Raw genomic sequence first — 57,671 nt, 5'->3', positions numbered from 1 at the left:
ATGGTTATTGTAGATTTACAACTGCCAGATATAGATGGGTTTGATTTGGTTTCTAGAATTTATGAACCTGCTAGAAATCAGTATGTACCTCTTGCTATTGTCAGTACAGATGATCGAATTGAACATCAAATTAAAGCGATGGAAATAGGGGCAACTGATTTTCTCTCCAAACCTTTGAATATGTCACTTTTTGTTCCTTATGTTTTAAATCGTCTGTGCCACCAAAAAATGATTTTGCAAGAAACACTTTACGATGAATTAACGGGTGCCGGGAACAGAAAATACTTTAATGATGTACTGATCCAAATGACTACATTGTCAGAGAAAACTAAAAAAACGTTCACACTTGTATTATTCGATTTAGATCATTTTAAAAAAGTAAATGATAGTTATGGACATCCTATAGGAGATGAAGTTTTACAAGCTTTTAGCCAACTCTTATTGAAGAAAAAACGAGAATCGGATTACTTTTTCAGATATGGCGGCGAAGAGTTTGCTTTAATTCTTCCAGATACTACAGCACAAACTGCTATAGCTTTAGTAGAACAAATTCGGGTAGACTTTGCCGAAATTGCCTTTACCGATCAATTGAATAATCTCTTTCACGTTACATTTTCAGCTGGGATAAGTGAGTATCTTCAAAAACAAGGTACGTTAATCGATAAAGCAGATCAGGCTTTGTATCAAGCGAAAAAAAATGGTCGCAATCAGACAATGATGTATGAGATCGCTACACATGACTTAAGACGCCAGCTTAACATCATTATCGTTGATGATGATTCACTTGTGCGGAAGCTGATTATAAAGCAATTTGCTGGTTGGAAACCGGATGACTTTGATATCAACATAGAAGAACATGCAGATGGTATCAGCTTTATCGAGTCGGACTGGTACAAGCCAGAGGAAAATTACATGATTTTACTTGATGGAGTGATGCCGAAGATGGATGGTTTAGAAGTTTTAAGTCATGTGCGTAGCCAATATCCAAATGAAAATATTGTCATTTCGATGCTTACTTCACGTTCAAATGAATCAGATATCGTACTTGCTTTACGAAGTGGAGCGGATGACTACATACTGAAGCCATTTTATGCACAAGAAGTAGTTGCGCGTGTCCAACGACTAACAATGAGGCTATTTAAATGAACATTTATTTCTTCTGGGTACTAATTGCTTTCTTATTCCTGAGCCAACTACTTTTATTGCTATTTTTATCTTTACGAAAACTACTAATAAATAAAAAAGAACAATCGATTACCCAAGAATATGACTTGTTAACTGAATCATTCAGTTCGTATATGATGGACCCAACCGATGATCGATTTCTTAAAGAAATCAGCATTTCGTCTAACCAAACCATCGTTTTGGAATACTTATTAAATCATTATGTGGCTGTCACGAAAGGCAGCGCTAATTCACCACAAGTCGCACAATTATCCGAAAAATATTTAACTGAGCGCTATAAAAAACAACTCAAGCGTAGAAGTTGGGCCATACGGATGAACACATTGTATTTCATTGAAGATTTTCATATGAAGTCACTCACTCCTTTGCTTAAAGAAAAATTACAAAAATCATTTCGATTAGATCAAGAAACGCAACAACTTATTCGAACCTTAACATCATTAAACGAACCGATGACCCTTTCTGTATTAGCTCGCTACGCCGATGCACCCGTTCGCTTATACATCGATGTGTTTAAAAGGCTCCAATTGGATATCCAATTAGAAGAACTAGATATGGCTTTAAAAAATGAACACAACAATAAAGCACTTAAGCATGCCGCGGTTTCTTACATTGGCATGACAGGATTGATAGGATTTCTGCCTCGCATTGAAGAAGAATTACTAAGTGATGATGAAGAATTAAGAATTCAAGCATTAAAATCCATTCAACATTTGCAATCTATATCCTCACCTAGCTTGTTAACGCCTTTCTTCCACTCTGCTTCTTGGCAGGAGCGAATGTTTGCTGCACGAATTGCTGGAAAACTACAATTATCTCGATATCAAGAAGTGTTGAGCGAACTGCTTGGAGATTCTGTTTGGTGGGTTCGTTATTCATCTGCTGAAGCGTTGACGCAATTTGCAGATGGCGATATTTTACTGAGTCATTTATCTGCAAATCATCCAGATCGTTTTGCACGAGATATGGCCACTCAATGGGAAGCATCCCTTTTAGGAAGTGAAGAATGATGCACAGCTTTTTCTTATTATTGTCCTCTTTTATCATTGCTTATTTGCTTTTTTCAAGTTTAAGTTATTTAGGTCTCTTTGCAATTGCCTTCCGAAAGGTAAAAAAAGAAAACAACCTTGTTCACCGTGAGTCTACAGATGTGCTTTTAAGAAACCAAAATACGTATCCTGTTTCTATTCTTGTTCCTGCTTATAATGAAGAAGTCGGCGTTGTTAGCACTGTACGATCTTTATTGGCTTTAGAATACCCTCAAAAAGAAGTTATCGTTATAGATGACGGCTCAAAAGACATGACATCTGAACAAATGATTAATGAGTTTAAAATGGTACAAATTCCATTCGCATTTCGGACGCACATCCCTACTGCCGAAATTATTGCTATCTATCAATCGTCTATATTTCCATATGTCCGCCTTATTAAAAAGGCTAATGGCGGTAAAGCAGATGCACTGAATGCAGGTATTAATTTGTCTTCGTTTCCGTATTTTTGTGCAATTGATGGCGACTCTATTTTAGAAAATGACGGACTTATTAAAACCATGAAACCAATAATTGAGTCTGACGGACAAGTTATTGTAACAGGTGGTTCAGTTCGAATTGCAAATGGTTCTACCATCTCGAGAAGTAAAGTAGAAGTTATAGATCTACCAAGACACCCGGTTGTTATTATGCAAATCATAGAATATTTCCGTGCGTTTTTGATTGGTCGTTTAGCCTTAAGTCGACTAAACATTTTACTTATTGTTTCTGGTGCATTTGGCGTTTTTAACAAAGAACGTGTTATCCAAGCTGGTGGTTATAATAAAAATACAGTTGGCGAAGATATGGAGTTGGTGGTAAGGCTGCACCGGTTACTCCGAGAAGAAAAATCTAAACAACGGATTGAGTACGTACCTGATCCCGTATGCTGGACAGAAGCACCTGAATCATTAGATGTACTTAAATCGCAGCGAATACGTTGGCAGCGCGGATTATTTGAAACTTTATGGACTCACCGAAAAATGATGCTAAACCCAAAATACGGCGCTGTCGGCATGATTTCTATGCCCTACTTCCTTTTTATTGAGCTACTTGGTGCAGTATTTGAGTTTTTAGGCTACTTTATTATTTTCGGTGGTTTTTTCTTCTCATTGGTTGACCCTAATATTGCCTTAGTTATGTTTATAGTAACTATCTTGTATGGCTCTTTCATTTCAGCATTAGCTGTTTTGTTAGAAGAATTAACACTTCATAAATATCCAAAAGTGTCCCATTTAATGCGTCTCTATTTTTGGGCTTTAACAGAAGCCTTTTGGTACCGTCCTCTTATGGTAATATGGAGAATCCAAGGAATTTTCGCGGCTTTCCGTAAAAAAGCTCATTGGGGCGATATGAAACGTAAAGGCATTTCAACTTAAATTAGGAGGCTGAATATCATAAAAAAAATACTAATAGCAGATGATGAAGATATTTTACGAATCCTGATAGCTGACACTCTCGAAGACGACTTTGACATTGAAGAAGCTGAAGATGGCAAAGAAGCGCTAGAAAAAATTAGAGAAAACGATTATGACTTAATTGTTCTTGACTATATGATGCCTCATTTGACGGGTTTAGAAGTTTTAGAAGAATTAAGAAAAGATCAAAATCAGACGAAAGTGTTAATGTTAACAGCAAAAGCACAAGATGCGGACAGAGAAAAAGCCATTTCAAAAGGTGCAGATTATTTCATGTCAAAACCATTTAGTCCCATGGAACTTTTGACTCTTGTTGAAAATATATTAGCATCCTAAAAAAACGTACAAGCTCTTAAAGAGCTTGTACGTTTTTTTGATGTGCTTTAAAATCATACTTCAGTTTCTTGATAATCTTTCGATGCATAATAAATGGCACCATCACGATCTTGAGAGTCTAATAACTTCTTCATCACTTTTGATAAATTTGTCGGTGCATATGGCTTTGTTAAATAATGACTGATTTTGTCGATTTTTTTTGCGTCAGACGAAGGATCTAAAGCCGAGGAAATGACAATAGGAATATCTTTCGTTAACGGATCCTCTTTCATCATATCGACAAGATCCCAACCACTCAACTCTTCACCTAACATGATATCAACTACTGCTCCAACAAGCGGCGTACGTTTTGCTTCTTTAAATGCTTCTTTAGGGCTCGTGTGATAAATCACTTTAAATCCATTAACTTTCAATTCTTCAGAAAGTAATAGCGCCAGACTCATATCATCTTCTACAATCATAACAGGTGGATTTTCTTCTGCACCTTCATGATTTGTATATTCTTGAGGTTGTGAAACGAGCGGTAACTCAAAATGGACAGCTGTGCCTTGTTCTTCTTTTGACTCAATCCAAATTTTCCCATCATGTTGAAGAATGATTTCCTGGCATATAGCTAAACCGAGACCTGTCCCCCCTATTTTCCGTCGCGAGCTGTTATCTATTCGCTGGAATTTCGAGAATAATTTCGGGATATCTTCTTCAGGAATGCCGATTCCTTCATCTTTTATTGTTACACGAAGATTATTTAAATCATTTTTCATTGATATGGTTACACTGCCACCTTGTGGAGAAAACTTAATGGCATTACCAACCAAATTCATTAATACTTGAGCTATTCGTTCTCGGTCACCTTCAACAACTACATCCGAAGCATCATCGATAAAGACGATTGAATGCATGTTTTGTGTACGGAATTTTTCAACCGTTTCGATAATCAACTCATTAACTGGTAATTTATCCATACGGTATATTTGGTCGCCAGACTCCATTCGTTGTAAATCGAGGAAGTCATTTATTAAGTTTGTTAAACGTTTTGCTTCTTTATAAATCGTTTTCAAATAACGTTCTTGTTTTTCTGGTTTAAGTTGTTTATTTAACAATAGCTCTGTAAATCCAAGAACACTCGATAACGGCGTACGAAGTTCATGACTGACGGTACTGACTAGTTCAGACTTCATCTTATCGACTTCGTGTTCTCTCGTAATATCTCGATGCACAAAAATGGTTCCTTTTTTCTCATTTTCCACCATAACAGGCGTACTATAAACATCGATAACGCGTTCATATGGCTCTTTAACGGTATAGCGGAATGTATTCGCTTCTTTGTCTTTTACTTGAATACAATTGCTTAAGAACTCAAACATTAACTCTGGAGATGTCGTTTGTTCAGCCATTCGTTTGACCCATATATCTTGGGAAATTGAAGCATCGAGTGGTCCGTTACCACAGTTCAACATGGTACACATCGTAGCGTTATGTTGAACCATAACTCCGTCTTTCGAGATAAATTGAATACCTTCATTGATATTATTGATAATACGTTCATTCAGTGTTCGTTCATGTACGGCTGCTTCATACAATTGAATACGATCGATGGCTAAGTGAATACGTTTTAATAACCCACTAATATCTAACTCTTCATCTGCAGAAAAAATTCTTCCTATGCGAGATAAACCAATTAATGCAACACTATCTTGATTTTCGTTTTTCACCGCAGAGTATAAATCATGGATATATACTGTATCTATTGCAAAACCTTTTTCCAATTGCGCTTCTCTTTTAACCGTAAATGTGTCACTTTCTTCTAAACGTGATAACAGATACCCACTTCTTTCATCTTTTAATTGCATAAACATTTCAGGTGTAAAGCCTTTTAATGCATACTCACCAGATTTAGGTAACCATAATACACCAGTATCAATTTCATAAGTTTCACTAAAGTACTCAAGAGTCGATTCTATCAGCTTTTGTTTATCTAAAGTAAAGGACAAAATATGATTTAAATCGTTGTAGCGAATCAAACGATCTTTAGTTTGTTCCGTTTCTTCTAACGAATATTTCAATTTATTTTGCTGTTCTTGCAATTTACTTTTGCTCAGCGTTAAAGCTTCATTTTGGGAAGTTAGTTTTTCTTGGTTCGTTTGAATTGTATTAATCATATTATGAAAAGTCATCGATAAAATGCCTAGTTCATCTGAGCGTTTAAGTGGCATATAAGATAACTCATCACCTTTAACAAATCCCTCAATTGATTCGCGCATACCTTCAATTGGCTTCACAATATCATTGAGTGCTCTTAAAATGATTAATGCCGTTATTATAAATAAGAGAATAAATAACAGTATCAATACAAAAGATAAACTCTCAGCTTGCGCTAACATGTCTTCGTTTACTTGTTGAAGTGCTTGTCTAGTAACATCCTCGTATTCTTCTGAAAAAGCTACAAATTCATTTACGGTTGTATTCGTACCTCCGCGAGATAACTCTCGTAAACCTTCATAATCCTCATTACGAACAAGAGCCACTGCTGCAGGAAATATATCTTCTTCAAATAACCGAATAAAATTACTTAACTCAATAATTTGTAATCTTTCTTGTCTTGTTATTGATAAGTTATTCATTTTAGAAATCGAGTCTTTTAAACTTTCTAATTCTGTAAAAGCCATCTCTAACTCTTCTTCATTTTGAAAAGCATAAAAACCTCTTGTTCTAAAAAAGAGCTGATTTAACGATTGTGAAAGATCTTTAAATGTTCCCTGCTTTTCTCTTAATTCTGTATATTCTTCTTCTAATAATAGTTGTTGGGAATGCATATAAAAATAAATCCCAATAATCATTAATGTACAAATAAGTACTGAAGAAAAAGTTAACTTCAAATACTTATATCTAATTCCTTTTTCTTTTAAATTCCGCATGCAGTTCCTCCTAGATGTTCAGCTAAGTTTCTTTATAATTACTTATTAGAAATAGCATGATTACTTTACTTTCAATAAATTAATCTTCTTTAATAACAGTATACGTTATTAGCATTTCAAATAATTACTTTTACAAATAAAAAATTATGAAATTTTTTACAGAGATATTATTAAAATTGACCATCATGATAATACAGTAAAACACCTTCAATTTTTTCAATCTCATGATGTGCTCATGACAATTGACTAAATTGAAGGTGCTTGAATTGGTTCTATATAGATCATTTTCGGTGAAATTTATTTAAGTTAACTTTTTTCGCGGTTTCACAAAAAAAGAATCTCTCTTGTCTTTAAAATAGTAACGAGCTTTCCAAAATTTTCTCCATATTCGTTTAACAAATTCACTTTCCAGTAAAAACATTGCATACTCTTTATTAAAGGTTGCTTTAAATTTTTGCTGTCTTATTAATAAATAGAAATAATTTTTCTTTTTTGTTTTTTCAATCGTTTCATTATATTGGAAGTTTGTATGACTATTAATCTTATCCAATAAGTTTGCAGTTGCATCATTTTGTTTCGTCGAGTTTATGGTGTTAGTTAATGTCTTTTCAGACCATGCCCCTTTCACATCGACTCGGTAAACAGACATTTGCTCATCCATATAATAGACTTGTCCATTATGTGCTAGGTGAATTGCTAGAGGATAATCTCCAAACCCTGCATCAAAATAGAAGACTGGCACATCATCTGCTTTTACTCGACGATATACCATAGAATTGGTTGGAAATAGCTCGCCACCACCTAAAATAGTTTCTTCAGCAGTAAACATTCGGCTTTTTCGGCTTGGCCTTACTTTTCCTACGACCTTGTTTAAGGCTTCTGAATATTGATAAGCAGAATGAACACTTAAGTCGCATTCAGGATTTGCATCTAAATAATCCACTTGCTTTTGCAATTTGTAAGGGTCGGTCCAGAAGTCATCTCCTTCACAAATAGCAATATACTTTCCCTTTGCTCTACGCTGATTGATTTGTAACATTGTAGCGCTTTGAGAAAATAAATTGTACTTTTGGTATATCGGCTTTATCAAATCCGGGTACTTTTCTTCATATTCTCTTATAATCGAGGCTGTATTATCTGTAGAAGCATCATCATGGATTAATATTTCAAAGTCAAAATTTGTTTTTTGCATTAAAAAGCTTTCGATTGCTTCCACAATATACTCTTCATGATTGTATACTAGACAATCTATACTTACTAAAACATCTTTAGCCATAACGTTTCACCCTTTATTGTCATTGTTTATAAATGTTCATTCAACTGCTTCCACTTGCTTGGAGCAGTTCAGAAAAGTTATTTAGAACAGTGAAATCATTTAACATAGCATCAATTTCTTCTGGACTATTAAACATCATGACATCGATAATTGATAAATTAGGAACAAACTCTCTTGCATCTCGTTGTTGATAACTCAGATGATTTGTTTTAATAATTTTCAATTCAATTCCTTGCACTTGAAAATCTAAAGGTGAATACAGCAAAAGCCCCCCAGCCGCATTTAAGTATTCATCTGCTGAAAAAAGTCCGCAAATTTCCAAAATTTTATCTTGTCCTCTAAGATGTTCACTTTTCACTAATTTAGATGACAGGATAATTTCTGTCTGTATGTTTAAATACGCACAGACTTCTTTAATCGAATGTGTTAAGTACGCCGCTAAATTGGCTTCTCTATAATTTATTATTTTCTCAACTAAGCTAAATACATCTTGAAAATATGGCGCTTTGCCATACGCTTCTTTAATAGTTTTTAATAACTTTTTTTTATAGATAAGATCATGATCAATTTCAATTTCATTAATACGCTTGTTTTGACTGACTTTAAACGTTCTTAACGAAATTGGTCTTGCTTCTCCATTGACTAATATATTATTTTTATTAATCCAGCCTCTTTTTTTATAATTCACATCATCGTATATCACGTATTTATCAACTGCTTTAATCAATTGCCAATATCCGATATAAGGAAAGAAATATGGCTGCATAATACCTACTCTCATAACCTCATCCCCTTTTATTTTAACGCTTTGAAAAGCCGCTCCTCATTTTTAGTAGTTGTCTAATTTTGTTAACGTGCGCCCATACCACCATCAATTCGGTATTGGCTACCTGTTATAAACTGAGAATCATCACTTGCTAAAAACAAAACAAGTTTTGCCACTTCAGACATTGCCCCGTATCTTCCTAGAGGAATACGAGAAGCTATGAATTTCCGAACTTCTGAAGGATTTTCGCTGTTTATACCTTCTTCATTTTTTCTCATCATGGTCGAATCTAGTGGTGCAGGATGAATCGAATTTACTCTAACTGAGTGGTATCCTGCTTCTAAAGCTGCAGTCTTTGTCAAACCTACAACTGCATGTTTTGTAGCCGCATAAAGTGAATTTCCACTACTCCCCATTAAGCCTGAAACCGAAGAAGTATTAATAATGCTGCCGCATTTCTGTTGAATCATGACCGGCATCACTTTTTTTAAACCAAGAAAAACGCCTTTGACATTAACATTCAAAATCGCATCAAAATCTTCGACTGTTTGTTCGATCAGTGGTGCCACTTTGCCTAAGATTCCGGCATTGTTGACGAATATATCAATTCTCCCCCATTTTTTCATGACTTTATCGACATAAGATGCTACCTCATTTTCGGAAGTAACATCTGCAACGACTCCATACACTTCGCCAATATGAGTTAGAGAATTTTCACAATTATGAAGAGCTTGCTGATCGCGATCTACCAGAGCTACTTTCGCTCCTTCTTTTAAAAAAACTTCTGCAACAGCTTTCCCCAAGTCACCTGCAGCACCTGTAATTATTGCTACTTTTCCTTTTAACTTATCCGACATGTATACTCCTCCAAACAAACAACTATCAAAAATTATTAACTATCTGTTTTCCAATATCCGATTTCTTGGGATAATTGCTCATACTCAGCTTTTAAAATACTAACAATTACTTGGTCGTAATATCGGTTATTACGAAACGCATAATCCCGCTTCCTGCCTTCTTCGATCCATCCACATTTTTTTATAAACAAATTATACGAAGGCACGTTATGTTCTAGAATGTCTCCTTCTAGGCGGTGCAACTGAAGTTCCTCAAAAGCATATTTCATCGTGGTCATTACTGTATCGCGACCATATCCATGTCCGCGCATATTTTTTTTTCCAATTAAAATCCCATGATGTGCCGAACGATTTCTATAATCAATATTTAATATGTTCGAGATGCCAATAAATCCATCTTCTTCTGTTTCAATTGCCAAACGTAGATTTCGGTTATCAAATTCCAATCGATCAAACCAGCGATTTTGTTGTTCCGAAGATATCGGAATTGTCCATCCTCCAAGTAAGGGGGCTATTTCTGGATCATTATAATAACTTCTCAACTCTTCCATGTCTGCTCTCTCTAATGCACGAAGCGTTACTTTTTTCCCCTTAACATTCATATGCTCATCCCCCTTCTTTTACTTATTTTTTAATTTGTGTATTTAATGGAAAACACTATTAACATCGGCTCCCTTTAAATGAATCCCATTAACTAGCCTTAAAAAATCCAACAATTAACGAGCTTCCGTTATAGCCTTTTGACCTATAAATAATAGCGTTTTAATAGAACCAGCACTAAAATCCTGCATTAAACTTTAATCTCAGTTCTATAATACCATATTATCTGAAAATTAAGACATAAATTTATAAATATTTTCTATTTAGCATCTAATATTCTTTTTACTGGAAATAAATTGGTTCTATAAATGCATAGTTTTCTATTGCATAAACAAAAGAGACATAGAGAAGGCGAAATTCCACCTTTTCTATGTCTCTTTTGTAAATTCAGTTAGAATAACTTTTTTTGAACAAGCAATAAATCTACATAAATTTAACTTCTGCCTGTTGACGATTTGCTTAAAATAATTAGTACATTGGATTTCCCGATTTTGATCTTTCTGGAATTTTTTGAATGGCATCCCAATGCTCTACAATTTTTCCCTGCTCATCGAAACGGAAAAAGTCCATAGTTATATACTCTTCTTCATCTGGCCAAACTTGATGGGTATGGAGAGAAACTAAATCATCTTGTGCAATCGCCCGAACAAAATCAATACTTTTGTTGGGAAATTCTTTATGCATTTTCTCAAAATATTTTATAAACCCTTCTTTGCCATTTTCGACATCCGGATTGTGCTGAATGTATTCTTCCCCTACATATTTTTGAACAGCTTCAGCTGGCTTACCCAAATAAGCCATTTCATAAAATTCCTTCGCATTCTTTTTATTCGTTTCTAAATTGTGCTTCATGACCATTTCCCCTCTCTATCATTGCTTTTTCTTAAGTACTCATTTGGTATTTTGAGCATACGGTTACTAGTAAGTCGTCTAGCGTTCCGATTACTTTTTGAACTTCTGGCAACTGATAAAAAGTACTTGTTAATGCTAAATCATCAATGTCATTATCCGGAGAATACAAAAAAATCTTCTTTTGAGCAGCAATCGCTATTCCTAACTCTATGTGACTTCCTTTTCCTCCTGGTAGTAAAACAATCACAACATCTGAATTCATCACAGCCTCTTTTTCTTTAATTCCGATCTCTGTTAATGCTTCTAAAGTTGTCGGACGGTCATTTTTAGTCCAGTCGTACGAATGCACATATCCCTTCATTGTTAATTGATGACTAACATACTTTACTTGTTCTTTGTTTTTAAAACTTGATGCCACATAAAATCTCAATTGTTTCCCCCCTTAACTTTTCACTCATAACAGTCTATAAAAAAGCCACCAATTTAATTAGCGGCTTTTTTGAGATGCAGAGAAAATAACAAGATTTTTAAATTGGTTTCGTTAAATATAACGCTCTAGCTCTTTTTGTTGACGCAGGTGATGTCGAGAATGCATTTCAACTAGTTCAATCCATTCCTTTGCATTTAACCAGCCAAATCCCCCATGTTCAATCTTGTAATTTGGATTTACTAAATCTATATCCACTTCCCACTGTTCTAGTCTTTCAATCACTTTGTCGATTCTATTAGCGAGCACTTCTTTACTATCTGTATTGTTAGGAGGGGTATTCATTTCATCCGGAAGTCTGATTTTGACAGGTGGAAATCCACCATCTTTCATTAACTGTTCACCCATTTGAGTTTTTCCTAAAGGCTGTTCTTCTGTTAACCTAGTGCAAGCTTCTGCATTGTCGAGATACTCATGCGCTACTAAAATAATATGGTCATACATTTGCCCAATCGACCAAACGCCTTGCTCGTGAATATGTGTTAGCTGCGCTGGAGAATAATTACTAAGATCGTTTCTGAATACTGAAAGTATTTCTTTGCCGCTCATACAATTTCTCCTCTCGATTAAATTGATTAATTTATCGTTCTCAAGAACTGCATTAACTGCCAAATCAATATATTCTAGAATTTGTTCAAATGTATAAACTTCCAACTCTTCATTTAAATCTTCAGCAGAATAACAAAAGTCTAAAAGCGTTTCTTCTTTAAATTTTTGAAGATTTTCATATTTGATTTCTTGAATGTTAGTTACCGGTACTCTACTAGATTCCAACTCATTTTTTAACCCCGTATAATTAAACCATTCAATTAACTTACCGTTTAATTTCCTAAAATCATTATGCCATCTTTCCAATAAGCTTGGATCCGCATCTACACGCTTTTTGAAATTGTTCTTAAAGTATATTTGCTTTAACCATATATCATCAGCTATTAAATGTGTTAAATACCCGAGTATGTAGTCGATTTGAAAATGAGAACTGTACTTCTTAACAAAAAGCTCGTAATTCACAAATCTAGTTCCGTCCTCTAAACTTTCTTCCAAAAAATGCGATGCTGTTTTTTGTTCTCTCGAATACGTTGCATCTGGCGCAATTCCCACCTAAAAGAAATATGCCTTTATTGTCAATTGGTAATTTCATGGAGAGTTGGTTTGCGATAATTAAATGCATAACTCTAGATCCCACTACAATTCCTCCCTGAACTGTTCACTATCAACTGTTTATTAGTAATTCCGTAATTTTTAATATCACTATATTAAAATCGCCACTACTCTTTATTCTAAATAAATGATCTGCCTCTTTTTCTGTAGGAGCATTCTTTTTCTCTAAAAAAGCATCCTTTTGTTGCTGTATCAGAACTTCTTCAAAAGAAGACATTGTTCTAAGGATGGTTTTATCGCGGTGACTTTCTTTTATTCTTTCTTCTAAAATACGATCACGAACTTCAAAATTAACTAGAATACAAATAAAGTTATTTTCTTTAAAATAGTTGAGAAGCTTTTCGCGGGCTTTATAACTACGATTAGAGTTACTCAATATAATATGACAATTTGTTTGCTCTACTGTGTAGTCGACAATCGTTTGAGTCAGTGCATATTTAATCGTATTTGTACCTTCTTTAGGAATTAAATTCGGGTAGAATATTGATAATATTTCAGCTTGAACATCTTGATCAATCGCTACTGAATTAGGCATTCTTTTTTCTAATGCTTTAGCGAATGTGGTTTTTCCACTATGTGTTTTACCGACTGTCATGATAACAAATCTTCTCATAACCATAACTCCATCCCGAAAAATTCTTAAATTGAACGATTACGATAAACTCTTTTTAAAGTGGCTACACATTCCATCATTTAAATAGCGTTGGTATTGTCTGTCTTTATAAAAATTGATTGCGCTATACCAGTCGTTATTAGTTTCCAATACAAGTTGCCGATACCCTTGCTCTTTTGCCCATATCTCCAGAGATGCAATCATTCTTTTTGCTAATCCTGCTCTTCGATAGTTTTTGATCACAGACATGCGTTCTACTCTTCCAACCTCTAGTGATTCACAAGAAATCGCACCTGTACAAACTACTTTACTTTCACAAATACCAATTAAAAAAATAGTTTTTTCCTGACTATAGCTGTCCATGATACTTTCCAAGTCCGGGTTGCAGGTATCATCAATAAAACCAAAATGCTCTTCTAATCCTTTTAATACTAATTCTTTAGCTTCTGTTTCGTATACCTTTGTAATTGGTTGAATGTGCATTGTTTCTAATAGATTACCCTTCATGTTTCCACCCACTTTTGGTTTTCACATAGTTATTATTTCTCAAATAAACATGTGATTTTAAACGAGCATCTTGATTTGAGAAGTTGCTAATTCTTTTAATTCTTTACTTAGTGTCACAAGTCTTTTTTTAATTTGTTCCTTATTGCCATACCGAATTTCAGTTTCACTCGCTATGTCTTCTGACAGCAAGCGAAAATGACTATGTGCCGTTTCGAGCAATTGAAGCAACTGCTCTCCTCTAACTTCACCGACTATTTGCTGGTTTCCTGCACTGTATCCTTCTATAAATCCTTTAGCGATCATTCTTAAATTTTCTATGCAATCTTGAAAATGATGTTTTTTATACCTTTCTGTATCGGCTAACGTGACAAAGTACGTTTCATATAAGTTCATAAAATTCCCTGCCATTCCTCTGGCATAATAAATGCTTGGATAAGGATCAATTAGACATACATTTTCACCATTGCATAAAATATTTTCCGGCGATACATCTTGATTTCCTAAGAGTGGTTTGGTGAATGCCTTCTTCCTCAAGTTTGCAGCTAATTGAAGTGCTTTTTTTACTATGATGTCATCATAGTCTGGAAACGCTACGCAAAGAGCTTGATAATCCGATAGATGCTCTTCGCTTTCTTCATATATGAATTCCCTAATATCACCGTTAAAAGAACCATGCAACCCTTTTTCTTCAGACCAAGCTAAATAACCAAACCCAGTCAACCCATGAGGAATCTCTTCCGTCGCCTTGTGAATTGCACCTGTTTGCAAACCTATTTTATAAGCTTTATCTAGCGTTATCGTGTGCAAATCAATTTGACTACCAGCATAATTTTCTATCGTATAAGTCAATTCAGGGGTGACATAGTAGTCAAAGAATAACGGTGCCGCTCCTTCTTGTGCTTTGTTTACAGTCTGATAGTAAAGTTTAGTTCCAGCATACTCTGCTTTTAATGCAACTTCATCAAATGCAACTTGCTTTCCGTACGCTATCGTCTTCGGTATTCTTAAAACTAATTGTTGTGCGCCACGATTTACTTGCCAAGCGTAATGCCATGCGCCTTCACCAAGAAATCTCCCTAACACAAGACCTGCATGCTCTAGCGCTGCTTCCAATCTCATTTCCTTCACCATGCTCCCTCTTTCTACTTAGTTATTCTTTACCACTTGAAAAACCTTCAAACAAACGCCCACCGTATGGTTCTAGTACCCTATCCACAAGTTGAACAACTTTTAATTTCTCATTAGTTTTATAATATTCATCAAAAGCGATAACAAAGTCATGGGCAAATTCAACATCATAAGCTTTTAATGAACGGACAATCCATTTTGAATTGCCGATCCATCGTGAGTTTGTTCTTAACACAAACTCACTTACAAGCTCGGCCAAAGTAGCCGCAATAAAGATCCCTTCTGTCCGGTCACGACATCCGATAAAGTCATCAAGAGAATCTGTTACAAAGTATCGTTTTTGCGCAATCGTTTCGGCTGGCCATTCTTTTGGTCCTTTTTCTAGCAGTTTTCTTGCTTCTTCTTTTATCGCTGAAATCATTCCATCGTCTTTTAAAATTACACCTTCAACTACCATTTGCGGCATCGATGGCCTAGCTCTTTCATAATCACTCAAAAAATAAGATTTATATGATGATTGGTTATGAACAAAAACTTCAATCCGCCACCCGTACTCAAAAAATGACTCACGATAGGAAGAAGAGAGTTTTTTCTCAAATACTACAAGATCTAAATCGGATGTTTCAGTACTTTCGCCTCGAACCACACTCCCCGCTAACAATGCTCCTTGGCACTGAGGAAAATGCTTATTGATAAATAGTTGCGCTGCGTCGAATGGATCAAGCTTTTTATCATCTTCCACTGCTTAGACCACCTTTATATTGTTTGTACTATCCAATTCAATAAATTTCATCAATTAACAATTCTCTTCAAGATAGCTAAATTCTCATTTAAAAAAGCAGCGTTTTTTTCAACGCCTCGACGCTTACACCAGCCGATGCTATTAAAGGCATCTAAAAATTGATAAAATGGCAGGACCTTTTCCAAATCCAACAATGGTTTAATGTTGCGATAACCGGCTTGATACGCATGATATAAATCAGCATCAAAGCTTAGAAAATCTCGATACAATTTTGTGAAATCAATATTTATTGATCCAAATCGAACACTTTCAAAGTCAATTATCCCTGAAATCTTTTCACCATCCACAATGATATTGCCTGGACGAAAATCCATGTGGACAAAGCTAGGACCGGCTGGAGTAGGTAACTGTTGTTTTAACTCAGTGAACTTCTCCATACTTTTCGCATATAAGTCGTCGTCCACAATTTCTTTTACGTCTACTGCAAAATCAAGAAACTTAGATTGGATAAAGTTGAGCCAATTGGGAAACTCATTTTCAATACTTATTGTCTCTTGGTCATCCGGTGGACATACTTCATGCATTTGGGCGTGCAAACTCCCTACTTGAAACGCCACTTCCGGCGAAACGTCTGTGGTTAAAGTCATTCCTTTTAACTCAGACAGTAAAAAAGCACCTGGACATTCTCTATCACCAGACCAGTAACCTAGCATTTGGGGTATCGGTACTTTACCTGCCAACATTTTGTAAGCATCCAATTCTCGTTGATACTTCAATTTTGTATACGGAATTTTTACATAAACAACTTCACCTGTGTGTAACGCGCATTTGAATACGGTTGAACTAAAAGAATCTTCTACTTTATTCATAGTGACTGGTTGCACTGCAAATTTCTCTAGAACTTTTTTTATCACGGTGTTCTCCCCTTGTTTCTCATATGTATGATCTATCTATAAATCAAATATTCTACTAATTCAATATTAACATTAATTCCCACCCGGCATTTCATTTGTTGTCATGACTTTTTTATAAAGTAAAAACAGCCTAAAGTTTTTTAATTATTCTGTATATATTGAAGATTTTACTAATAACCATCAAAAATATACGGATTTCAAAATTTCTAAAATACATTTACCTATAAATTTTACATTCGCAATTATCCATTAATTTACAGAGGTTAAATAATCACTCTTTCGGTACCCGAAAAATACATAATCCACCCTATATATTCAGAAAAATTAAAAAGTTATGATGAATACACCGAGCTTCGATGCCGGTAAAACGAGAAGGAGTGAATTTGATGAACAAGAAAAAATTACTGACTTTAAGTTTGGCAGCATCACTAGCGTTATCAGCAACGGCGGTTTCCGCAAATACCGCCCCTACACAAGAAACAACAGAAAAGGTTCATGTCAATAAAGAAACCAAAACACCTGACATGATTTATGGAAAACTGACGACTCCATCCAATAAATCAGCTAAGGAAATTGTGTTTACATATTTGGAACAAAAAGAAGACCTTTATAAATTCGACAAAAAGGAACTTTCTAATTTCAAGATTCTCAGCCAGGAAAAAGATGACCTTGGCTTTACGAAACTGAAAATGCAACAAGTGTTTAAAGGCGTCCCAGTTTTCGGATCTGTGATTAATGCGCATGTGGATCAAGATGGCGTATTAACTTCAGTTTCAGGAAACTTAGCTCCAGAACTATATGATAAGCAATCATTAAAAAAAGGCGCTACATTAAAAGCAGATGCAGCACTTGAAAAAGCAAAAGCTGCTTTAACTAAAAAAATCGGAAGTTTTCCAGAGCTAGAATCTGAAGTGACACCTGAATTGGTTGTTTATTTCCAAGATGGAAATGCAAATTACGCATATAGTGCAGAATTTGAATTCCTTTATCCGGAACCTGGTAATTATCAATACTTTGTCGATGCTAAAACAGGCGAAATTTTAGATTCGTACAATCAAATCCATGAGGCAAAACCTTCAACAGGTGGACCTGGTATAACTGGAAACAACACAATTGGTAGCGGAAAAGGTGTTCTAGGAGATTCAAAAACGTTCAATACGCTGACAAATAGCAACGGCTCTTACTTGGTGGATGGTACAAGAGGAAGTGGCATTTTAACTTACGATGCTAAAAATCGCACACAAACACCAGGAACTTTATGGCTTGATAGCGACAATATTTATAATGCCGTGTACGACGGAGCTGCAGTTGATGCTCACGCTTATGCAGGAAACACTTATGACTACTTTAAAAATGTCCATGGTCGAAACAGTTACGATGGCAATGGAGCACAACTAGTTTCAACGGTCCATTACGGGCGTAACTACAACAATGCTTTCTGGAGTGGTTCTCAAATGGTTTATGGAGACGGTGATGGTAATACATTTATTCCATTATCAGGTGCACTTGATGTTATCGCACATGAACTAACACACGCTGTGACAGATACAACAGCTGACTTAGTTTATCAAAACGAATCAGGCGCAATTAACGAGTCAATGTCTGATATTTTCGGAACACTTGTTGAGTTCCATTTCAATAACAAGCCTGATTGGCAAGTTGGAGAAGATATCTATACTCCGAATATTGCAGGTGATGCACTACGTTCAATGCAAGATCCGACTTTAAGCGGAGATCCTGATCATTATTCGAAACGATATACAGGTTCAGGTGATTACGGCGGCGTTCATATTAACTCTGGAATTAGCAATAAAGCTGCGTACTTATTAGCTAACGGTGGAACGCATTACGGAGTTAGTGTCAATGGAATTGGCAATAATAAAGCGGGTGCTATTTATTACCGTACATTAACTCAATATTTAACGCCTAACTCAAACTACAGTCATTTCCGCGTTTCGACGATCCAAGCAGCAACTGACCTTTACGGAGCTTCAAGTTCAGAAGTTGCAAGTGTGAAAGCTGCGTTTACAGCTGTAGGCGTTAATTGATTATTAACTAATTAGAGATTTATATTTCTCTATTGCTGTACCTCAAAACCCCAGTGAATCTATTTCACTGGGGTTTTGTATTGAATGTCTTAGTAGTTCTCTTATTTTACAGTTTATTGACAGTCATTATTTGTCTATGCTACTATTTTAGTTAACTTATTTCATTAATAGGTTAACTCAATCGAAGGGGTGTATTATGACGACAGCAAATGTAAAACTGAGAATGATGATTGTGACAGCATTGTTCGCAGCCATCATCGGCATTTTCGCACAAATCACTATCCCGCTCCCACTTGTTCCTATTACAGGACAAACTCTTGCCATTGGCTTGGCTGCAACAATTTTAGGTGCTAAATATGGAACGCTGTCTGTTTTGATTTATTTGGGACTAGGTGCAGTCGGTATTCCGGTTTTTGCACAAATGTCAGGTGGATTAGGTAGCTTATTTGGACCAACTGGCGGCTATTTAATCGGATTTCTACCAGCCGCTTTTATTATTGGCTATTACCTTGAGAAAACTAGTTATACGTTTATGAACGCTCTGATTGCAAATGTAATTGGCATGTTTATTACCTTAACAGTCGGGACGATTTGGTTAATGATGTTCGCTAACCTTTCATGGACCGGCGCATTTATGGGAGGATTTTTCCCGTTTATTTTAGTGGGTCTTATTAAAGCCGCACTTGCAGCATGGATTGGTATTTTAGTTAGAAATCGTTTGGAATCTGCAAAGCTACTTTATGTTTAAAAATTTTATCAAGCAAAAAACAGTCGATCCCATTAGGGGTCGACTGTTTTCGATTATGTACATTTCTAAAAAATTCTTCTTTTCCATAATGCCCAACCAATCATTGCAACAAAAACTAACGAGATCCCAAGTGTACTCATCCAAGAAGACGGATTGTCATCGGTTATCGGTAAAGCTACATTCATTCCGAAAAAGCTAAATACGAGTGTAGGAAGAGTTAAAAATACAGTAAACAAAGTAAGAGTTTTCATCGTATTATTTAACTCATTCGAAATCAGCGAAGAATAAGAACTCGTGATACTATCCAATATTCTTGTATACAATTCGGTCGTTTCGATTCCTTGATTGTTTTCAATTTTCACGTCTTCAAGAAGATCTTTATCATCCTCATACAGTTTGAGGGAATGAACACGAAACAGTTTCGTAACGACATCCCCATTCGACTTTAGCGAAGTGAGAAAATAAACTAAGCTTTTTTCGATTTCCATCAAGTCATACAACTGCTTGTTCGTAAACGACTCGCGCAAATTGCTTTCAATTTTGAGACGCTGTTTGTTGAGTGTTTTCAAATTATCTAAATATAAGGTTGAAATAGACAATAAAACCTCTAAAGCAAAACGACTTCTCATTAATGTGTTTACATTTTTCTTAATGAGCCCTGTTAAAAAGCTACTTGGTTGATGACATATCGTGACTATGTAGTCGCTTCCGATAATAATGCCGATTGGAATCGTAATATACGAATTAAATCGGTCGTTAGTTGTATCTGGTATCGGAAAATCATTAATAAGCAGCGTACTATTCGTTTCCTCATCATATTCAATACGTGCGGTTTCTTCTAAATCTAATGGATCCTCTAAAAAATCCATAGGAATATTAAAATGCTGAGAAACTTCTTCAAGCTCTTCTTGTGACGGCGCCGTTATATTGACCCAGCAATTCTTGTCAAAGTTCTCTATGGTATCTAAGTTTCCGTTAGATGAAGATTTATAAATATGGAACACTCTATATCCCCCTTTCTGCTTTATCAAAGTTTCATTAATTCAAGCCTACTTGAAAAGTGCTTTAAGAAAAAAATTTTCTACAAAACTTATTTATACCCTAATTGTGGCTGTATTAATCTCACATGCCGCAAAAAACCGAAACCCAGGATTGTATCTTAAGGTTTCGGAATGTGGATTTTTTATATTCACTTATCGTTCCAATAATTATTCGCAGCTGCAACCGTTTGAAAATGAATAGCCACCACTTGAGATGCTAAAGTTAAACTATCTGCATTATTTGCATAGTCTAGACGTAGTTTTTTGCGTATATTTTCATCGGGTTGCGTCATTCCTACAGCTTTTCGTGCGAGTTTAACGGCGAGTTCATAACCTTCTTCAGCGGTATTCGTTTTTAAAGTTGGCAACCATGATTGTTGGCTCATTTCGGTTCCTCCTTAAACTTATTCGATTATTTTTTATAATGCTACTTATAAATATAATACGCCTTTAAGTTATCACACTATTCGAAAAACTACAAAGTTTGTTAGTTTTTTTAGAAACCAAATTTTATTATACGGAATATTTAAATTAACATTTCCCTTTGTTAAAATTTCAATATTCTGTATACAATAAAATTCACGATAAAAATAATTGCTTAGGAGTGATTCAGTTGATCAACAAGTTAGGGCAAGTGATGTTGTATGTGCATGACCAAAACAAAGCAGAGGCATTTTGGAAAAACAAGGTTGGATTTAAAGTGATTGCTAACGGCGGTTCTGAAGAAATGGGGATTAGATGGATTGAAATTGCCCCTACTGAAAATGCCGCAACGACGCTCATTTTGCATGACAAAGAAGTTATTTCAAAAATGTCACCAGACCTAAATCTCGGTACCCCTTCTTTGATGTTTTACTCGGATAATATTGAAGAGTTGTATGCAGAATTTAAAGGAAAAAATATCGAAACAGGTGAATTGGTAAATATAGGTACCGGAAGAAGCTTTAACTTCGCCGACGATGAAGGGAATTATTTCGCTGTGATGGAGACCCTTTAACCTAGTTCTACTATTTCATCGAGATCGATTTAAAAAAGTGCAGCAAAAGCTGCACTTTTTTCTTTTATTAATAATTAAATTTTTTACGAGATTGCTTTTCTAAGTTTAAAATCAGTAACTAGTTGATTGAAAGACCACTTAAAAATTCGGTGTATTATAGAAGAAACTGAGTAAAAAAACAAAAAAAATTAAAGAAGGCCATACTAGTCATAATATTGCCTGGTATGACTGAAAAGTAATGAAAGATGAAATACAGTGTTACAAACCCTATTAATGAAGCGATTGGTACAGTCATTAAGAAAGTTAATCTATTTTTATATGTAGTCGGCGGTAAATTTTATGTATTTGAACGCCGGCAGTATCCAGAAATAGATATGGTTACATAACAAGTGACTCTTCATTGATCATATCTGTGCTTCACTATATTTTTCACTCGAAATCCTCGGTCGAATTACAAGTAAATGCGTTTGTTTGCGGGATAAGAAGATTTGTTTGCGCACATTCGTAGTTTATTTGCAGATTCACTTTGTTTGTTTGCGCGATAACGGCGTTTGTTTGCGGTAAACCCAAGTTTGTTTGCAAAATCGCTTTTCCCTATTTAATCCAGCCGTTACCTACTCTCAATTTAAACTAATATGATACCACAGATTCCAATAAAACACATTTCCAATTCCTATTATTGGATTATTATTTCTTAAATACATATAAAAGTATATTTAATAATGATACTATTAAGTCATTAGATAACTAAGGAGGCGTTCAATATGACAATCCAACCTATCTTTACCATCAGAGAACACAAGGGGTTTTACGCCTAATTCAGACTTGATTTTGCGTTCCCCAAAAATCGAAAGGGGAAAAATAATGAAAACAAACAATGTGAAAATTGTCGAATTAAATGCAGAAAATTGGTATGATTGCTGCGAACTCGAAGTTTCAGAAGATCAAAAACAATACATGGAGCCTAATGCCGTATCCATTGCCCAATCAAAGTTTGAACATAGCTTAAAACCTTACGCGATTTGTAAAGACAATCAAACAGTTGGCTTTTTAATGTATAATTCTGTACCTGAAGAACTCGGTGGATATTGGGTTTACCGAATAATGGTGGACCAAGCATTCCAAGGACAAGGAATTGGCAAAGCCGCAACCAATTTAATGCTTACTGAGATGAACAGATTGTTGGGCTCAACAAAAATCGTCGTGGGTTATCACCCTGACAACTTAAATGCTCATAATTTATATAAAAGTTTAGGTTTTGAGGATTTAGGAGATCGGTTCGGCAAAGAAATGGCTGTAGTAAAGCAGCTGGACAATCCGCAAGATAAATAAGTAACCATGGAATTTCATCTTAATATCGCATTAAGTTGTTAGTTGCAAGTCAAAATCAGATTGAGGTGCTATCTTTGAGTGAATCAACTTTCCGAGTAGTCTTGCTAATTTGTTTGATGATAATTGCAGGATCAGGAATATTTATCGGCTACCAATTAAACGTGATTGTAGATGCTCTTGTATTTTTGGCGAGTCGTGGATGATTACTTTTGCTTCAATGATTTTTTTATGAATTCAATAAAAAAGCGCCATTCCTAATTGGAATGGCGTTTTTTCTTCTTTTCTACAAATTTCATGTATGTTAACTCCACTATCAATCACTGCCATTCAGTCCCTCTCAAAAACCATCTCTTATAAGTGGTCGATCTGTATTCTTCTACCGATAAGAAGCGAAGACCCCGCCGTACGTGACGATTTAGATTCATTCACCGTTAAAACTTCTGCGAATTTCACTTTTCCAAGAGAACAATCTTTTCCGCAATCGCACCAACAGTCTCAGGACCTTCCTCGATTTTCCATATAGCAACTTTATCCCCTTTTTTATACTTTCCTTCAAATCTGGTTTCGTTAGATGCAAAAGAGGCTATGTCTAGTTCGTAGGTTAATAAATCAATTTCCATCGCCTCTTCTTTTGTAATTCCTTCAACGACCAAAATAATTTGTTTTTCTTCTAGTACCTCAATAATATGTCCAATTACTATCGGTTCTTCTCCTTCTAGTTCTGTTGCTGGGTACCCAGTAGAACAAGAAGCCAGAAGTAATATAAAAGCGAATAATAGTAGGTACTTTAGAAACTTCATCGTTTTACATCTCCTTAAACAAATACTATTCCCACACATTAAATCTTATCTATTTAACACGATCAGGTTCTCTGTCACGTCTTCATCACTCTAGTTTGTTCAAATACAATTGGTATCGTTCCCAAACGGCAGGAACGATTTGGCCTTTCTTATTCAGATCCTCTAATTCTCTCAACGTAACCCATTTCGCATCACATACTTCACCTGGTTGCAAAATCAAATCACTCCTTTCAAGATCTCTTGTGCTCCGGAACACATAACTGTCTAAGAAATAATTGCCTTTTTTAATTTCTCCTAAGTACTGAAGTTCTTTTGGGGTTACAGCAATTCCCGTCTCTTCTTCAAGTTCCCGAACAGCACCTTCCGCACTGCTTTCTCCAGCTTTAATCGATCCGCATGTACTTTCCCAAAGCAATGGATACGTCTTAAGAGCGTCCCTTTGCGTCAATAAAATTCGCCCGTCAGCATTTATCGTAACTATTTCCACAACCACATGGAATTCACTAGGCGGAAGTTCAGTTCCTCTAGTATGAAACTTACCTAACGGATTTCTACATTTGTCTACTAAATCCCATACTTCCAATGAAAATGCCTCCTTTTTGAGTTTTATCTTTTACTGAATGTAACTCACCCATTACTTGGACGAGTTGAATCAGTGTCTGCGTTTATGAACCAAGATAAAATTGTTGTACTATCACGGACATTTTTTTCTTTGATTTCTTCCAGTAAGGCAAGTACACCTTGCTTGTTCGAAAGAGTTTCAAATGGTTTTCCGACTTCATATGGGTCTCTAAGGTTGGTGTTTGGACATTCAACTAGCCCATCAGTAGTTAACAATATGTGATTTTTTCCTTTTCTTAATTCTTTGGTTCCGACACTGTAACAAGGAACCGGTAGGTCAAACGTATTTACTTGTCCAATCCATTCATAAAAGCTGCGTTGGTTTTGTTGCGTTTCATTCAAAGCTAATAGTTCGGGATGAAATAGATAAAGAAGACAATCTCCGATAGATAACCACCAGAGAAATTTGTCTTTCCGAACTACACATAAAACTGCTGTTTCTCCTTGTACTTTCTTACACGACTCTTTAAAGTCGGAACTTTCAAAAGTTGTTAGTAACGTTTCTGCAGTTTGTTCGAATGCCTGTTTGATCGGCAACTTCAAATTGTTTTGGATAACATCTTTTAACTTGTTGACTGTAGATATCACCAGCTCGGCACTTTCTGCTGAGTGATGCGCATCTAAAAGAACAACAAATTCCCAGTCTTCCTTGTCATTTGTCCAAACGAGACAAGCATCTTCATTTTTATATTGACCTGCTGTTGAATTGCCTCCGAAGCGTCCTATAGTTACATTTTGTATTTGTCGGACATCAATCTCATCAATATAGTGAGACTGACTCCCCACCCAACTGAATTCGTTATTGTGAAGACCATTACTCATATGGATTAACCTCCGTAGTGTGTTTTATTCTGTTGCACAGTTGACTCATTTCTCCACTATCTCCCATCCAAGCATTCGGTGAATAACTCTTCGGCTATATGCTACCGAATGCACACCAAGATGAGCAACCGAATTGCCAGATACTAACTCCAAGACATGTTCCACCGCTCCACTTTAACTTCATTTAGAAAATAAAAAACCCACCACCTTCTAAAAGAGGCGATAGGTTTTCCTAGCTGAGTTCCACTCTTCTTAACCCATTATATTTTAACGGAAATTCCCTAAAACTTATCACAGGAGTCATCCTTTCAAGCTTATTTATCAGCCTGACCACTCACAGGCGAATTGGTTGCGTTTCAGCAAATAGCAGCACTCTATGCAATAAAGTTTTCTTAGTAATCTTGATCCATGTGTTTACCATATTGGAATTATTTTACTAAATTCAAAATAGACTGTCAATAACATCATTGGAAAAGAGCTCTAATACTTGATTGAACGCGTGTTTCTATAACTAGAATGCTAGTGGTATCTATACCATTTACACATTAACTCCAGATATGACGGCGAAATTAATAAAGCTGATCGTCTCAAAATTCTAGTTGTAATAGTATCCCTCACTTTATCTTTCAGAATTAAATTTAGTATAAAAATTCATATTCTACTTTAAAAGTGTAAAATTCCTGTTTACTTTCTAAAGAAGCTAAAACATTCGTCAAAAAAGATTTTTTGCATTACAGTAAAAGAAGTTTCGCAATATTCCAGAAAAGAGGAGAAAAGATGAAATTCACTTTGATTCAGCAAAACGATACACATGGATGCCTGGAACAACATCAAGAACTTTTTTGGGGACCAGATGGACCAAACTTAAAAAAAGCTGGAGGATTTTCTAGAATCAGTCATTATGTTAAAAACTTAAAAAAAGAAAATGAAAATGTATTATTCTTTGATGGTGGTGACTTGTTTCATGGCACTTTACCTCTTGTTGCTACTAAAGGTGAAGCGCTATTACCCATTCTCGAAAAGATGCCGCTTGATGGCTTTGTACCGGGGAATTGGGATTACGCATATGGAAAAAAACAACTCCAGAAGCTGACCGAAAAGCTTCAATTTCCTGCTCTTGCTTGTAATGTGATGCACGATGAAACGCGCGACGTATTTTTATCGCCATACTCAATAAAAAAATTAAACGGGATTACTATTGGTGTAATCGGACTAACTTATCCTTATGTCGATGTCACCATGCCACCTGATTTTTCAGCGGGATTACATTTTACTAAAGGTGTGGAAGAAGTGAGCAAGGCTTTGGAAGCGCTTCAGGAACAGGTCAATGTTATCGTTCTATTAAGCCACATGGGATTGCCTTTAGACGTTAAGCTGGTTTCTTTAGTGGACGGAATCGATATCGTTCTTTCCGGACATAGCCATGACCGTGTCCATGAGCCAATTATTCAAAACGATACTTATATTGTTCAAGCAGGATCGAGTAGTTCTTTCTTAGGAAGACTTGATATAGATTTTGAAAATGGAGCCATCTTGGATATCCAATACGAACTGATCGTGATCGATGAACACTTCGAGGAAGACCAGGAAATTAAACGGCTCATCGAAGAACTAGTATTTGAATATGAAAAGGAACGAGCGTCTATCGCAGGCGAAACCAAAACTTTGCTTCACCGAATGACTTTGGAAGAAGCGCCGATGGATAAGTTGATCACCGATGCTTATTTGTCATCTTTTGAATGCGATGCTGCTTTTTCACACGGTTGGCGGTATGGTCACCCTATAGCACCTGGATCCGTGACGCTCTACGATTTGCACACAATCATTCCGACCAATCCCGAATTGTTTACATTGGAATTGACGGGACAACAATTATTAGATGCTTTGGAACATAATTTGGAACAAGTCTATTCATCAGAGCCTTTTGAACAAAAAGGAGGATATGTTCTCCGTTCTAGCGGTATAAATATGACTTATAAGCCGTATAATCCAAAAGGTCACCGTATCCAAACTCTTCAAATTGCTGGCAGTTTCATAAAACTCGACAAAACTTACCAAGTTGCAGGTGGAGGAAGCCAATCCTTTAAAAATTATGAAGGCAAGAAAAACTATCAAGGTGTTTTTGCTATCGATATCATTCAATCCTATATTAAAGAACATGGGCCCTATGAAATAACAACTAATGCAAATGTAATTAGTGTTTAATCCCATTTCTTTAAACTCGAAAGACCCACAGCAAAGTCGTTTTCCGACTATTACTGTGGGTCTTATTTAAATTTTCGCACTCTAATTTTTCACCTCAACACGCTCCTCTTTCTCTATACTAAACAAGTAGGCGTTAGGAGGAAAAATCATGGAACCATTACTTCATGGCTTTGTGTTAGCGTTTGGACTCATATTACCATTAGGAGTTCAAAACGTATTTATATTCAATCAAGGAGCGACCCACCGAAAACTCTCCTCTGCCTTTCCATCAGTCATAACGGCCGCCATTTGTGATACTGCACTCATTTATTTAGCTGTTTCCGGCGTTTCGATCGTAGTCTTCAGTTTTGAATGGTTAAAAACAAGTTTGTTTCTATTGGGCTTTGTGTTTCTGGCTTATATGGGCTGGGTGATGTGGAAAACGGATCCAGAAACCAGTTCGAATACCCAATCCAGTGCATTAACTGCTAGACGACAAATTATATTTGCAGCCTCTGTTTCTTTACTAAATCCACATGCCATTATGGATATCGTCGGTGTAATAGGAATAAGTTCACTTGTCTACACAGGGGAAGATAAATGGATATTTACTGCAGCGGTTATTGGCGTTTCGTGGATTTGGTTTGTTTCATTGGCCATTGCTGGAAGAAAAATTGGTCAAATCGATACCAGTGGTAGACTCTTGAAAAGAGTTAATCAACTTTCTGCATTGATTATTTGGATGATGGCTTTGTACATTTTGTCCCAGTTGTACTCAAAATAAGTATGTTAACAGCAATAATGAAATAATATTAAAAAAAGAAGCTGAAAAAAATCAGCTTCTTCTTGATATTCTTTATGCTTTTTCCCAGTTTGCTTCGATCGGGATTCCTGCTGCTTGAAATGTTGTGAAAACAGGGCAACGTGCATCCGTCTTTTCTTTTAGTTCTTGGATACGCTCAACTGTCTCATCTGTTATTACTTTTGCGTATACATAAACTTGGTTAAAATAAGGCTGAACATCCGCTTTCCCCATAAGACCGCGAGGATCTAAGTCACCTTTTACATCAAACTCGATTCCTTGCAAATCAAATTTCATTTCTTTTGCGACTAAATTTGCTATTACATTTTCACATCCAGCTAATGCTGCAAGAAGAGTCGAAAGTGGATCAGGTCCTGTATCAGTACCACCCATGCTTGGTGGCTCATCGATTATCATTCCGTGATTTCCCATTTTGAGCTCTGTTTTCATTTTACTTGATGTACCTGTTGCTTGAAATGTTACTGTGTTTGCCATGTTGAATTTCCTCCTTATTTCTAATTCTTTTTTACTTTAACAGCAACTTCCACACAAATATGTAAGGTGGCTTACAACGACTTCCCATATATGAAAATTATTGATTGATTGTGTAGATGAACTTTCAAACCATGTGTTATTTCAATAGAAAAGAGCTTAAAGAAATTCTTTAAGCTCTTTTTAAAAGTCTATTTTTTTTCATTGCCTATATAAAGTGTTTCTCTGTGTATCGGTTACGAAAGCTTTCAAAATCGACTAAAACAGCAGCTTTAATCTGGCTATACATCGAAACTGCTCTTTTAAAAGCAATTTAAATGCTTGCTTGATCCTATTTTATTATGAACAGAGACGCACTCTTAGCTTAGGCTAATGTATTGCCTTCTGCCGGAATAGGTGTGTTTTTCAGCATGCCCGCAAGGTGATACGTATTATAGGCGAGTCTTCTAATAGCCTTTTTCGAAAATTCATTATCTCTCCCTGCATCCATGTACGATTCACCTGGACCAGCTTCTCCTACCCAGTAGGCATCGACATTCGGTGGTACTAGGAATCCGATGTGTGATAATCCGTATAAAAGAGAAGCTGCAGCATGTTTCGCGCCATCTTCATTGCCAGTAATAACTGCTGCTCCGACTTTATTGTAGAAAACTGCTTGTCCTTTATCGTTAGTTTTACCGCTGCTGGCGTAAAGACGTTCAATGGTTTGGGTAGCTAACGAACTTTTTTCTCCAAGCCATAGAGGCGTGCCAATAATGAGAATGTCTGCCGCTTTAACCTTTTCATAGATTTTCGGCCACTCATCATCTCCACCCATATCTTCCTGCACACCAAGGGCAATTTTGTAATCAGCCAACCGAACAATTTCGGATTCGACTCCTAATTGATTGTAGTGAACTTGGACATCGTTCATAAAAACTTCGGTATGAGACGGTTCCTCTGAACTTTTTAATGAAGTATTTAAAAATAGAGCTTTTAGTGGTTGCATATAATTACTCCCCATCCATTCGTTTTATGGTTTCCTCTGTGTTCCACATGGCATTGGCGATCATTCGGAAATTGACTTTTGCTGCTTGGTCTCCGTTGAGTCCAGGAAGAATTGCCGCTGCGGTTGCATCCGATACGACGGCTACCTCAAATCCTTGCTCCAATAAGTCGCGCAGGTGTGATTCGATGCAAAGATTTGCAGACATTCCAGCAAGAATCAAACGGCTGATCCCATGTTTTCGCAATTGCAGAACCAAATCCGTATTTTGAGGACCGTAGACTTTATGCGGACTTGCCACAATGGTTTCTGGTTTTTTAATAAATGGCTTCAAGCTTTCCAGAAAGTCAGCTCCCGATCCTTCGAATCCTTCCAAAGATAGAGGATCTTCCCGTTTGAACATTCCGCCTTTATGCATCATGTTCTCTAGCGGTCCACCAAATTGCCAGTCATCATCCGTAGGGTAGTAATAATGCGGGGATATAAAAAGCTTCAAGTTATTCTTTTCACCGGCTTTCAATAACAGCTCCAGATTCTGGATCGTCTGATTAGCCTCCACACTTTCCTTCACTAGTTCCCACGCTACACCATCGTCGCGTAAAAAATCATTTTGAGGATCGACAATTACTAATGCCGTATTTTCGGGATTAATCTCCATTGTTCCTACCGGCAGAATTGAATCTTGTTGTTCTTCTAAAGTCATCTTCTCATCATTCCTCTCAAATTTATGTCTCGTTACTTCCTTACAAACTGATTACCCTTTTCACTTTCATCTGAACCTTTTTAAACGATAAGAGTGACAATGAACTTTTTTTTGGTCATCTGCTCACCAGAAACCACCAAACTGCAAAATTTTTTATGCATGGGAAAAGTTCCTCTGCATCTTTCTTGTGTTATTGACAAGAGTTGAACAAAAGCTCCGCCGCAACATCATTGGTTGCTCATGAATATTGCATTACTTGCCTCGAGATCATCTCCTTGCTGCATATATATCTCTGGTTCAATTTATCAGAATATTCATTTAAAAAATGTAAGATACACAACATTTTGGTGCATTTAATAGGTTAAGTTAAAAAAAAAGGATTAAATACCGATGTCCGATACTCAATCCTTCAATCTACTTAATTTTTGAACATCTTTATTTCTTAAAGAATTGTCCCAGAAATTCACTCACTTGATCAGGGGTTTTAGCATTTGCACTGTGAAGATGGCCTAACTTACGATTATTTTGAAAAACAAGCAGGCTTGGTATACCCATTACATCTTGATTATTCGCAAGCTCTTCAAATTGATCTTTATCGATTGAATACGAAGAGATATCTTGGAATTCCGACAAAACTTCCCCTATAAACATGTCCATTCGCTTACAATCTGGACACCACTCTGCGTAAAATTTAACTAAAACAGGCTGCTCCTGGCTGATGACGCTTTTAAATTGGTCTTCTGATAAAATATTTTCAAACATTGAAACCACTCCTTTGATTAACATTTACTTGATGTATGTAGCATAGTGGATTTTTGAAAATAAAAATGTGAGCTGGATTACGTTCTGAAGATTAGCTGCTAGTTGCCTCGATCTGTAAGACATCTTACAGTATTTTCTGCCGGTTCAGGTATACTTAATTCGACGTGTTCACTTGATTGCTTAGTTTCGTGAATACATTATCTTTATATATGGATAATAGACATCCCAATAAAACGATTGTGCTTTAACTATTGGAAGAGGAAAAGAGGAGATATTAAATATGGATAAACTAACACTCCTTTCACATATCAATCTTTTTGATGAGTTGCCAAAGGAAGACATGGATCTAATCGACAGAAACAGTACAATGACACCAGTGAAAAAAGGAACGCAAATTCTGATTCCTGAACAACCTTTGGATGTGTTGTTCTTTCTGAAAAAAGGACAAGTTCGTCTATATCGAATGACTTCCCAAGGAAAGCAATTTACTACCGATATTCTTGTCGATGGCAATGTCTTTGGGGAAACAGAATCTTTCATGCTGACGGATAAACAAACTTATGCAGAGGCAATGACCGACTGTTACGTATGCACAATGGATAAGGGGAAATTTGAATCTTTTATTCGAACAACACCAGATGTATCACTCAAGCTTATTCAAATTTTATCGTACCGTCTGAAGGAAACTTATGACCTTAGTGAAAAAATCGCTCTTGGCGACGTACGCTATCGCACGCTTTTCCTGCTGCTGAAAATGAGTGAAAAAAATGGGACACGAGACAAGGAATGGCAATCAATCAACATGAAATTTACCCACGAAGATATTGCTACAATGGTTGGATCTTCACGAGAAACAATTTCTCTTTTGATGAGTAAGTTAAAAAAAGAAGGACTCATGAAGAAAATGCTGCTTGGGTATTCTATTAAAGCTGACGAGATAAAGAAAATTCTTATGGAATAAATATTTTCATAGGTACTGCAAAAAGATGCAGTTAAAAAGTAAGAAATCATATTTCACCCAAACCAATAGCAACTTCAAAAAAACCTTTCACAACCTACCGACCAGTTCATGTCTTGGTAAGTTGCGAAAGGCTTTTCTCTTTCTTCTTTGCAGATAATGAACTAAATTCTACTTGTTATATATAACAAGTAGTTACAAAAACCATGAGAACTGTTTTTCCAGAAATAACATGCGGCTAACTGTTTACAAGCTCATATCATTCCTATCGCAATACCAAGTTCGTCAATCTCAAGTCATGTAATGCTTTTAAACACTCTCTCCAAATCAGTTAGTATTTCCTTATGGGATAATACTAGCTCTACATACATCTATCACAGAATAGCCAAAAGAAGAGCAACATCATAAAAATACACTTTTTCACAACACAAAGAAAGAGAAAAAATGTTTACAGCTTCTCTTCTTTTGATAATCCCATATATCTAAACTGCCATATGAATAAACCACCTCAAGTTTTTTAGAAATCATTGGATATATTATGAAACTTTTTCATAGATAGACCGTAAAGGAATAGTGAGAGGTATTTAACAACCTTATATTCCCACTCACTGCAGCTTCATTCGTCTGCACAATGTTTGAACAGTCTTTTTTTAATTTTCCACAGTAAGAAAAGCGCTTATTTTTTTATCTTATCTATCCTTTTTTATATGCGGTTCTATTTTCACTCTTAAAAGTATTGTAATACTAACAAATCGTTGAGCTATGTATCATTCTACTTTTTTGAAATTTTATGTGAACTGTTCTAGTTGCGTAAGAGAATCGAGAGTATTAATTGTTTGGGAAATGTAACATAAGTTAATTTCAAACGAGGAGGGATATTTTGTTTGAGGTATATGTAAAACAAGTTGATACTGATATTGGAATTAAATGGCTATTCACAAAGATAAAAATTCCAATAGCCGATATTGTAACAATTACCACTGATGACACGTATGGCGGTAAAGAAAAAAATGCTATACGAATTGGAATGCCCTATGGCACAACAGACAGAGTGGTAATCGTTACGAAGGAAAGCACATATATTTTATTTACAACCAACTATTTATCGATACAAAACAAACTAAATTCGTACATCCATGCAAATTAATAAATAGACTGCTAAATTGTTTACATTTGTTGTCTTATGAAATTCTAGCTTATCTCTCCTTTAACGGAGTCTTTTAAATAGAGCGTAAAAAAAAGGAGGAAAAGTGAGCATCAATCAACACTTTTCCTCCTTATTATTTAATCAACTTCCAGTGGTCAGTACAATTTTAGTGTTTTACAAAAAAGGATTGTCCTCTTCCGAATACGGTTTAATATTGAGTTGATCGATTGGAAACTTGACTCTTCTAATGAAAATCGATCTACAAGCTTAGCTGTCTCCAATATAGCGTTACTCCCATTTTTTTAACTTATGCTAGATCTTTTATCAACATTTATTTTTATGCTTACTAGCAAACTTCAAAGCAAAAAACTGTGGAATCAAATTCAAAAAGCTAACTATGATTAGTAATTGATTTGGAGCTAGTGGCTTGAAATACCCTACCCATTGTTCGCTATCTGACATCTCGCTTATAAAATAAAAGGAGATGATAAAAGACAATATATTACCCATAATAAAAGAGATTGAATTGCCAAACCGTTTACTGATGAAAGCAAGGAGCGAAGTCACTAAGATCATTAGTAAATATCCGAGCATTGATCGCGTAACAAAATCTTGGTGCATTGAAAAATAAACAAAGGGAAAGCAGTATAAACAAATTATTGTCGTGCCGATTGCTATTTCCCTCATATTGTTACCCCTCTTTGTATATAAAAAGAAAAAGTAGGCATTCAAAAAGCATATTCTTGAAAGAAGAACCAATTATTCTTCACTAGACTACCATGTCCGAAAATATATCATCTATGTATCATGTTGCTGAAGCTGAAGCTGCTTCACTCGCCTTCACGCAATCGATTGCTATGACAAGCGCTATAAGCAAGTGCTCCATTTCTTCATCAATCACTTTAACTTCATATGTGTCGCCCCAGGTCAGCCATTGCTTACTGACGGAACCAGCGACGTTACCATGCTTCAACACCTCGAAATTCATATCCCACCAGTTGCCCCTCACTTCAATACTTTCAGCATCGATCGTATAGCGTGCTTTAAAAAAAGTAAATTCTTTTTTGATCGTCAACGCTTCACGACCTTCCACTTCTACGAAAAATTTCGGCAACAAGCTAAACGTTTTTTTTGTGATCAGCGCAATTTCCTTACGGGTCGGATCCACGATGGTAAATGTTTTTGGAATTTGCAGGAAGCTACCCTCAATGTAATAGACATCCTGTTGTTCCTTGTCTTTAACTGTAAATTTTCCGCTTAGATTAAACACTTTCTGCTTTATGTAAAGCTTTCTCATTATTACTCCCCCTATTCTTCATTGACCGGCTCTTCGATAGGAAATCATGTAAAGAAAACGACGTATATGTCTTGATCTACTACTACCAACGTCACTCTCTTCTTTTCTATAATTGCAATTATAGAAATATTAACATTAATCCCCACTTTAATATAATAGAAAAATACATAGTTTTCCTTAAACTAAAACTGTTTGCAAAAAAAGATATCAACGACTTGTAATGAAAACTTTTGAATACATCATTTTTCTGGCAAATCTTCTTTCTTTGTAGTACTATCAACTCTTTTGAAATAGCAGTGGTAAATGTAACTTAATTCAAAATAAGTTCCATACAAAAAAAGAATTTTGATCTGGACTCTAATTATGCTGGAAAATCTACTCAATAGTTAATGAAAAAAAATAATGTCCTGTTCCTTGTTCCCAAGTGGCAACAACTTCATAGATTATCCTCCCATTTTGCCCATCCAGTACTACATCTTTGAAAGGCTCTTTTAGATTTTCTGTAGAATCCCAACTGTTTACTCGGTAAGAGATCGGCTCTTCTTCAAACTTGTACTTAATAGATGCACCTGAATTTACGGTCACTCCCTTTCGATCACCAATTAATTCAGAAACACCAATAGTCTCTGTCTCTATCCCAAGCATAGAATTTTCTTCTTGATCAAAGTAACTCCAAGAATAACTACCTAAAGTAGCAGAAAACTCTTTTTCATTTACCTCAATTATTAATTGAGGTGGTTTTTGTTTTGTATGTTTTACATTATCCACTGAGCTACTCATATTTCCCTCATTATTTGTAGTTTCATTTTCTTGAAAACAACCAGCTAGTACAAAAATAATGAATATAATTATCATTATTAATTTAGAGTTCATCTTCTTAGCCCACCTCATTTCAACTTTAGACGCGAAATGCAATTATTAGTTACAGAGTGAACTTAAAAAATTGGACAGAAAGAAAAGCCTTCCAGGAATGGAGGGCTTTCGAAAGTAACTTAACTAGTCTTTGGTTATTTCACATTAGAAGCAATTAATATTTAACAAAGGTAGTTATACTATTTTGAGCAATGTAATTTTGATGGCTAAGTTCTTCTACCCAATTTGTTGGTTTTAACTGATACAAGCCATATGCATCTCGATATATGTAGCTTTCTGTATTCACTTTAATCAGTTCCGGCTCGTTCTGTACTTTCTTTTTGTAACTCGGGAAGATGTGTTGATTTGGTACTCTATAAACCTCTAGCAGATCTCCGGTTTCCATATATTTTTCAAGGTATGTTAGAAATAGACCGTTTCCTACCCCTTCTGCTTCGTAAATATATGGCATTGAGAATAGCGGCTCAACTTCTTGCAACCAATCCTTAGATGCTTCACGGACCGAAAAGAACATATAGTCCTCTTCATTTTCAAATTCTCTGCGCTGATTATATTCTTGAATTTCTTCCGGAATTTCAAATGGTTTTGAGGATGCTAGGAAAGTAATTTCCGACATTTTTTCGACTTCCTTTCGTTAAGACGACCTATAAAGTATTCAGTATTTTGATTGCATCTTAATTGATTATTAGTTGCATACTGTACCAACGAAAAAAACTCTAGTTCCTCTTTTTTGAAAAAATGAAACTTTATTGGAAGTTGATCGGTATAGTTATTATAGCTAATGAAATAACAAGGGAGGACATTTCATGTATGGAGTTGAATCATCGTTCTGGTTAAATTTATTTTTCTTACTGACCATTTTTATCGTATTAACGACTTTATTTAATGGCGTTTTGCGAAGGTGGTTAAGAGTCGAAAAACCGAAAGCATTCTCTCATAACCATGTAAATGATCAACACAAGAAAATCGACTGGAGTATTAGGATTTTCTTTATCGCTTTAATGGTATTAGGATATTTCATTAACATACCAAGACTTCCAGAGAAATCATACTTGTTCTTAGAGCCTTGGTTTTTATTGTTTGGGCTTGTGTTTACAACTGAGATAGCAAGAGCAATCATGGAACGGAAATACGCCAAAAATCCCAACGCTTATATTTATACAGCTAGCCAATTATTTTTTATAATCTTACTTCTTACTTTATTATTTGCGACTGATTTTTTCGGTATTTTCTAATTTGGTCTTTTACTAAGGGATGAATAAGTAGGATCAGTTGAACTCAGATCTTTTGCTGCCAATGCCATGTAGCCAGTAGATTCCTCTTCATTAATGACTGAATTTATTGAGAACATTTAATACTAGTTAGTTACGAAAGAACACTCCAAATCACTTATCAGGTCTAATGCTCTGGTAAATCGTATTTACACGTAGCAACAAATATAGAAGAGTCGAAAGAACAAGTAATTATATACTAAATATAATCTATTAAAGTAAAGGGGTTGCTCGTTATGAATAAGTATTTTGCTTTTTTGTTACTCTTATCTGTATTTATAATTTCAGGTTGTAACAATAGCGATGAATTAGTTGGACAAACTTTTAATGTTGCATATATGCCAGTCCTTCAAGAGGATTTAGATAATCCAAATAAATATAGCTCTATTATGACGTTAGAGTTTTTAGAGGGCAAACGAGTAACTAGTCCTATCTATGGTGAAGGCAGCTATGAGTTAGATGAGGACAACTTAGTTGTTCGTTTTGAAAAGGAAAATGAAGATTTAGAAATACTATTTGTAGTGACTGAAAGTGACAAAGACTTTAGTGAGTACAATGCATTGATTAGTGAGACTGATTACAGTATTACTGATACTGATCAAATACGTCATCTGCAAACTTTAGCCCTTGAATTAGATAAAGATAGGCCCATTGAATTTATAAACAATCAAAAGTAGCTTTTTAATTTCCCAGACATTAAAAAGAGAAAAAGCTGACAATCGCTTTTTCTCTTCCAATAATCCAAGATATGCAAACTAAATCCATCCTCCACTTTACCTTTCGACTCTTATGACATCAATGGTTTGAACGCAACTGAAGTAGTATTAAGATTCATCTGAATTTTTATTTTCTCTCTGTCAAGTTCTTTCAAAAACACATCTTCACCTTCTTCAAACCCCACATTCCTCTAGTGATTTTCTAGTAATCCACTTTCCTCAAATAACCTTTTTAATTGCTTTATTTCAAGATGAAAACAATTGAAAAGCATAAGGTGGTTCAGTCTCGTCATCATTCTAAACAGCCCATTTTTTATCGGTGATCTGTGTCGCAGAGTACCAAGTATCTCCTTCTATTTTATAGATACCGAAAGTATTTTCTATAGCAATGCACAAATTCGGATAACCTAATTCCACTGCCAATTAATCGTATTTCCCGAAAAATAGTTTGTGCAAATTTTTTTAACGTCCCATATCATCACTTCCCCGAAAAGTTAATTGTTTAAAGTCAATTTTTCTTCAAAATGCACTTTTCTCTTTTTGGTCATTACTGTCTGAAATGCTATAATCCCCAGCACTAAGAAAGTAAACGAGCCGATTAAGCCTACAGGTCGTATGGAAGTCAATTCTGCTGCCAAACCAATTATTACAGTTAGAATGATGATAAATATTGCTTCTACCATACTGAATAAACTGCTAAACCTTCCCATTATGTTTACCGGCACGTTGTTCTGATAGAACGTCAAATAACCGGTATTGGCAAACGTAATGGCAAATCCAATCAGAAAAGTTCCAATGGCAGCACTCGTAAAACCTTGCGAACTGTAAAGAGCGATATAACCGATTGTCGTAAAAATAGATCCTGCGCCTATTAGTAAGTTGACTGCTAATTGTTTGGAAAAAATGGTGTTTATAAGTGAACCCAAAATAATTCCCGTTCCAAAAACACTTAGCAAAATCCCATATTTAGTGTCGGATATTCCAATAACTTCTTTCGCAAAAGCTGCTTCCAATGAATCCAGCGCCGTCATAAATATCGTCATTCCCACAAAAAGAAGATAAACTTTTAATATAAACGTATGAGTATGACTGAACTTGTAGACTACTTGAAAGTCATCTTTTATCATCTTCCAAGAAAGCTTTTCCGTTTCAGATGAAACTGATTGCGAATCTACACTCGGCAACAACAGGATGATGAAAGCTGACAACATCAAAGCCACTGAGTTTATATAGATGGCCATATAAGGTGTGCCCATCCAAAATAATAGACCCGCTATTGAAGGACCGATTAATGTTCCACACGAATTGATAAAGCTTCTTAACGCATTGAATCGTTGACGGTCCTTCTCTGGTATGAGTTTAGTCATATACACCATTGACGTGGGTTCAAACATGGCACTTCCGATATTATGATAAATACGATGACATATACATAGAACAATGAAGGAAGAACAGGGATTAATGCAATACAGAATGCGCGTGAAATATCTAACCCAATCATAAATTTCCTTGTATTAATACGATCAATCAGGCTCCCTACCCATGAGTTCGAACAAACAGTGGCGATCGGCCCCAAAATGTATAGCAAAGCGATTGCAAGAGGAGAACCCGTTTCATTTAGAATAGTTAAATTCAAGGCAATCAGATAAACCCAGCTGCCTATATTTGAAATACCAATACCACTTAACAATAATAAAGAATACTTCCAGTTTTTCATCGTAACCTCTCCCCACTGCATTTTAGCCAAACAAAAAAATCCCACCCCCAAGACAATTGTCTTGGGGACGAGATTACTAAAATCGTGGTGTCACCCCTGTTTGTTCCTACGTCACCGTATGAACCTTATTTGGTACAGCCTTTAAAAAGACGAATACCTCAGCTCTGTAACGGGAGCTTCCGTCCCAACATCCCCCAAAATCAGGTTCCACTGTGATGCTCAGAGTCTTGTTTCAATAACGGACTTCTACTCCTTTCCACCAATCGGAACTCTCTAGAAAAAGTCTTTAGTTATCTACTGTTCTCTTCAACGCTTTTCATTTTTATAATTTCATAAATATTATCACAACTTAACAAATCGAGTAAATAACAATATTTTGACAAGTAATACACTCACTACGTGGATATGTTTAAATACAAAAAAAAGCATTCAGGATGACCCTGAATGCTTTCGGTGTTGCGTTTAGTTTGTATTTTAATCCTTTTTTTCTGGCATTGCCATGACTTCCCACAGATGACCATCAATGTCTTGAAAACTCCAAGCATACATATACTCATTGTCCATAGGGTCATTCGATGTTGATCCGCCTGCTTCTAATGCTTTGTTTACCATGTCGTTAACATCTTTTCGGCTATCTACGGAAATAGCCACAATGACTTCTGTTGTTTTCGTCGAATCTCCTAGAGCTTTGTTGGTAAAGGTTTTAAAAAATGGTTCTGTTAATAACATTACAAAAATATTATCGCCAACAATCATGCAGGTCGCATTTTCATCTGTCATCTCGGGATGAAAATCAAATCCTAGTTGCTTGAAAAATTCCACGGACTTGTTCAAATCTTTCACAGACAAATTGACATAGATCTCTTTTGCTTTTAAGGTCACTGCTACTCCTCCATTCTAAATATAGTAGGAACCCCTACTGTATTCGAGTAATTTTGAAAAAAACCTGCAAAATGACAAAGAATTTCTACTAGCGATCACATAAAGCATGTGTTTGTAGATGGAAGGAATACCTTGTTCAAAAGTGTAAGTGCTCTAAGCACAAGAAAACGAGCTGACCTTGTGGGGTCCGCTCCTTATTATAATGAAAATTCTGAAAATAATACCGATAATTATTGTTAATCAGTATAAATTCATTAGCCATTTAAAGATTTAGAACGAGCATCTTATCGCGCAACATAGAATCAATGCTTCTACCAATTCCCTGCACACCTTGTCCGGAGTTTTTCACTCCTAAGAACGGAAAATGATCTGGTCCTCGTGATGTTTTGCCGTTCACCTGGACAGTCCCTACATTCAGCTTATCTGAAATTGCGAAGGCGTTCTCCAGATTACGAGTGAAGACACTAGCTTGCAAACCATACTGGTTCCGCTTTTCGAGCGCAATTGCTTCAAGTTCATTCTCAACTCGTATAAATGGTAACACCGGTCCAAACTGCTCTTCCCAAGCGACAGCCATCTCTTCTGTAACATGGTCAAGAAGAGTTGGACCCAGAAGGTTCTTTTCCTTAATGCCTTCCAGTATGACAGTAGCTCCTTTAGTTTGGGCATCTTCAATCAGACTAGTCACAAAATCCGCTGATTTTTGATCGATTAAAGGCGTCACACTCGCATCTTCATGGGATTTCCCTACTGTCAGTTTGGACACAAGTTCTTTTACCTTCCCAATAAGCTCATCTGCGACGCTATTGACCACCATCACACGCTTTATAGCTGTACAGCGTTGTCCTGAATAGCTAAGTGCTCCGCTAACGATTTCTTTTGCGGCTTTATCTAAATCCGCGTCTTCTAATACAATTGCAGAGTCTTTACCACCCAGCTCAAGCACGACGGGAATCATAGATGCTTTTTTGGCGATATGCTGCCCCGTTGCTGTTCCCCCAGTAAACGTAATCATATTGATAAGGGGATGAGAAACGATGAAATCACCGATAACAGAACCTCGTCCCGTTACTACGTTTACGACGCCTTCTGGCAGGCCAGCTTTTACTAGGGCTTTTATCATCAACAGTCCACTAATTGCCCCCTGAGTAGCAGGCTTAAAGATCACGGTATTGCCTGTAATAAGCGCGGGCGCGATTTTAGAAGCGGCTAGATTTACTGGATAGTTGAATGGCGATATGGCCAGCACCACGCCATGAGGAACTTTTTGTACGATGGCTTTTGTCTTCTTCGTAGCCCCAGGAAAAGCATCTCCTTGGATAAAGCTTCCGTGTGTACGAAGACCTTCTTCTGCCGTATAGCGAATCAGTTGCGCAGTACGTTCAACTTCACTTTTCCCTGCCGAAAATGTCTTCCCTACTTCTTTGTGAATCATTTCACCGATTTCATCGGTCATTTTTTCTAACTCTTCTGCCCAGCGATGAAGAAGTGCAGAGCGCTCATAAACTTCTTTTGCTGCCCACATTTCCTGAGCATCTGCTGTTTTTTGAATTGCCACAGCGACTTCTTCCTGACTCAAGGCAGGAACTTCACCTACTACTTCATGATCATCCGGAGAATAGATTTGTACAGTTTCTCCACTACTGCTTCCCATCCATTCATTATTCAATAAAGTATAAAACAAACTTTCAGCTTGGCGTACTATCATATTCTCTTCACACTCCGTCTCTATATATTTAATCTGCAAAAGATTAATGTTACCCATTAAACCATATGAAAACTCTTTCAGGCAAGGTTTTATTGAACCACGAATTGCCGACATGGATGCTTATTTTATTCATCTAAGGGTTTTTTCTTTATATCTATATAATTATTTTTCCGGACTTTCAAAAGTATTAATAAGAAAAAATACTACTTGTAAAGATACGGCTTACAGACGTAAATTTGACGGTTCTACATTTTATACCTATATATTTTTGCTGTTTTTTTTATCTTCAGTATCAAAATAAGCTTAAAGACTAATAAAGAAAACGCTATCATACAGAGGTAACAATACAACTTTCAATGGAACCTTAGCTTAAGAAATGAGTATGCACTAAATCAATTTTAATTTTTAATTTTGCCATAACTTTTCTATTTTTTTAAACAGTAAACTACTTCAGATGGCATGTGAAATAATGAACAAGACCTAAATTAAACCGAATTTATTTTTAAAAAATTTTGACTATTTATGATTAATCTAGAGTAAAAGCTACAAAAGTTACCTAACTCAATCTAATAAGTAATTAATAACGCTCTATATTAACAAAAAGTTCAAGTATACTTTTAGGCATATTTGAATCATAGATAGATCAAACCATATGCCAATTCACATTTTTTCAAGCAATCAAACTATGGTTAGAAGAATTTACTAAGCCAAGATTCACTCTACAAAATTCAGATATTCAATTAGAGAACCTTTTGTAAAAGTACACTTTAGTGAACAAAAGAAAAGAAGAAACTCATCGCTGAGTTTCTTCTGATAAATAGTCATATGCAAACTAGACTATCTTTATAAAGTTGGTTTTCTTCTTGTAAAACTGATTCTGCTCTACATACATAGTTTAACCGATCCTATGAAAATGTAAGGATAATAAAAGAGTTTTTGTTATATTAGCTAGCTCGGCTCTAGTACTCTATCGACCTTTAGATAAAATACTAGAGTAAAGTATTCATTAAATTAATAAAAATAGATATTAACTTCTCAGTCCACGGCCTTTTTCAATCAAATACCAATTTAAACTATAAAGTGAAATCACAAAAATAATCGAAATGAGAACAGAGAATAGAATTGGTACATCGATTACACCGAGGATCCCGAATCGGAATCCAGAAATCATGTAAACAATCGGGTTAAACTGTGATACAATCTGCCAAAATGGTGGCAACATAGAGATGGCAAAGAATACGCCACCTAGGTAAGTCAATGGCTGAAGAACAAAAGTAGGAACGATAGACACATCGTCAAATGATCTTGCAAAAATACCGTTCAACAGACCTGCCAAAGAGAACAAAATAGACGTCATTAAAAACGTTAATATGACAATACTCCAAGAATAGACTTGCAGCGGAACAAAAAGTAACGAAATAATCGTGACCAGTATCCCCACTAGAGTACTTCTTCCTAGTCCACCAATCACAAAGCCCCAAATAATAATATGTGTCGGGACGGGCGCGACCAATAGTTCTTCAATATTCTTTTGAAACTTTTGGGAGAAAAATGATGACGAAACATTCGAGTAGGAACTCGTAATGACTGACATCATAATCAATCCTGGGACAATAAATTCCATGTAGGAAAATCCTCCCATTTCACCAATCCTTTTACCAATCAAATTTCCAAAGATGATAAAGTATAAGGAAGTTGTAATTACAGGAGGAACCAATGTTTGGATCCAAATTCTAAGATAACGGTTCGTTTCTTTGACCGCCAAACCCTTTAATGCTGTTAAATATAGTTTAAACATGTGAATCCTCCATTAAGCAGTTTCTTCTGTAAGTTTTAAAAATAATTCTTCTAATCGATTGGACTTATTACGCATCGACAATACTTTAATCCCTTGTTCGGTCAATTGGTTAAACAGTTCGTTAATACCTTGATCACGCCCTACTTCCACAGAAAGAGATCCTTCATCCATAAGTTCACTCTCATAGCCTTTAATCACTGGCATTTGTCCTGAAGATTCAATATCTAAAATAATTGTTTCAAACTGAAGCTTAGCAAGCAATGATTTCATACTTGTATCCTCAATCAGTTGCCCCTTTTGAATGATACCAATATTGCGACATAACATCTCCGCTTCTTCCAAATAATGTGTTGTCAAAATTATCGTCGTACCATTATCATTCAACTCTTTCAGAAACGTCCACATCTCTCGTCTCAATTCAATGTCCACACCCGCCGTCGGCTCATCAAGAATAAGTAGACGTGGTTCATGCATTAAGGCGCGTGAAATCATCAGTCGACGTTTCATCCCTCCGGAAAGCATCCGTGCCTGAACATTTTTTTTCTCCCATAAATCAGACTGCTTCAAGTACTTTTCGCTGCGCTCTAATGCTTCCTTCCTTGACACACCGTAATAACCTGCCTGGTTCACGACAATCTGTTGGACCGTTTCAAAAGGACTGAAGTTGAACTCTTGGGGGACCAGACCAATCTGTAGCTTCGCCTGCATTAACTGCGTGTCCATATCATAGCCGAAGACTTTGACATTTCCTGATGTCTTATTGATAAGAGATGTCACAATTCCAATGGTCGTAGATTTCCCAGCACCGTTAGGACCTAAGAGAGCGTAAAAGTCTCCTTCTTCTACTTTCAAATCGATGCCACGCAAAGCCTCAACGCCGCCAGAATAGACCTTTTTCAAGTCGTTTATTTCTAATGCATATGTCATTCACTTTATCTCCTAACTATCTTTTTAATTAGTTGTATTTAAATACCTAATTGCCAGTATGCCGCTCCCTCATATTCGTAAAGCTTTATGTATACATTTTTAAAATGCGCCGATTGTGAAATTAAGCTAGACAACTGAAAAAGTCATTCGGGTACCTCACAATGTGTTTTCCGACCAAAGAAAAACATCAGAGTGATCGCGAATGACCTAAACCCATCTTAACACGAAAGAACTGGTGATGATAGAATCCTACCACCACCTAAATATGCACATTTCAATCATCGCTGAGCGCTTGAATCGTTTCAGGCAGCCAACTTATAATATCATAAAATATCTAAAATCCGGGCATACAGCGCTCAGGTGTCACAAGCTGCACGAGAGAAACAAGAAATTATCCTAATTTCCAAAGACAGTGATTTTATTATGAAATACTAGTAGAAGGATTTTAACCAGGAGTTAAAGGCAAAGATACAGCCGATAGAATCGGCCTTAGAAGTACACAGTATGGTTCTATTAAAAGAAAACAAATCCATCTTCTATAATAGAAGCCTTGTGTTTGAGGCTGGCTTTGATATTAATGGTTCTGACCACTCTAAACCCGGCTATTGCTCTACTATTTCTATAGGCATAACAGATGAGATTAACCCAACTGGTGAACTCCTTAAGTTGCATGTTATTGCAATTTGGGAATGCCAGCGAAGTTTGTTAGGTTTACCTGTTTCGAAAACGTACTTGGGAGCAAAATTATGAGAGAACTTATTGAGGACTTCCTCAAAGAAATTAAAGAGGAGTTACAGAAATACAGCGAAGAATTTTTAAGCGAAGAGTACTAATGATTGAATGTAACTTACTTGCTAATAAGTTACATTCAGGACCTCTACTCGCCAATCATTTATTAACTCATATTGATTTTTTTATTAGCTTTCTTTTTATTAATCGTTTGAATGATAAACCCTATAAGCTGCAGTCCAAACCTTATTACAAAAGCTACCGTGGAGCCCGTATTGAAATATATTATTACGAGCACTAATCCGACTAAATATATTGCCCATGCCAACTTCATAACCGATATCCCCTTTTCTGATAACTTTGCTTGAACTCCTATTTTGAATGTAACTTAATTCACATTAAGTTACATTCGGATTCAGTAAAAGATCTCTATCAAACTTATTTTTTAACGGGCTTAGGTAAAAACAAAGAACTACTGCCCATTAATATTCCACCCAGTACTGCAAGAATTATGCCAACTATAATCCATGTTGTAGTTAATAAAGTAGATACATAAATTCCTGTAGTTAAGAATATCAAGCCTATAAACATACATGTTAGTAGCTTCCCCATTTTCTACCTCCTATAAGTATTTTGAATGTAACTTATCTGCACTTAAGTTACATTCATTTCCCCAGTTCTGCTTACTACCTTGTTCTATATCGATACCTTGTCTAATCTAAAATGTTCCGTTAGAGAGAGCATACGTCCCTCTCTATCCCACTTATAATATTCTTCAAAAACTACCTGGATGTTATTTTCATAAAGATCTTCCACAAGATACTTTATGGAAAGAAAACTTCGCCAGTAATCAAACATGATGCTGGACAAACTGGCTGTGTAGGAGTTGCTTCCAAATTCATCAAGGGACCGATCCCCATATGCTTCAGTAAATACGTTTACTAATTCTTTTTCGATTGCTGCTATTGTCTCAAATTCATCCGCAGTTAAGAGGAACTTCCTCGACAAGTAATCACACATGCCCTCTTCGAACCAAATGCCGTCTTCTCGTTCATCTCCAAAATCATCTAAAAATAAATCTGAGTGATGCGTTAATTCGTGGCCTAATATTGTAAGTACGTGATTCTCAGAAAGCTGTTCGTAAAAACGCTCAATAAGAGGAAGATCTTTGCCATCCAATTGCTGGATAAATAGCTTTCTCCAAGCTTCTACATCTGGCGTTATGTAAATTGTATCTTTATTCGTAAATGCGGGAATCGGAAGTTCAGAAAAAATAGATGTTGCTACTTCTGCTGAAGTCCAAACAACGCCTTTTGGTTTGTCTACTAAGGAATACTTTTCTTCTAAAAGCAATTGGTACTCATTTAACCGTTCGCTAAAAAGCTGAATAATATCCTGGTGCTTTTCATATTCTCCTATATTTTCAAAAGCAAAAATATGCTTCATTTATTAACCTCCTTCTTTTTAAATATTCTCTTTGACTATCTAAAAATGATTCTTAAGTAGTGTAAATACTCTTACATTAATTTTAACATAATTTGGTTTTTTTCAGAAAGGAACCGTTAGTTAAAAATACGTTTTCTGAACAAGAAAGAGAAGAAGCTCTGCCTATGGCTCGAGCTCCTCCTCTTTCTTAAATTGTTGATATGTGAACTGATTAATAATTAGATCGTGCTAAATATAACTTGCCCCTTTAAGGCCTGCTGGTGTAGATCGTGTTTATTCCCAGGTTATTCTTTATATGCGTTAAACCAATGATGAGGCTGTAGTTCTTTCAATGTTTTGTAGACCAGGCTGTTGTCAGAATTGGTAATTGCAGCTTGCACATCTTCTCCCCAGTAAAACAAACGCTCTTGGCAAACTCCGCATGGACTGAGTATGACATACTCGGCTTCTTCGTCTTCACGAACCACACAAATAGAATGTGTTACCGGACTATTGATTTTATGTGCTTCTAATATAGCCCCCGTTTCAATACACAATTCTGTAGAAGCATTAATAACTTCCGGAGCAATGCTCGTCAATACAGTCCCGTCTTTGGTATACATTGCTGAAGCTCCTCCCCAGCCAGTAGGAAATCTTTTTCGTATAAGTTCTTTTGCTTCTTCATACAGTCTTTTTTCTATATTCATTTTGTCCTCCTAATAGGTTACTTATTTGCAAGGATACACTTTTCTTGAAAATCTACTTAATACCAATTTTATCATAGAAAATATTTTTATTTTTTTCATCGAACAGAATGAAAAGTGCAAATAACCGTTCGTAAAAGTACACCTACATGAACGAAAAAAGAAGATGCTTAGGACCAGCATCTTCTCCAGTTTACTTTTATGGACTTCCTATAGAGTTCGATGTGTAAACCTAAGTTAAATAACGAAAAATTGAGATTTACACTGCTAGCTGAATACAAATTAAGTTTAGTATATCTTTTTGAGTCATCTCTTCAGTCAATAGCTTTTCCTCCGCTAAGCCAAGCTGATCGTCGGGACTCCACCAAAACCTTAATAAATCTTCCCCAAACTCTTCTGCCTGAGGCCGTGAATTATGACGTGCGACTGTATTCTCAAAAGATAAATCAAAATAATAGATATAGGCATTTCCTTCATAAAAATGAATCAAATCTTCCAACATTGCCTTGTAACGTTGCTTCACAAAAATTCCTTCCAAAATGACAAACTTACATTTCCCTTTGCCGTATTCGGTAATTTGCTTGATTAAATCTTGCGAAATGTTTCCTTCTCGATCCCGAACCATCAACATCTCTCGTCGGACCGTATCTTGAGAAACCAGAAGAGTCCCTTCTCCAAAATGGTTTTGCAGCCTTTTCGCTATAGTTGTTTTGCCACTCCCCGAATTTCCACGTAAAATAATGAGCTTTGTTTTTATTATAAACACACCTTTCCAAGAGCTAATTGCTAAATTATTCATGCGGATAAATGCCTGTGTTTAATAATACATCGAATCTCGCCTTCCCAAATGGAAGGGTTTCTTTTTACTTAGAAAAGAAAAGATAAATGTAGCACTTGATTAAAAAAAGAGAACTCACTATGAATGCTTTTGGTTTAACAAACTCTGTATTTTAATAACCAATTCTTTTGGCTTAACATTGATGGAATTTAGATTCTCTATTTCAATCCAGATGGGCAAGTACGTTCCTCTGTTTCGTTGTTCATCGGTATACTCTTCACCTTTGCCGGCACCGAAAGTTCCTTGTATTATTTCGGCTAGGAAAAAATACTGGATTCCATTGAATTTCACTTTAGCCAAGCATTCGTGAATCTTAACTTCAACTCCGACTTCCTCTAGAGCTTCTCGTTTTGCTGCTATTTCTGGGGTTTCGCCTTCTTCTATTCCACCACCAGGAAAGACATAGTAAACGGCCTCTTCTTTAACTCTTTTAATAAGTCCGATTTTATTATTTTTAATAAGTAACACTGATGCTCGGTCTCTCGTCATTTCCACCTCCTTGATTCTATTTCTCTCCTTCTTTCTTTTAATTTTCTTAATATGTATTAAATTTATAGTAAGCACCATTATTCAAGTTTGAATTCAATTTTCATGATTTAAATTACATTTACTTTCCTAGTCTATCTCGTTTTCAAATCAGCAGCTTCCAGAAGAATCGCTTGATAAAGCTCATTCCATTTCGGGTAGTGAGCAACAATCTCATTAAGCGGAATGAATATTCTTTGTGCGGATTCATATTCCGCTTCAAAGGGATGCAATGTCTCGATATCCATCCGATAAAATACCTGGTACCCGACCTTAGGGTATTTTCCATTTTCATCCCAAACTAAATTTTCTGAGTGATCGACCACAATATACCCTAGTAGTTGAGAGCTTCCTGAAACATATCCCTCTTCCATCGCTTCTCTTTGAAAACAATCCTCCGGGGTTTCGTTCTCTTCGATATGCCCTCCAGGGAAATCCCATCCGCGATGATTCAACTCGACTAAGAGCAATTGATCTTCATAAAAACAAAAGCCATGCACACTGGTTATTAACCGATAATCAGGAAGGAAATTATTCACTTTCCAAGTTAATTTAACCGTGGCTTCTCCCCACTTCACATACGATGTGGTCATATATCGAGTCTCCCTTTTAATAAAGTAAAAGATTCCAACCTCACTTAATTTATATCGCCTAGATAAACAGGATTTCTTTTTTTGTTTTCATACTCTTGAATATAGTTGCGAATCCCTTTGGGGTAGATGCGATAGTCCATCAAATCTTGTATCGGTATCCATTCAATTCCTACTTGATGGGAGTCAGGATTAGAAGGAACAGAAGAACCATTTTGTTCAGTGCTAATATGACATACAAAATAATATTCGATTTGATGAACGTGGCTGTCAAAGTGCGCATGTTCATGATTTTTCCCTATATATTCTCGAATGTGAAGAAGGTCTTTCACTTCCACGTTTTCACCAATTTCTTCAATACACTCTCTTTTTACGGTATTGAACAAAACTTCTCCATGATCTTGTCCCCCACCAGGAAAAAGATAAAAGTGACCTTCTTCATCTACATTTTTTGTAAGCAAAACCCTGGAGTCCTTAATAATTATCGCTTTAGCAGAATTTCGAATCGACATTTGCTTCCCTCCTTTATTATCAATTTCAACTACAATTTTTTCTAACTATCTTTATCCATTCTTTTGAATGGAAATAACTGCATCTAATTTGCAATCAATTCTGACTACCATCCATATTAGATTAACATTAATTTCCATAAAAATGAAGATAGGCCGAATATTCTTTCTTTAGAATTAAAGCGTTTGTAAAAGGACACTTACATAGACAAAAGGAGAAAAGCATTGCTAATCAGCACTGCATTCCCCTTTAATTTTACTATTAGAATAACTGCATCTACTTCTGATAATCCGGAATATGTAAACTAAGTTTTATACAGGAGATTCCTTTACACCTTTACACCTTTTTTGATATTAAACTTACTATTTTAGCAACCGGCAAAGATCCATCTACAACGAAGTCAGCACTAGGCTTAATTGTATAAAGCATTTCCAGATAAGCCTGTCTCCCGAACGAGTTATAGTGTTTCATCGCTTCAACGATATTTTCTGCAGAGTTGTCTTGAAAGTCCCTAATTATTCGACGTGCCAGTGCAATATCCAATGGCGTATCAATAAAAACGGAAAAATTAATGAAAGAATGAGTTTGAACATGTTGGTAGGAAAACGGAAAATCCAACACAATGTAATCGAGTGATTGAAACAATAAATTTTCTAAGTCTTTAACAAATGGAGTAAGATTCCATTCATTATAATCATTTCCGCGATTCAACCAATCTATTACATTTTCAGGGCCTTCCAAATCATACTCATCAAAGTAAAGCGCTTCAGAATTTGGTAATTCTTCATTCAATCTCTCAACAATGGTTGTTTTTCCACCACCTGAAATACTAGCAATGGCAATCACAATCGGTCTCTTCATTTTTCCCATCTACTCAACCTCTATTTCTAGTCACTTCTGACAGCTCATGATATGTATACTAACATTTGATTGTTTTTACTTAATATCAAAACTAACTTTCTCAAAGATAACCTGTTCATTAACCATTTTGACAACAACATCGAAGTTTTGACTATATGGATGCATAAAAACTTCATACTGAATGCGCCGTTCTTCGTGAGACTGCCGAAGCTCGTTTATTTTTCTTCCTCTTTCATCAATATCACGAGTAGATCTTCTCCTTAACTCCGTTTCTCCATCGGTATAGAAATAAATCGTTAAATCAAATAAGGCCGAATCAAGAAAAGCGACGCTCATCCCTTCGACAATTGTTATGTTTTTTTCAGAAGAAATCAATTTACTTCTCATGTAGTGTGTATCTATCGTGCAGAAATTCAAACCTTCTCTAACCATCTGAACGTCTCTTTCCAAAGAAGATAAATGATGTGCAGAAGGGTGACAAGCTGTCATTTTATACCTATGGTTTTCGTTTTGGTATATATAATCGATTGTTGCATGATTACGGACCCCTGAATCTATAATATATGGATCTGTGTTTACATAATTGATTTCTTTTTTACCCAACAGGTTTATGAGCCTGTTTGTAAACGTAGTTTTTCCAGCAGCACCATGGCCAGATACTCCAATAATGAGTTTTTTGTCTGTCACTTTAATTGTATTTGCTAGTTCTTGTGTAAACTTATCCATAATTCTTCCCCTTCTTCTACTTTAACTTTGCTGGACTTATTTCATTTCTTTCATCCTATACAACTTTTGGTTGAGTATTGGCCAATGCCGACAATTCCTGATATGTAAACTAAAGAGAGAATCATACCTGCTGGCTTGGCCATTCATGCTCCAGCACACTGTAAAGGAGAGAGTCTCTCCACCCTTCTTTAAGTAATAAAGTTTCTCTCATTCTCCCTTCAAAAGACATGCCCGACTTCTCTAACACTTTTTGTGATCCAACATTCTTAGGAGCACACGTAGCATAAATCCGGTGAAGATTTAGTTCCCTAAATCCAAATTCAATGACCACTTTAGCAACTTCTGTAGCAATTCCCTTTCCCCAGTAATTCGGGTTTAAAATATAACTAATTTCACCTGTTTTATTATCAAAACTTCGAATACTAATCTCTCCAGAACCAATCATTGTTTTATCTTCTTTATGAACAATTGCAAACGTGAATCTTGTTCTAGGCATTTTTTGTGCATCACCAAAAACTTGATTCACAAATTCTTTAGACTCCTCCTTAGAATTTGGCTCCCAAGTCTGATGTTCAGAAACTTGTTCTTTCGATGCGTAATTATGTACTCCTATCCAATCACTTTCAATGAATTCTCTTAAATAGACCCTTTCAGCTTCGAAATTTACCATTTCTTTTTTTCTCCTATCCAATAAGATTTCTTTATTTTACCATTAAAAACAGAAATTTTAATAATATTGCTAATGTTTAAAATAACCAGCCAAGTTCTATATTAAATTGTATGGCACTAGAATTTGACTGTTCGTAAAAGTACCCTTTTGTAAATAAAAAGAAAAGAAGCTCAAGCATGAGCTTCTTCATTCCGCTAATCCGGAATATGTAAACTTTAATGTTTGCATGTCCCATTACTTGCTACTTTTAAATAAAGGTAAGGGTTCAAAACAGTTTCTTAGAGAAGTGGTCGCATTCTCCATCAACTAAGTATAAATGATATTGTTGGCTCTTATAGAACTCGATTGCACTATACCAAGTGCCATTTGTTTCTAAAACTAATTGCTGATAGCCTTCCTGCTTGGCCCATGACTCTAAATGGTACATCATGATTTTCGCTACGCCTATTCTTCTGTATCCCTTCAAAACAGACATTCGTTCAATTCTTCCTACTCCTGGTGCTTCATGAGTAATAGCACCTGTACAAATTATTCGGCCATTATAGATACCCACTAAAAACACAGTTCCTCTTCGACTATAGCTGTATGAAATGTCTTTTAAATCTGGATTGTACGTGGGATCTATGAAACCAAAGCGTTCTTCTAATCCTTTTAAAATCAGTTCTCTGGCTTCCTCTTCGAATCCCTTCGTAATTTGATGTATTCGTATTTCTTCTTGTATTTTGTTTAAACTCATTTTTTCATCCATCGCATGCACTCATTGTTCCCAAAATTGCCTAGCTCAAGACGTAAAATTCAGAGGGTTCTGTTGAAACCACAGTTCCAACCTGTTCGCCTTCAACGATTCTCTTCATTTCACCTAGCTTATCAAAGTTAAAGATATTGACCGCAATATTGAAATCTTTTGCAAGAAGAAGCGCAGACTGGTCCATAACCTTAATGTTTTCTTTTAAGATATCATCGTAGTTTAAGGTACGATACATTCTCGCGTCTGCATACTGATTTGGATCATGATTGAATACGCCATCTACTCCCTGCTTTGCGACAAAAATAGCATCACAACTTGTCTCTATTGCTCGCTGCACGCTTGGATAATCAGTCGTTACGAAAGGCTGTCCATTTCCTCCACCCAAAATGACAATGGATCCTTTCTCCAAATGTCTTTTTGCTCTTAACTGAATATACGGTTCAGCAACAGACGGAACCGGGATTGACGTCATGACCCTGACTTCCTTATCTGTTTTACTTTTTAAAACTCCACGCAGCATCAAGCTGTTCATAATCGTTCCTAATGTCCCAATGTTATCGGCTTCTACTCGGTCAATATTCCATTTATCTGCTAAACTTCCACGAAAAATATTTCCTCCACCGACTACAATCGCCACTTCAATATCCATGTCCGTAATTGAAAGGATTTCGTCGGCTATATGTTCCAGCTTCTGATGATCAAAACTTCCTCCCTCTTTACTGGCTAACGCTCCACCGCTTAATTTAATAAGTACTCGTTTAATTTTTTTCATACACAGATCCTTTCGTCTATATTCATGATTGATTTCGCCTATTGATTCCATTAAGTTGCTATACTTAGTATAAGGGTGACAATGCTTAATAAAAACTGACACCTCTGAAAAGAAGTGTCACCTTTTGAGGTGGAAAATGAATCGACTTTTATTAAAGGTATGGCAAGCCCTACCAGATGGAGAAGTTAGGCAAGCAGAAATCGCTCAACTCCTCAACTTGTCTCAGAGACAAACTAAACGATGGCTAGAACGATGGGATGAGGAGAAATGGTTAACCTATCGACCGGGAACAGGACGCGGGAGAAAGACTAGAATTACGTGGTTAAAAAATATAGAAGAAGTATTTGTAGAAACCCTCATACCCAAGTTTTCGGACAAACCATTACAAAATATCGTTGGGTATTTGGATTGGGAATGGTCAGAATCTGCGAGAAAAAGATTAGAAAAGCAATTTTCTAAAAGGTTAGGGTATCAGACTGTCTCTGATCATCGCTTCATCTTTCCAATAAAATATCCTTTTTTAACCTTTCATCCGTTGGAAGCAATCGATTTAAACAGTGTTCACATCTGTGAGAATTTATATAAACGGCTTTTCACAGTAAATGAAGAAGGTAAAGTTCGAGGAGAACTGGTTCATTATTGGGAAATTTCAAATCAAAAAATCCGTATATTTTTAAAAAATCACGTGAAATTTCATGATGGATCCACATTGAACAGTACTGTAGTTAGGGATTGTCTCACCCTCTTTTTTAACCATCCACACTATCAAGGCATGACATCACAAGTTATTTCAGTTCGAGCCCCTCACTCATTGGTTGTAGAAATCGAATTAAATGCTCCATGTTCATACATGCTGCATCTATTGAGCATAACGCAAGCAAGTATTTATAAAGTCAAAAATCGGAACCTATTGGGAACGGGGCCTTTTTATGTAGACTTTTCAGAAGAGAATTTAACGAGAATAAGAGCTCATGAGGAATACTATCGGGAACGCCCTTATCTTGATGCCATCGATTTTATTAAAGTAAACTCCGACTCAGAACTAATTTATCGGACCAATACAAGCGAGAACTTGTATAAAGCACAAAAAATAACAAGCGAATCTGGATTTGGGGTATTGGTATTCAACCTTTTTCGAGATTCTACTATCCAGCGAAAAGAAGTGCGGGATTATATCCATTACCTTATAAGAAAAGAAATTCATACGATTCTAGCTATCGTAAAAAATTCCACAGATAATAACCGAGGGTTTTTAGTAAATGACAGCACGCCTTATACAGTGAAAAAGCCATTAATTCTTCCTGATTCACAACCATTGATTTTAGCGACAAGTCGATTCACTCAGAAATTAACTGAACAAGTTAAAGAAGTATTAGAAGGGGGTGGCTTGAAGGTGGAATTACTGCTGATGGAACACGAAAAATATGTAAGTGCAAAGACCAGTGAGTTGGAAGCCGATCTATTCATCAGTCGAGAACACTTTTCTCTTGATCAAAACCTTTCTTTTTATCTATATTTCAAAGCAGGTTATTCGCAGATTTCAGATCTTATGGAGAAAAATGAAGTGGTTACAGAAATTTTATCAGCATACGCTGAGATTCCTGTAGAAAATTGGCTTCCTCTGCATTTAGAAATTGAAAGAGAAGTCATTTCGAATTCCTGGCTGGTTCCTTTATATTTTAATCAACGTAAAATCTCTTATCCGTCTGAACTAATGGGAATAAGCGCAATAAATTATGGGTATGCCGATTATTCGAAACTATGGATAAAGCCCGAGTATTAAAAAATCTAGGTATCTTTAATCTCTGTAAAGAATTGAAGATACCTACTTTTCTCTTCATACTTAAAATTAAGTACTACCGATAAAGTGTCATATGTAAACCATGATGAATTTAGCGTAAACGTATATGTTAATATTATAAGAGAGTTATACCCTCTTCCTACGTCTTTAAATAGATTAGATTTGTTCATTAAATAGGTATTTTGCGAACATATATAATCTATGAAAGTCTATTCACTTACATAGTTACCTTTCCTTCCTCTATGTTATCAAGTTTATGTAAACTTGTGTTCTCTTAGGAAGAAGGTGATAGATTTCAGTAAGCTTTACATGGAGCCTCTGCGTAAAAAGGATTAGCAGTAAGTGTTTTACACCGAGACAAGAAGATCAAGCCAACTACTCTAAATAAAGCCTATAATTAGAATTAAATGTAATTTGAGTCCGGTAGAGTTTCTAATTCAGCACATTCTTAGATAAACGTCACTCGTGACAAAATCTCCGTATAGTTTTTGTGTGGTAAATTAAATGTTAAACGAACCTGTTGTTAACTTTTGTTTTTAGGGCATAGCATTTAATGTTACAATTCATCGTTTAGTATATCAAAAGCGAAAGTATTGGAAAATGTAGACATCTAAAAAATCGGTTCTATTTCCTTTGATTGCCCCCTGGATATATCCAGAAATATCCATGCGATAACCTTAAATACTAATACTTTTAATGGATCTGGATTAGCACTAAGATCAATCCGGTTGCTGTTAGTCTACTAATGGACTTTTAACTTCAGTCTTACTACCTTTTCTAATTTCTTAATTGTCGAAACCTTATATACAAGTATTTCGTCTGAATTATGGATAGTTTCCAATTATCTCTCCTATTCTTTACAATATTATTTAAGAGGTGAATTAAAATGAACAAAATAGAGGAGACCAACTCTAACAAATATCATATGATAGGTTCAATTGCTCTTCCAATCATTGCAGCGTTACTAATGTTATGGCAAAAAATCGAAATAATGTTTGAGGCTAGTATTCCTTTTTTCTTAGGAGTTATTTTAATTAAATTTCTACCATATAATCGGTTTAAGCTTATAGCTTCGATAGTTTTGGCTCTCTGTTCTCTTACATATTTACCTTATCTTGTGAGTTTCATAGCATTTGTTATCGCAATATTCTTTGATTTCTTTACAGGTTTTATAGGAGAAGATTCTCCAGGAGTTGCATTTATTGTAATCCTTTTTTAGATTCTAATGAGAATACCATCTCTCGAACCAGATTCCAATAGTAACGTTTCCATTCTGCTCCCCAGAACAAAAAAATAAAATAGATAATGACTGTTAAGTTTTCAGTAAGACCTCCTAGATAGAATAATCTTTCTTCCAAATATGCATATAGTAATACCTTTAAATACATAGTTTAAGAATATTAAAGAAGTTCAAATAGTTTTAAAATAGATGATCTACAAAAATAAGGAATTTAGAGTAGTCTACAATATGTGTGCAGAATCTACCATGTCCCAAAAAGACAAACGCTTTCTGCAGAATTTAGAAACAAGTCCTGGTGCTCTACAAATTCTAGTTGTGACTTCGTAACTCAAAGTACTCCAAAATTCATTATTCAAGCCAGTTTAGTTCAAGTGTATCGATCAATAGCTTATGACCTTTCTAAAAAAATATTGACAATCCTTAGTTTGACGAAACCATCTCCTGGAACTCCTTAGAGAATCGAAGTATGGCTCAATAGATATTGTTACAGTAACATCCGAATATAACATTTATTTACTTCGTACTTTCCATTACTACTGATAAAAATCTATCAATACTCAGTGATAGGAAAATTTTGGCTAAGCTTGGACTTCAATCTAGGCTTTTTATTTGCAAAAAAAAAAGAGAAGGGACAAATCCCTTCCTCAATTCTTAAATATTATTTTCATTGTTGATAAAAATCAACATTTTGTCTGCATACCCCTTAGCAATTGCCGCCCCTTCTTCATCAGTGAAGGTTGGAATATCATAATTTGAAAGCTTCAAAAATCCTCTTCCAGCAATATGCAGTGGATGATTATAAGTCATTATATCATCTGCTGCTTTTCTCATTTGCTCCTCATTACTGTCGTACTTAGTATTATAGAATCTTTTATATCTAGTTAAACTTGGTCCACTATAATACCAACGGAAAGATTCAACAATAGTTGCATTTACATTGTCTTGCAAATACTTAGCTATATTTACAGCATCCACATCTGCTAATAGATCGGTTAAGGTAAAATAACTTGAAATAGTAGCTGAGCCCATATGTTCATAAGCCGATTCATAAGTTCTGTTTAAAAGATCTCCACTATAGTATCTATCGGCGTCTCGGGTATCCATGACGTTGATAGAA

60 protein-coding genes, 1 pseudogene and 1 other annotated feature (2 of these 62 only partly in view) are annotated in these 57,671 nt (G+C 35.8%); of the genes and pseudogenes, 18 read left to right on the top strand and 43 right to left on the bottom strand.

The annotated features are described in order from the left end of the window. The 4 genes in view from MLE13_RS02820 to MLE13_RS02805 are tightly spaced (at most 18 nt apart) and all read left to right on the top strand, a layout consistent with a single transcriptional unit that may run on beyond the window. Positions 1–1,146, top strand: the 3' portion of a protein-coding gene (locus MLE13_RS02820) for a diguanylate cyclase (protein ID WP_240747916.1). The gene continues 465 nt to the left of window position 1, outside the view; 1,146 of the gene's 1,611 nt are visible here — the last part of the coding sequence; the start codon falls outside the window, past its left edge; its stop codon occupies positions 1,144–1,146. Further along, positions 1,143–2,195, top strand: a complete 1,053-nt coding sequence (locus MLE13_RS02815) for a HEAT repeat domain-containing protein (RefSeq protein WP_240747915.1) — start codon at positions 1,143–1,145, stop codon at positions 2,193–2,195. The genes MLE13_RS02820 and MLE13_RS02815 overlap by 4 nt, the downstream gene beginning before the upstream one ends. Beyond that, a complete protein-coding gene (locus MLE13_RS02810; RefSeq protein WP_240747961.1) occupies positions 2,195–3,592 on the top strand; it encodes a glycosyltransferase family 2 protein in 1,398 nt (465 codons plus the stop codon). The genes MLE13_RS02815 and MLE13_RS02810 overlap by 1 nt, the downstream gene beginning before the upstream one ends. 18 nt (positions 3,593–3,610) lie before the next feature. Next, a complete protein-coding gene (locus MLE13_RS02805; RefSeq protein WP_240747960.1) occupies positions 3,611–3,967 on the top strand; it encodes a response regulator transcription factor in 357 nt (118 codons plus the stop codon). A 53-nt stretch (positions 3,968–4,020) separates the two neighbouring features. Here the strand turns inward: MLE13_RS02805 and MLE13_RS02800 are convergent, their stop codons facing one another. From MLE13_RS02800 to MLE13_RS02740, 13 genes are all read right to left on the bottom strand, one after another. Continuing rightward, positions 4,021–6,882, bottom strand: a complete 2,862-nt coding sequence (locus MLE13_RS02800; RefSeq protein WP_240747914.1) for an ATP-binding protein — start codon at positions 6,880–6,882, stop codon at positions 4,021–4,023. 301 nt (positions 6,883–7,183) lie between these two features. Continuing rightward, positions 7,184–8,158 carry a glycosyltransferase family 2 protein gene (locus MLE13_RS02795; RefSeq protein ID WP_240747913.1) on the bottom strand — a complete coding sequence of 325 codons (975 nt, stop codon included), beginning with the start codon at positions 8,156–8,158 and terminating at the stop codon, positions 7,184–7,186. Between the two features lie 40 nt (positions 8,159–8,198). Then, on the bottom strand, positions 8,199–8,939 hold the full coding sequence (locus MLE13_RS02790; protein ID WP_240747912.1) for a WbqC family protein: 741 nt from the start codon (positions 8,937–8,939) through the stop codon (positions 8,199–8,201). A gap of 68 nt (positions 8,940–9,007) precedes the next feature. Further along, positions 9,008–9,781, bottom strand: coding sequence for an SDR family NAD(P)-dependent oxidoreductase (locus tag MLE13_RS02785; RefSeq protein WP_240747911.1), 774 nt, complete (start codon positions 9,779–9,781; stop codon positions 9,008–9,010). 35 nt (positions 9,782–9,816) lie between these two features. Further along, on the bottom strand, positions 9,817–10,383 hold the full coding sequence (locus tag MLE13_RS02780; protein ID WP_240747910.1) for a GNAT family N-acetyltransferase: 567 nt from the start codon (positions 10,381–10,383) through the stop codon (positions 9,817–9,819). 466 nt (positions 10,384–10,849) lie between these two features. Next, positions 10,850–11,233, bottom strand: coding sequence for a nuclear transport factor 2 family protein (locus MLE13_RS02775; RefSeq protein WP_240747909.1), 384 nt, complete (start codon positions 11,231–11,233; stop codon positions 10,850–10,852). A gap of 31 nt (positions 11,234–11,264) precedes the next feature. After that, on the bottom strand, positions 11,265–11,663 hold the full coding sequence (locus MLE13_RS02770) for a nucleoside 2-deoxyribosyltransferase (protein ID WP_240747908.1): 399 nt from the start codon (positions 11,661–11,663) through the stop codon (positions 11,265–11,267). A gap of 111 nt (positions 11,664–11,774) precedes the next feature. Continuing rightward, positions 11,775–12,821, bottom strand: a complete 1,047-nt coding sequence (locus MLE13_RS18025) for a DinB family protein (RefSeq protein ID WP_346429148.1) — start codon at positions 12,819–12,821, stop codon at positions 11,775–11,777. Positions 12,822–12,933: 112 nt separating this feature from the next. Beyond that, complete coding sequence (locus tag MLE13_RS02760) at positions 12,934–13,494, bottom strand: AAA family ATPase (RefSeq protein WP_240747907.1); 561 nt, start codon at positions 13,492–13,494, stop codon at positions 12,934–12,936. 39 nt (positions 13,495–13,533) lie between these two features. After that, positions 13,534–14,001 carry a GNAT family N-acetyltransferase gene (locus MLE13_RS02755; RefSeq protein ID WP_240747906.1) on the bottom strand — a complete coding sequence of 156 codons (468 nt, stop codon included), beginning with the start codon at positions 13,999–14,001 and terminating at the stop codon, positions 13,534–13,536. Positions 14,002–14,058: 57 nt separating this feature from the next. Next, positions 14,059–15,120: a hypothetical protein gene (locus MLE13_RS02750; protein ID WP_240747958.1), complete on the bottom strand. Its 1,062-nt coding sequence runs from the start codon at positions 15,118–15,120 to the stop codon at positions 14,059–14,061. A 31-nt stretch (positions 15,121–15,151) separates the two neighbouring features. Beyond that, positions 15,152–15,871, bottom strand: a complete 720-nt coding sequence (locus MLE13_RS02745) for a nucleotidyltransferase domain-containing protein (RefSeq protein ID WP_240747905.1) — start codon at positions 15,869–15,871, stop codon at positions 15,152–15,154. A 50-nt stretch (positions 15,872–15,921) separates the two neighbouring features. Beyond that, positions 15,922–16,785 carry an aminoglycoside phosphotransferase family protein gene (locus tag MLE13_RS02740; protein ID WP_240747904.1) on the bottom strand — a complete coding sequence of 288 codons (864 nt, stop codon included), beginning with the start codon at positions 16,783–16,785 and terminating at the stop codon, positions 15,922–15,924. A 386-nt stretch (positions 16,786–17,171) separates the two neighbouring features. Here MLE13_RS02740 and MLE13_RS02735 point away from each other — a divergent pair, with 386 nt between their 5' ends. Beyond that, complete coding sequence (locus tag MLE13_RS02735) at positions 17,172–18,833, top strand: M4 family metallopeptidase (protein ID WP_240747903.1); 1,662 nt, start codon at positions 17,172–17,174, stop codon at positions 18,831–18,833. A 196-nt stretch (positions 18,834–19,029) separates the two neighbouring features. Continuing rightward, on the top strand, positions 19,030–19,581 hold the full coding sequence (locus MLE13_RS02730; protein WP_240747902.1) for a biotin transporter BioY: 552 nt from the start codon (positions 19,030–19,032) through the stop codon (positions 19,579–19,581). A 65-nt stretch (positions 19,582–19,646) separates the two neighbouring features. On the opposite strand, the gene MLE13_RS02725 is transcribed toward MLE13_RS02730, so the two are convergent. Next, positions 19,647–20,585 carry a magnesium transporter CorA family protein gene (locus MLE13_RS02725; RefSeq protein WP_240747901.1) on the bottom strand — a complete coding sequence of 313 codons (939 nt, stop codon included), beginning with the start codon at positions 20,583–20,585 and terminating at the stop codon, positions 19,647–19,649. Positions 20,586–20,770: 185 nt separating this feature from the next. Further along, complete coding sequence (locus MLE13_RS02720; protein WP_240747900.1) at positions 20,771–21,007, bottom strand: hexameric tyrosine-coordinated heme protein; 237 nt, start codon at positions 21,005–21,007, stop codon at positions 20,771–20,773. A 227-nt stretch (positions 21,008–21,234) separates the two neighbouring features. Here MLE13_RS02720 and MLE13_RS02715 point away from each other — a divergent pair, with 227 nt between their 5' ends. The 3 genes from MLE13_RS02715 (at position 21,235) to MLE13_RS17975 (ending at position 23,153) form a co-directional block, all read left to right on the top strand. Further along, positions 21,235–21,618, top strand: a complete 384-nt coding sequence (locus MLE13_RS02715; RefSeq protein WP_240747899.1) for a VOC family protein — start codon at positions 21,235–21,237, stop codon at positions 21,616–21,618. Between the two features lie 864 nt (positions 21,619–22,482). Beyond that, the gene (locus MLE13_RS02710; protein ID WP_240747898.1) at positions 22,483–22,950 is read left to right on the top strand and encodes a GNAT family N-acetyltransferase; all 468 of its coding nucleotides are present in this window, start codon (positions 22,483–22,485) and stop codon (positions 22,948–22,950) included. Between the two features lie 74 nt (positions 22,951–23,024). Next, positions 23,025–23,153, top strand: a complete 129-nt coding sequence (locus tag MLE13_RS17975) for a hypothetical protein (protein ID WP_276323776.1) — start codon at positions 23,025–23,027, stop codon at positions 23,151–23,153. A 246-nt stretch (positions 23,154–23,399) separates the two neighbouring features. Here MLE13_RS17975 and MLE13_RS02705 read toward each other — a convergent pair whose 3' ends face one another. From MLE13_RS02705 to MLE13_RS02695, 3 genes are all read right to left on the bottom strand, one after another. Next, positions 23,400–23,750 (bottom strand): hypothetical protein, encoded by a 351-nt coding sequence (locus MLE13_RS02705; RefSeq protein WP_240747897.1) that lies wholly within the window; start codon positions 23,748–23,750, stop codon positions 23,400–23,402. An 85-nt stretch (positions 23,751–23,835) separates the two neighbouring features. Next, positions 23,836–24,333: an NUDIX hydrolase gene (locus tag MLE13_RS02700; protein ID WP_240747896.1), complete on the bottom strand. Its 498-nt coding sequence runs from the start codon at positions 24,331–24,333 to the stop codon at positions 23,836–23,838. A gap of 44 nt (positions 24,334–24,377) precedes the next feature. Continuing rightward, positions 24,378–25,193, bottom strand: a complete 816-nt coding sequence (locus MLE13_RS02695; RefSeq protein ID WP_240747895.1) for a protein phosphatase 2C domain-containing protein — start codon at positions 25,191–25,193, stop codon at positions 24,378–24,380. A 777-nt stretch (positions 25,194–25,970) separates the two neighbouring features. On the opposite strand from MLE13_RS02695, the gene MLE13_RS02690 reads away from it, so the two are divergent. Next, complete coding sequence (locus tag MLE13_RS02690) at positions 25,971–27,398, top strand: bifunctional metallophosphatase/5'-nucleotidase (protein ID WP_240747894.1); 1,428 nt, start codon at positions 25,971–25,973, stop codon at positions 27,396–27,398. 148 nt (positions 27,399–27,546) lie between these two features. Further along, positions 27,547–28,161 carry a LysE/ArgO family amino acid transporter gene (locus tag MLE13_RS02685; protein WP_240747893.1) on the top strand — a complete coding sequence of 205 codons (615 nt, stop codon included), beginning with the start codon at positions 27,547–27,549 and terminating at the stop codon, positions 28,159–28,161. Between the two features lie 72 nt (positions 28,162–28,233). Here the strand turns inward: MLE13_RS02685 and MLE13_RS02680 are convergent, their stop codons facing one another. The 4 genes from MLE13_RS02680 to MLE13_RS02665 all read right to left on the bottom strand — a co-directional run bounded on the left by MLE13_RS02680 (position 28,234) and on the right by MLE13_RS02665 (position 31,121). Next, positions 28,234–28,674, bottom strand: a complete 441-nt coding sequence (locus MLE13_RS02680; protein WP_240747892.1) for an OsmC family protein — start codon at positions 28,672–28,674, stop codon at positions 28,234–28,236. A 361-nt stretch (positions 28,675–29,035) separates the two neighbouring features. Then, positions 29,036–29,659 (bottom strand): flavodoxin family protein, encoded by a 624-nt coding sequence (locus MLE13_RS02675; protein ID WP_240747891.1) that lies wholly within the window; start codon positions 29,657–29,659, stop codon positions 29,036–29,038. 4 nt (positions 29,660–29,663) lie between these two features. Continuing rightward, the gene (locus tag MLE13_RS02670; protein ID WP_240747890.1) at positions 29,664–30,359 is read right to left on the bottom strand and encodes a cysteine hydrolase family protein; all 696 of its coding nucleotides are present in this window, start codon (positions 30,357–30,359) and stop codon (positions 29,664–29,666) included. A gap of 435 nt (positions 30,360–30,794) precedes the next feature. Beyond that, complete coding sequence (locus MLE13_RS02665; protein ID WP_240747889.1) at positions 30,795–31,121, bottom strand: thioredoxin family protein; 327 nt, start codon at positions 31,119–31,121, stop codon at positions 30,795–30,797. Between the two features lie 280 nt (positions 31,122–31,401). On the opposite strand from MLE13_RS02665, the gene MLE13_RS02660 reads away from it, so the two are divergent. Next, entirely contained in the window at positions 31,402–32,082 is a 681-nt protein-coding gene (locus MLE13_RS02660) for a Crp/Fnr family transcriptional regulator (protein WP_240747888.1), read from the top strand. 877 nt (positions 32,083–32,959) lie between these two features. After that, entirely contained in the window at positions 32,960–33,226 is a 267-nt protein-coding gene (locus tag MLE13_RS02655; RefSeq protein ID WP_240747887.1) for a hypothetical protein, read from the top strand. Positions 33,227–34,031: 805 nt separating this feature from the next. Here MLE13_RS02655 and MLE13_RS02650 read toward each other — a convergent pair. From MLE13_RS02650 to MLE13_RS02640, 3 genes are all read right to left on the bottom strand, one after another. Continuing rightward, positions 34,032–34,523, bottom strand: a complete 492-nt coding sequence (locus MLE13_RS02650; RefSeq protein ID WP_240747886.1) for an LURP-one-related/scramblase family protein — start codon at positions 34,521–34,523, stop codon at positions 34,032–34,034. A gap of 375 nt (positions 34,524–34,898) precedes the next feature. Then, positions 34,899–35,396 carry a hypothetical protein gene (locus MLE13_RS02645; protein ID WP_240747885.1) on the bottom strand — a complete coding sequence of 166 codons (498 nt, stop codon included), beginning with the start codon at positions 35,394–35,396 and terminating at the stop codon, positions 34,899–34,901. Between the two features lie 154 nt (positions 35,397–35,550). Then, the gene (locus MLE13_RS02640; RefSeq protein WP_240747884.1) at positions 35,551–36,012 is read right to left on the bottom strand and encodes a hypothetical protein; all 462 of its coding nucleotides are present in this window, start codon (positions 36,010–36,012) and stop codon (positions 35,551–35,553) included. Between the two features lie 190 nt (positions 36,013–36,202). Between MLE13_RS02640 and MLE13_RS02635 the strand changes: the two genes are divergently transcribed. Continuing rightward, positions 36,203–36,631 carry a DUF4181 domain-containing protein gene (locus MLE13_RS02635; protein WP_240747883.1) on the top strand — a complete coding sequence of 143 codons (429 nt, stop codon included), beginning with the start codon at positions 36,203–36,205 and terminating at the stop codon, positions 36,629–36,631. Between the two features lie 272 nt (positions 36,632–36,903). Continuing rightward, positions 36,904–37,344, top strand: coding sequence for a hypothetical protein (locus tag MLE13_RS02630; RefSeq protein WP_240747882.1), 441 nt, complete (start codon positions 36,904–36,906; stop codon positions 37,342–37,344). Positions 37,345–37,877: 533 nt separating this feature from the next. Here MLE13_RS02630 and MLE13_RS02625 read toward each other — a convergent pair. The 5 genes and pseudogenes from MLE13_RS02625 to MLE13_RS02605 all read right to left on the bottom strand — a co-directional run bounded on the left by MLE13_RS02625 (position 37,878) and on the right by MLE13_RS02605 (position 44,415). Continuing rightward, positions 37,878–39,100, bottom strand: a pseudogene (locus MLE13_RS02625) (MFS transporter). A 60-nt stretch (positions 39,101–39,160) separates the two neighbouring features. Further along, positions 39,161–39,419: a binding site (T-box leader), on the bottom strand. A 155-nt stretch (positions 39,420–39,574) separates the two neighbouring features. Continuing rightward, positions 39,575–39,982 (bottom strand): VOC family protein, encoded by a 408-nt coding sequence (locus MLE13_RS02620; RefSeq protein ID WP_240747881.1) that lies wholly within the window; start codon positions 39,980–39,982, stop codon positions 39,575–39,577. A gap of 262 nt (positions 39,983–40,244) precedes the next feature. Continuing rightward, the gene (locus MLE13_RS02615) at positions 40,245–41,690 is read right to left on the bottom strand and encodes an NADP-dependent glyceraldehyde-3-phosphate dehydrogenase (protein ID WP_240747880.1); all 1,446 of its coding nucleotides are present in this window, start codon (positions 41,688–41,690) and stop codon (positions 40,245–40,247) included. A gap of 1,027 nt (positions 41,691–42,717) precedes the next feature. Further along, positions 42,718–43,488: an ABC transporter permease gene (locus tag MLE13_RS02610; RefSeq protein ID WP_240747879.1), complete on the bottom strand. Its 771-nt coding sequence runs from the start codon at positions 43,486–43,488 to the stop codon at positions 42,718–42,720. Positions 43,489–43,500: 12 nt separating this feature from the next. Continuing rightward, positions 43,501–44,415 (bottom strand): ABC transporter ATP-binding protein, encoded by a 915-nt coding sequence (locus MLE13_RS02605; protein WP_240747878.1) that lies wholly within the window; start codon positions 44,413–44,415, stop codon positions 43,501–43,503. 504 nt (positions 44,416–44,919) lie between these two features. Between MLE13_RS02605 and MLE13_RS02600 the strand changes: the two genes are divergently transcribed. Next, complete coding sequence (locus tag MLE13_RS02600) at positions 44,920–45,165, top strand: hypothetical protein (protein WP_240747877.1); 246 nt, start codon at positions 44,920–44,922, stop codon at positions 45,163–45,165. A gap of 417 nt (positions 45,166–45,582) precedes the next feature. On the opposite strand, the gene MLE13_RS02595 is transcribed toward MLE13_RS02600, so the two are convergent. From MLE13_RS02595 to pyrH, 12 genes are all read right to left on the bottom strand, one after another. After that, positions 45,583–45,756: a hypothetical protein gene (locus MLE13_RS02595; protein WP_240747876.1), complete on the bottom strand. Its 174-nt coding sequence runs from the start codon at positions 45,754–45,756 to the stop codon at positions 45,583–45,585. Between the two features lie 84 nt (positions 45,757–45,840). Further along, positions 45,841–46,590, bottom strand: a complete 750-nt coding sequence (locus tag MLE13_RS02590) for a hypothetical protein (protein WP_240747875.1) — start codon at positions 46,588–46,590, stop codon at positions 45,841–45,843. Positions 46,591–46,874: 284 nt separating this feature from the next. After that, on the bottom strand, positions 46,875–47,276 hold the full coding sequence (locus MLE13_RS02585) for a cytidine deaminase (RefSeq protein ID WP_240747874.1): 402 nt from the start codon (positions 47,274–47,276) through the stop codon (positions 46,875–46,877). A 256-nt stretch (positions 47,277–47,532) separates the two neighbouring features. Beyond that, positions 47,533–48,072 carry a kinase gene (locus MLE13_RS02580; protein WP_240747873.1) on the bottom strand — a complete coding sequence of 180 codons (540 nt, stop codon included), beginning with the start codon at positions 48,070–48,072 and terminating at the stop codon, positions 47,533–47,535. Positions 48,073–48,189: 117 nt separating this feature from the next. After that, the gene (locus tag MLE13_RS02575) at positions 48,190–48,600 is read right to left on the bottom strand and encodes an NUDIX hydrolase (RefSeq protein ID WP_240747872.1); all 411 of its coding nucleotides are present in this window, start codon (positions 48,598–48,600) and stop codon (positions 48,190–48,192) included. A gap of 131 nt (positions 48,601–48,731) precedes the next feature. After that, complete coding sequence (locus MLE13_RS02570; protein ID WP_240747871.1) at positions 48,732–49,229, bottom strand: NUDIX hydrolase; 498 nt, start codon at positions 49,227–49,229, stop codon at positions 48,732–48,734. A 44-nt stretch (positions 49,230–49,273) separates the two neighbouring features. Beyond that, complete coding sequence (locus MLE13_RS02565; protein ID WP_240747870.1) at positions 49,274–49,738, bottom strand: NUDIX domain-containing protein; 465 nt, start codon at positions 49,736–49,738, stop codon at positions 49,274–49,276. A gap of 334 nt (positions 49,739–50,072) precedes the next feature. Continuing rightward, positions 50,073–50,606 (bottom strand): hypothetical protein, encoded by a 534-nt coding sequence (locus MLE13_RS02560; RefSeq protein WP_240747869.1) that lies wholly within the window; start codon positions 50,604–50,606, stop codon positions 50,073–50,075. 66 nt (positions 50,607–50,672) lie between these two features. Then, the gene (locus MLE13_RS02555; RefSeq protein WP_240747868.1) at positions 50,673–51,323 is read right to left on the bottom strand and encodes a uridine kinase family protein; all 651 of its coding nucleotides are present in this window, start codon (positions 51,321–51,323) and stop codon (positions 50,673–50,675) included. A 121-nt stretch (positions 51,324–51,444) separates the two neighbouring features. Further along, complete coding sequence (locus MLE13_RS02550) at positions 51,445–51,993, bottom strand: GNAT family N-acetyltransferase (protein ID WP_240747867.1); 549 nt, start codon at positions 51,991–51,993, stop codon at positions 51,445–51,447. A 265-nt stretch (positions 51,994–52,258) separates the two neighbouring features. Beyond that, entirely contained in the window at positions 52,259–52,741 is a 483-nt protein-coding gene (locus tag MLE13_RS02545) for a GNAT family N-acetyltransferase (RefSeq protein WP_240747866.1), read from the bottom strand. A 28-nt stretch (positions 52,742–52,769) separates the two neighbouring features. After that, a complete protein-coding gene (gene pyrH, locus MLE13_RS02540) occupies positions 52,770–53,513 on the bottom strand; it encodes a UMP kinase (RefSeq protein WP_240747865.1) in 744 nt (247 codons plus the stop codon). A gap of 136 nt (positions 53,514–53,649) precedes the next feature. On the opposite strand from pyrH, the gene MLE13_RS02535 reads away from it, so the two are divergent. Together MLE13_RS02535 and MLE13_RS02530 are read left to right on the top strand one after the other, a co-directional pair. Then, a complete protein-coding gene (locus MLE13_RS02535; protein WP_240747864.1) occupies positions 53,650–55,296 on the top strand; it encodes an ABC transporter substrate-binding protein in 1,647 nt (548 codons plus the stop codon). A 904-nt stretch (positions 55,297–56,200) separates the two neighbouring features. Further along, entirely contained in the window at positions 56,201–56,533 is a 333-nt protein-coding gene (locus tag MLE13_RS02530; RefSeq protein ID WP_240747863.1) for a hypothetical protein, read from the top strand. Positions 56,534–57,205: 672 nt separating this feature from the next. On the opposite strand, the gene MLE13_RS02525 is transcribed toward MLE13_RS02530, so the two are convergent. Beyond that, a protein-coding gene (locus MLE13_RS02525; protein ID WP_240747862.1) for a glycoside hydrolase domain-containing protein crosses the window boundary here: on the bottom strand, positions 57,206–57,671 show its 3' end. It continues 1,874 nt past the right edge of the window; 466 of the gene's 2,340 nt are visible here — the last part of the coding sequence; its start codon lies off the right edge, out of view; the stop codon is at positions 57,206–57,208.

It is taken from the genome of Planococcus halocryophilus, from assembly GCF_022489025.1.
GTDB classification, from domain to species: domain Bacteria; phylum Bacillota; class Bacilli; order Bacillales_A; family Planococcaceae; genus Planococcus; species Planococcus halocryophilus_A.
Note: the sequence above shows the minus strand (reverse complement) of the source record. Positions and strands in the feature narration are given on the sequence as shown.

Coding starts and splice junctions, on each gene's coding strand:
- MLE13_RS02815 (WP_240747915.1), top strand. CDS start 1,143: ATGAACATTTATTTCTTCTGGGTACTAATTGCTTTCTTATTCCTGAGC.
- MLE13_RS02810 (WP_240747961.1), top strand. CDS start 2,195: ATGCACAGCTTTTTCTTATTATTGTCCTCTTTTATCATTGCTTATTTG.
- MLE13_RS02800 (WP_240747914.1), bottom strand. CDS start 6,882: ATGCGGAATTTAAAAGAAAAAGGAATTAGATATAAGTATTTGAAGTTA.
- MLE13_RS02795 (WP_240747913.1), bottom strand. CDS start 8,158: ATGGCTAAAGATGTTTTAGTAAGTATAGATTGTCTAGTATACAATCAT.
- MLE13_RS02790 (WP_240747912.1), bottom strand. CDS start 8,939: ATGAGAGTAGGTATTATGCAGCCATATTTCTTTCCTTATATCGGATAT.
- MLE13_RS02785 (WP_240747911.1), bottom strand. CDS start 9,781: ATGTCGGATAAGTTAAAAGGAAAAGTAGCAATAATTACAGGTGCTGCA.
- MLE13_RS02780 (WP_240747910.1), bottom strand. CDS start 10,383: ATGAATGTTAAGGGGAAAAAAGTAACGCTTCGTGCATTAGAGAGAGCA.
- MLE13_RS02775 (WP_240747909.1), bottom strand. CDS start 11,233: ATGAAGCACAATTTAGAAACGAATAAAAAGAATGCGAAGGAATTTTAT.
- MLE13_RS02760 (WP_240747907.1), bottom strand. CDS start 13,494: ATGAGAAGATTTGTTATCATGACAGTCGGTAAAACACATAGTGGAAAA.
- MLE13_RS02755 (WP_240747906.1), bottom strand. CDS start 14,001: ATGAAGGGTAATCTATTAGAAACAATGCACATTCAACCAATTACAAAG.
- MLE13_RS02750 (WP_240747958.1), bottom strand. CDS start 15,120: ATGAGATTGGAAGCAGCGCTAGAGCATGCAGGTCTTGTGTTAGGGAGA.
- MLE13_RS02735 (WP_240747903.1), top strand. CDS start 17,172: ATGAACAAGAAAAAATTACTGACTTTAAGTTTGGCAGCATCACTAGCG.
- MLE13_RS02730 (WP_240747902.1), top strand. CDS start 19,030: ATGACGACAGCAAATGTAAAACTGAGAATGATGATTGTGACAGCATTG.
- MLE13_RS02720 (WP_240747900.1), bottom strand. CDS start 21,007: ATGAGCCAACAATCATGGTTGCCAACTTTAAAAACGAATACCGCTGAA.
- MLE13_RS02710 (WP_240747898.1), top strand. CDS start 22,483: ATGAAAACAAACAATGTGAAAATTGTCGAATTAAATGCAGAAAATTGG.
- MLE13_RS02705 (WP_240747897.1), bottom strand. CDS start 23,750: ATGAAGTTTCTAAAGTACCTACTATTATTCGCTTTTATATTACTTCTG.
- MLE13_RS02695 (WP_240747895.1), bottom strand. CDS start 25,193: ATGAGTAATGGTCTTCACAATAACGAATTCAGTTGGGTGGGGAGTCAG.
- MLE13_RS02690 (WP_240747894.1), top strand. CDS start 25,971: ATGAAATTCACTTTGATTCAGCAAAACGATACACATGGATGCCTGGAA.
- MLE13_RS02685 (WP_240747893.1), top strand. CDS start 27,547: ATGGAACCATTACTTCATGGCTTTGTGTTAGCGTTTGGACTCATATTA.
- MLE13_RS02680 (WP_240747892.1), bottom strand. CDS start 28,674: ATGGCAAACACAGTAACATTTCAAGCAACAGGTACATCAAGTAAAATG.
- MLE13_RS02675 (WP_240747891.1), bottom strand. CDS start 29,659: ATGCAACCACTAAAAGCTCTATTTTTAAATACTTCATTAAAAAGTTCA.
- MLE13_RS02670 (WP_240747890.1), bottom strand. CDS start 30,359: ATGACTTTAGAAGAACAACAAGATTCAATTCTGCCGGTAGGAACAATG.
- MLE13_RS02665 (WP_240747889.1), bottom strand. CDS start 31,121: ATGTTTGAAAATATTTTATCAGAAGACCAATTTAAAAGCGTCATCAGC.
- MLE13_RS02660 (WP_240747888.1), top strand. CDS start 31,402: ATGGATAAACTAACACTCCTTTCACATATCAATCTTTTTGATGAGTTG.
- MLE13_RS02650 (WP_240747886.1), bottom strand. CDS start 34,523: ATGAGAAAGCTTTACATAAAGCAGAAAGTGTTTAATCTAAGCGGAAAA.
- MLE13_RS02645 (WP_240747885.1), bottom strand. CDS start 35,396: ATGAACTCTAAATTAATAATGATAATTATATTCATTATTTTTGTACTA.
- MLE13_RS02640 (WP_240747884.1), bottom strand. CDS start 36,012: ATGTCGGAAATTACTTTCCTAGCATCCTCAAAACCATTTGAAATTCCG.
- MLE13_RS02635 (WP_240747883.1), top strand. CDS start 36,203: ATGTATGGAGTTGAATCATCGTTCTGGTTAAATTTATTTTTCTTACTG.
- MLE13_RS02630 (WP_240747882.1), top strand. CDS start 36,904: ATGAATAAGTATTTTGCTTTTTTGTTACTCTTATCTGTATTTATAATT.
- MLE13_RS02615 (WP_240747880.1), bottom strand. CDS start 41,690: ATGATAGTACGCCAAGCTGAAAGTTTGTTTTATACTTTATTGAATAAT.
- MLE13_RS02610 (WP_240747879.1), bottom strand. CDS start 43,488: ATGTTTAAACTATATTTAACAGCATTAAAGGGTTTGGCGGTCAAAGAA.
- MLE13_RS02605 (WP_240747878.1), bottom strand. CDS start 44,415: ATGACATATGCATTAGAAATAAACGACTTGAAAAAGGTCTATTCTGGC.
- MLE13_RS02600 (WP_240747877.1), top strand. CDS start 44,920: ATGGTTCTATTAAAAGAAAACAAATCCATCTTCTATAATAGAAGCCTT.
- MLE13_RS02595 (WP_240747876.1), bottom strand. CDS start 45,756: ATGGGGAAGCTACTAACATGTATGTTTATAGGCTTGATATTCTTAACT.
- MLE13_RS02590 (WP_240747875.1), bottom strand. CDS start 46,590: ATGAAGCATATTTTTGCTTTTGAAAATATAGGAGAATATGAAAAGCAC.
- MLE13_RS02585 (WP_240747874.1), bottom strand. CDS start 47,276: ATGAATATAGAAAAAAGACTGTATGAAGAAGCAAAAGAACTTATACGA.
- MLE13_RS02580 (WP_240747873.1), bottom strand. CDS start 48,072: ATGAATAATTTAGCAATTAGCTCTTGGAAAGGTGTGTTTATAATAAAA.
- MLE13_RS02575 (WP_240747872.1), bottom strand. CDS start 48,600: ATGACGAGAGACCGAGCATCAGTGTTACTTATTAAAAATAATAAAATC.
- MLE13_RS02570 (WP_240747871.1), bottom strand. CDS start 49,229: ATGACCACATCGTATGTGAAGTGGGGAGAAGCCACGGTTAAATTAACT.
- MLE13_RS02565 (WP_240747870.1), bottom strand. CDS start 49,738: ATGTCGATTCGAAATTCTGCTAAAGCGATAATTATTAAGGACTCCAGG.
- MLE13_RS02560 (WP_240747869.1), bottom strand. CDS start 50,606: ATGGGAAAAATGAAGAGACCGATTGTGATTGCCATTGCTAGTATTTCA.
- MLE13_RS02555 (WP_240747868.1), bottom strand. CDS start 51,323: ATGGATAAGTTTACACAAGAACTAGCAAATACAATTAAAGTGACAGAC.
- MLE13_RS02550 (WP_240747867.1), bottom strand. CDS start 51,993: ATGGTAAATTTCGAAGCTGAAAGGGTCTATTTAAGAGAATTCATTGAA.
- MLE13_RS02545 (WP_240747866.1), bottom strand. CDS start 52,741: ATGGATGAAAAAATGAGTTTAAACAAAATACAAGAAGAAATACGAATA.
- pyrH (WP_240747865.1), bottom strand. CDS start 53,513: ATGAAAAAAATTAAACGAGTACTTATTAAATTAAGCGGTGGAGCGTTA.
- MLE13_RS02535 (WP_240747864.1), top strand. CDS start 53,650: ATGAATCGACTTTTATTAAAGGTATGGCAAGCCCTACCAGATGGAGAA.
- MLE13_RS02530 (WP_240747863.1), top strand. CDS start 56,201: ATGAACAAAATAGAGGAGACCAACTCTAACAAATATCATATGATAGGT.